Source organism: Pantoea ananatis PA13 (assembly GCF_000233595.1).
In the GTDB taxonomy this organism is placed as follows: domain Bacteria; phylum Pseudomonadota; class Gammaproteobacteria; order Enterobacterales; family Enterobacteriaceae; genus Pantoea; species Pantoea ananatis.
Window position 1 is genome coordinate 3,844,963 of record NC_017554.1, and the last position, 57,671, is coordinate 3,902,633.

General features: G+C 55.2%; 46 protein-coding genes and 3 tRNA genes (1 of these 49 running past the window's edge). 21 read left to right on the plus strand and 28 right to left on the minus strand.

Translation table 11 applies throughout. From position 1 onward, the window contains the following. Positions 1-1,342: the 5' portion of a murein transglycosylase gene (gene sltY / locus PAGR_RS18205; protein WP_014606623.1), read on the minus strand. Its footprint begins 578 nt before the window's first position; 1,342 of the gene's 1,920 nt are visible here — the first part of the coding sequence; its start codon is at positions 1,340-1,342; the stop codon falls past the left edge of the window. 270 nt (positions 1,343-1,612) lie between these two features. Here sltY and atzF point away from each other — a divergent pair, with 270 nt between their 5' ends. The 9 genes from atzF (at position 1,613) to PAGR_RS18250 (ending at position 15,667) form a co-directional block, all read left to right on the plus strand. Continuing rightward, positions 1,613-3,406: an allophanate hydrolase gene (gene atzF / locus PAGR_RS18210; protein ID WP_014606624.1), complete on the plus strand. Its 1,794-nt coding sequence runs from the start codon at positions 1,613-1,615 to the stop codon at positions 3,404-3,406. Positions 3,407-3,412: 6 nt separating this feature from the next. Then, positions 3,413-7,030: an urea carboxylase gene (gene uca, locus PAGR_RS18215; protein ID WP_014606625.1), complete on the plus strand. Its 3,618-nt coding sequence runs from the start codon at positions 3,413-3,415 to the stop codon at positions 7,028-7,030. A 9-nt stretch (positions 7,031-7,039) separates the two neighbouring features. After that, positions 7,040-7,741 (plus strand): GntR family transcriptional regulator, encoded by a 702-nt coding sequence (locus PAGR_RS18220; RefSeq protein WP_013024540.1) that lies wholly within the window; start codon positions 7,040-7,042, stop codon positions 7,739-7,741. Between the two features lie 30 nt (positions 7,742-7,771). After that, positions 7,772-9,040, plus strand: a complete 1,269-nt coding sequence (gene urtA, locus PAGR_RS18225) for an urea ABC transporter substrate-binding protein (RefSeq protein ID WP_014606626.1) — start codon at positions 7,772-7,774, stop codon at positions 9,038-9,040. Positions 9,041-9,117: 77 nt separating this feature from the next. Then, positions 9,118-10,683, plus strand: coding sequence for an urea ABC transporter permease subunit UrtB (gene urtB / locus PAGR_RS18230; protein WP_014595298.1), 1,566 nt, complete (start codon positions 9,118-9,120; stop codon positions 10,681-10,683). Beyond that, positions 10,683-11,759, plus strand: coding sequence for an urea ABC transporter permease subunit UrtC (urtC, locus tag PAGR_RS18235; protein ID WP_014606627.1), 1,077 nt, complete (start codon positions 10,683-10,685; stop codon positions 11,757-11,759). Before urtB ends, urtC begins: the two co-directional genes overlap by 1 nt. Next, the gene (gene urtD, locus PAGR_RS18240) at positions 11,752-12,543 is read left to right on the plus strand and encodes an urea ABC transporter ATP-binding protein UrtD (RefSeq protein ID WP_014595297.1); all 792 of its coding nucleotides are present in this window, start codon (positions 11,752-11,754) and stop codon (positions 12,541-12,543) included. Before urtC ends, urtD begins: the two co-directional genes overlap by 8 nt. Further along, complete coding sequence (gene urtE / locus PAGR_RS18245; RefSeq protein ID WP_013024535.1) at positions 12,544-13,242, plus strand: urea ABC transporter ATP-binding subunit UrtE; 699 nt, start codon at positions 12,544-12,546, stop codon at positions 13,240-13,242. A gap of 307 nt (positions 13,243-13,549) precedes the next feature. After that, positions 13,550-15,667, plus strand: coding sequence for a TonB-dependent siderophore receptor (locus PAGR_RS18250; RefSeq protein ID WP_014606628.1), 2,118 nt, complete (start codon positions 13,550-13,552; stop codon positions 15,665-15,667). Between the two features lie 37 nt (positions 15,668-15,704). Here PAGR_RS18250 and PAGR_RS18255 read toward each other — a convergent pair whose 3' ends face one another. From PAGR_RS18255 to rbsK, 7 genes are all read right to left on the minus strand, one after another. Next, positions 15,705-16,937 (minus strand): MFS transporter, encoded by a 1,233-nt coding sequence (locus PAGR_RS18255; RefSeq protein ID WP_014606629.1) that lies wholly within the window; start codon positions 16,935-16,937, stop codon positions 15,705-15,707. An 80-nt stretch (positions 16,938-17,017) separates the two neighbouring features. After that, positions 17,018-19,369, minus strand: coding sequence for a GNAT family N-acetyltransferase (locus PAGR_RS18260; protein ID WP_014606630.1), 2,352 nt, complete (start codon positions 19,367-19,369; stop codon positions 17,018-17,020). 1 nt (position 19,370) lies between these two features. After that, positions 19,371-20,663, minus strand: coding sequence for a lysine N(6)-hydroxylase/L-ornithine N(5)-oxygenase family protein (locus PAGR_RS18265; protein ID WP_014606631.1), 1,293 nt, complete (start codon positions 20,661-20,663; stop codon positions 19,371-19,373). 10 nt (positions 20,664-20,673) lie between these two features. Continuing rightward, positions 20,674-22,227: a pyridoxal phosphate-dependent decarboxylase family protein gene (locus PAGR_RS18270; RefSeq protein ID WP_014606632.1), complete on the minus strand. Its 1,554-nt coding sequence runs from the start codon at positions 22,225-22,227 to the stop codon at positions 20,674-20,676. 657 nt (positions 22,228-22,884) lie between these two features. Next, positions 22,885-23,898 carry an aldose 1-epimerase family protein gene (locus PAGR_RS18275; protein WP_014606633.1) on the minus strand — a complete coding sequence of 338 codons (1,014 nt, stop codon included), beginning with the start codon at positions 23,896-23,898 and terminating at the stop codon, positions 22,885-22,887. Then, a complete protein-coding gene (gene fucP, locus PAGR_RS18280; protein WP_013024528.1) occupies positions 23,895-25,220 on the minus strand; it encodes an L-fucose:H+ symporter permease in 1,326 nt (441 codons plus the stop codon). The genes PAGR_RS18275 and fucP overlap by 4 nt, the downstream gene beginning before the upstream one ends. 9 nt (positions 25,221-25,229) lie before the next feature. Next, positions 25,230-26,147, minus strand: a complete 918-nt coding sequence (gene rbsK / locus PAGR_RS18285) for a ribokinase (protein WP_013024527.1) — start codon at positions 26,145-26,147, stop codon at positions 25,230-25,232. A gap of 385 nt (positions 26,148-26,532) precedes the next feature. On the opposite strand from rbsK, the gene deoR reads away from it, so the two are divergent. Together deoR and ettA are read left to right on the plus strand one after the other, a co-directional pair. Further along, positions 26,533-27,297, plus strand: coding sequence for a DNA-binding transcriptional repressor DeoR (deoR, locus tag PAGR_RS18290; protein ID WP_024472311.1), 765 nt, complete (start codon positions 26,533-26,535; stop codon positions 27,295-27,297). Positions 27,298-27,535: 238 nt separating this feature from the next. Then, entirely contained in the window at positions 27,536-29,203 is a 1,668-nt protein-coding gene (gene ettA, locus PAGR_RS18295) for an energy-dependent translational throttle protein EttA (RefSeq protein WP_013024525.1), read from the plus strand. A 36-nt stretch (positions 29,204-29,239) separates the two neighbouring features. On the opposite strand, the gene PAGR_RS18300 is transcribed toward ettA, so the two are convergent. Then, the gene (locus PAGR_RS18300; protein ID WP_014606635.1) at positions 29,240-30,136 is read right to left on the minus strand and encodes a LysR family transcriptional regulator; all 897 of its coding nucleotides are present in this window, start codon (positions 30,134-30,136) and stop codon (positions 29,240-29,242) included. A 95-nt stretch (positions 30,137-30,231) separates the two neighbouring features. Between PAGR_RS18300 and PAGR_RS18305 the strand changes: the two genes are divergently transcribed. Beyond that, positions 30,232-31,233: a zinc-binding alcohol dehydrogenase family protein gene (locus PAGR_RS18305; protein WP_014606636.1), complete on the plus strand. Its 1,002-nt coding sequence runs from the start codon at positions 30,232-30,234 to the stop codon at positions 31,231-31,233. Positions 31,234-31,278: 45 nt separating this feature from the next. Here the strand turns inward: PAGR_RS18305 and PAGR_RS18310 are convergent, their stop codons facing one another. The 10 genes from PAGR_RS18310 to serB all read right to left on the minus strand — a co-directional run bounded on the left by PAGR_RS18310 (position 31,279) and on the right by serB (position 42,799). Then, entirely contained in the window at positions 31,279-32,034 is a 756-nt protein-coding gene (locus PAGR_RS18310; RefSeq protein WP_014606637.1) for a fimbrial biogenesis chaperone, read from the minus strand. 1 nt (position 32,035) lies between these two features. Then, entirely contained in the window at positions 32,036-33,319 is a 1,284-nt protein-coding gene (locus tag PAGR_RS18315) for a fimbrial protein (RefSeq protein WP_014606638.1), read from the minus strand. A gap of 14 nt (positions 33,320-33,333) precedes the next feature. Continuing rightward, on the minus strand, positions 33,334-35,856 hold the full coding sequence (locus PAGR_RS18320) for a fimbria/pilus outer membrane usher protein (RefSeq protein WP_014606639.1): 2,523 nt from the start codon (positions 35,854-35,856) through the stop codon (positions 33,334-33,336). Positions 35,857-35,861: 5 nt separating this feature from the next. Beyond that, positions 35,862-36,551, minus strand: coding sequence for a fimbrial biogenesis chaperone (locus tag PAGR_RS18325; RefSeq protein WP_014606640.1), 690 nt, complete (start codon positions 36,549-36,551; stop codon positions 35,862-35,864). Positions 36,552-36,590: 39 nt separating this feature from the next. Beyond that, entirely contained in the window at positions 36,591-37,145 is a 555-nt protein-coding gene (locus PAGR_RS18330) for a fimbrial protein (protein ID WP_014606641.1), read from the minus strand. 242 nt (positions 37,146-37,387) lie between these two features. Further along, entirely contained in the window at positions 37,388-37,837 is a 450-nt protein-coding gene (locus PAGR_RS18335; RefSeq protein ID WP_014606642.1) for a YqeJ family protein, read from the minus strand. Beyond that, the gene (locus PAGR_RS18340) at positions 37,834-38,766 is read right to left on the minus strand and encodes a winged helix-turn-helix domain-containing protein (RefSeq protein ID WP_014606643.1); all 933 of its coding nucleotides are present in this window, start codon (positions 38,764-38,766) and stop codon (positions 37,834-37,836) included. The genes PAGR_RS18335 and PAGR_RS18340 overlap by 4 nt, the downstream gene beginning before the upstream one ends. Positions 38,767-39,094: 328 nt before the next feature. After that, positions 39,095-40,333: a multifunctional transcriptional regulator/nicotinamide-nucleotide adenylyltransferase/ribosylnicotinamide kinase NadR gene (gene nadR, locus PAGR_RS18345; RefSeq protein ID WP_014606644.1), complete on the minus strand. Its 1,239-nt coding sequence runs from the start codon at positions 40,331-40,333 to the stop codon at positions 39,095-39,097. 92 nt (positions 40,334-40,425) lie between these two features. After that, positions 40,426-41,808 (minus strand): DNA repair protein RadA, encoded by a 1,383-nt coding sequence (radA, locus tag PAGR_RS18350; protein ID WP_013024514.1) that lies wholly within the window; start codon positions 41,806-41,808, stop codon positions 40,426-40,428. A 13-nt stretch (positions 41,809-41,821) separates the two neighbouring features. Then, a complete protein-coding gene (gene serB, locus PAGR_RS18355) occupies positions 41,822-42,799 on the minus strand; it encodes a phosphoserine phosphatase (protein ID WP_014595282.1) in 978 nt (325 codons plus the stop codon). A gap of 107 nt (positions 42,800-42,906) precedes the next feature. Between serB and PAGR_RS18360 the strand changes: the two genes are divergently transcribed. Beyond that, positions 42,907-43,575 (plus strand): YtjB family periplasmic protein, encoded by a 669-nt coding sequence (locus PAGR_RS18360; protein WP_014606645.1) that lies wholly within the window; start codon positions 42,907-42,909, stop codon positions 43,573-43,575. Between the two features lie 128 nt (positions 43,576-43,703). Here PAGR_RS18360 and yjjG read toward each other — a convergent pair whose 3' ends face one another. From yjjG to PAGR_RS18375, 3 genes are read right to left on the minus strand one after another with little or no spacing between them, the layout of a single operon-like run. Next, positions 43,704-44,384, minus strand: a complete 681-nt coding sequence (gene yjjG, locus PAGR_RS18365) for a pyrimidine 5'-nucleotidase (protein ID WP_014606646.1) — start codon at positions 44,382-44,384, stop codon at positions 43,704-43,706. 19 nt (positions 44,385-44,403) lie between these two features. Further along, a complete protein-coding gene (rimI, locus tag PAGR_RS18370) occupies positions 44,404-44,844 on the minus strand; it encodes a ribosomal protein S18-alanine N-acetyltransferase (protein ID WP_014606647.1) in 441 nt (146 codons plus the stop codon). Beyond that, positions 44,816-45,226, minus strand: a complete 411-nt coding sequence (locus tag PAGR_RS18375; protein ID WP_013024509.1) for a DNA polymerase III subunit psi — start codon at positions 45,224-45,226, stop codon at positions 44,816-44,818. Before PAGR_RS18375 ends, rimI begins: the two co-directional genes overlap by 29 nt. 105 nt (positions 45,227-45,331) lie before the next feature. On the opposite strand from PAGR_RS18375, the gene rsmC reads away from it, so the two are divergent. From rsmC to PAGR_RS18395, 4 genes are all read left to right on the plus strand, one after another. After that, positions 45,332-46,363: a 16S rRNA (guanine(1207)-N(2))-methyltransferase RsmC gene (rsmC, locus tag PAGR_RS18380; RefSeq protein WP_014606648.1), complete on the plus strand. Its 1,032-nt coding sequence runs from the start codon at positions 45,332-45,334 to the stop codon at positions 46,361-46,363. Positions 46,364-46,524: 161 nt separating this feature from the next. After that, positions 46,525-46,611, plus strand: a tRNA-Leu gene (locus PAGR_RS18385). A gap of 30 nt (positions 46,612-46,641) precedes the next feature. Further along, positions 46,642-46,728: transfer RNA gene (locus PAGR_RS18390), tRNA-Leu, on the plus strand. 28 nt (positions 46,729-46,756) lie between these two features. After that, positions 46,757-46,843, plus strand: a tRNA-Leu gene (locus tag PAGR_RS18395). Between the two features lie 73 nt (positions 46,844-46,916). On the opposite strand, the gene PAGR_RS18400 is transcribed toward PAGR_RS18395, so the two are convergent. Beyond that, entirely contained in the window at positions 46,917-47,153 is a 237-nt protein-coding gene (locus PAGR_RS18400; protein ID WP_014606649.1) for a DUF1435 family protein, read from the minus strand. A 252-nt stretch (positions 47,154-47,405) separates the two neighbouring features. Here PAGR_RS18400 and PAGR_RS18405 point away from each other — a divergent pair, with 252 nt between their 5' ends. Next, positions 47,406-48,503: a GGDEF domain-containing protein gene (locus PAGR_RS18405; RefSeq protein ID WP_014606650.1), complete on the plus strand. Its 1,098-nt coding sequence runs from the start codon at positions 47,406-47,408 to the stop codon at positions 48,501-48,503. 212 nt (positions 48,504-48,715) lie between these two features. Continuing rightward, positions 48,716-49,180 carry a YbaK/EbsC family protein gene (locus PAGR_RS18410; protein ID WP_014606651.1) on the plus strand — a complete coding sequence of 155 codons (465 nt, stop codon included), beginning with the start codon at positions 48,716-48,718 and terminating at the stop codon, positions 49,178-49,180. On the opposite strand, the gene PAGR_RS18415 is transcribed toward PAGR_RS18410, so the two are convergent. From PAGR_RS18415 to PAGR_RS18430, 4 genes are all read right to left on the minus strand, one after another. Next, on the minus strand, positions 49,177-50,397 hold the full coding sequence (locus PAGR_RS18415; RefSeq protein WP_014606652.1) for an MFS transporter: 1,221 nt from the start codon (positions 50,395-50,397) through the stop codon (positions 49,177-49,179). The two genes, PAGR_RS18410 and PAGR_RS18415, sit on opposite strands and share 4 nt — an antisense overlap. Before the next feature lie 196 nt (positions 50,398-50,593). After that, the gene (locus tag PAGR_RS18420; RefSeq protein WP_013024503.1) at positions 50,594-51,580 is read right to left on the minus strand and encodes a nucleoside hydrolase; all 987 of its coding nucleotides are present in this window, start codon (positions 51,578-51,580) and stop codon (positions 50,594-50,596) included. Next, positions 51,561-52,616, minus strand: a complete 1,056-nt coding sequence (locus tag PAGR_RS18425) for a LacI family DNA-binding transcriptional regulator (RefSeq protein WP_014595275.1) — start codon at positions 52,614-52,616, stop codon at positions 51,561-51,563. Before PAGR_RS18425 ends, PAGR_RS18420 begins: the two co-directional genes overlap by 20 nt. 46 nt (positions 52,617-52,662) lie before the next feature. Beyond that, positions 52,663-54,057: an MFS transporter gene (locus PAGR_RS18430; protein ID WP_014606653.1), complete on the minus strand. Its 1,395-nt coding sequence runs from the start codon at positions 54,055-54,057 to the stop codon at positions 52,663-52,665. Positions 54,058-54,642: 585 nt separating this feature from the next. Here PAGR_RS18430 and PAGR_RS18435 point away from each other — a divergent pair. Next, entirely contained in the window at positions 54,643-55,197 is a 555-nt protein-coding gene (locus PAGR_RS18435) for a histidine phosphatase family protein (protein WP_014606654.1), read from the plus strand. Here PAGR_RS18435 and PAGR_RS18440 read toward each other — a convergent pair. Further along, positions 55,194-56,144, minus strand: a complete 951-nt coding sequence (locus PAGR_RS18440; protein WP_014595272.1) for a YncE family protein — start codon at positions 56,142-56,144, stop codon at positions 55,194-55,196. The two genes, PAGR_RS18435 and PAGR_RS18440, sit on opposite strands and share 4 nt — an antisense overlap. A gap of 506 nt (positions 56,145-56,650) precedes the next feature. On the opposite strand from PAGR_RS18440, the gene PAGR_RS18445 reads away from it, so the two are divergent. Next, positions 56,651-57,664 carry a glycosyltransferase family 32 protein gene (locus PAGR_RS18445; RefSeq protein WP_013024498.1) on the plus strand — a complete coding sequence of 338 codons (1,014 nt, stop codon included), beginning with the start codon at positions 56,651-56,653 and terminating at the stop codon, positions 57,662-57,664. The last annotated feature ends 7 nt before the right edge of the window (positions 57,665-57,671 follow it).

Here is a 57,671-nt window from a genome sequence, read left to right on the forward strand (position 1 = left end):
CCTGTTCGCTTGCGTAGCGCGCCAGCATCTGCTGCTGGACATGGGTTTTGCTGCCGATCAGGTTGGCCCACTCGCTGCGTGCCAGATTGTCCATGCCCCAGTACATCAACTCACGCACGCGTGCGAGTTCTGGCCCCTGGGTGGTTGCCGCGTCAGGTTTGGGTGCCGCATCGACCTGAAGAGGATAGTCCACCCCTAAACGTTGTGCGGCAACCATAGGATAAAAACCGCGCTCTTTCATCAGCTTACGCAGAATGTCATCGGCTTCTTCTTTGCGATCTTTTGAATAAAGCAAATCGGCCTGCCAGTACTGCCACTCGTCTTTCTCTTTCGCTTCAACCGGCAGACGCGCAATCCAGGTGTTCAGGCCACGACGATCGTTTTCACTCAGCGCCAGGCGCACCCGCCGTTCTACTAACGCGGTCGATTCGCTGTTCATTACCACCGCATCGCGCCAGCGCGCCTGCTCGGAGGTCAGATCGCTGCCCATCATCCGCCAGACGACAATCTCTTTCAGCGCCTGCTCATCTTCTGGCCCCATTTTTTGTGCGCGCACCAGCTCAGGGATCAGGCTACGGGCTGTTTCCATATCGGCACGGGCGACGCGGGTAAAGGCAAAAATCGTGGCCTGGCGCGTGAAGTCGGTTGCGCCCACGCTGTTGGCAAAGGTCGTGACGGACTGAGGATCTTTCTGCAACGCCAGTAATGCATCCGACATCGTCTTGTAATCGGCAGGCAGCGTTTTGGCCAGATAGCTGACCAGGCTGTCATTGCCCGCTTTCATTGCCAGGCGGATACGTTCAAGAATAGTGATGGGAGAAAGCTGACCGCTGGCCTGCCACACGGAGAAGAGCTTGTCGCAGTCATTCGGCAGGGCCGTGCCGCGCAGCCAAATGGCTTTGGCACCGTCAAATGCCGCCTGCTGCTTTCCGGTTGACCATTTGGCATAGTACCAGTTACAACGTGCCTGCACCGGCGTGGGCTCGTCGGGGCTGAAGTTAAGCACGCCTTGCCAGTCCTGACGATGCGCAAGTACGTTAACAAAACGCGTTTTCAGCGAGCGCGCTGGCGGTAAAGTCGGATACTTTTGAATAAAATTTTGTACTGCCAGGCTGGTTTCCTGGTCCAGGTCCTGCGCCAGCAGACGGTATTCTAAATAAGGATAAAGCGGATAATCCTGTAGCGTCGGTAACAGCTGTTCAACTGTTGCCATCTGATTACTGTCCCAGGCCTGCTTAATTTGTTGATATCGTTGCCGTTGTTGATCAAGCGAATCAGCCCATGCGCTGCCGGCCGTGCTGACCAGGCAGATCCCTATCATCCAGTTACGCCACTTCTCCACGTAAATCTCCTCTGTTGCTGGGCGCTGGCTCTGTGCCAGACGTTATTCATGCTAACCAGGGGAAGCCACTCTTGCCATGTTCTTCACAAAATTTACCTTCGCACCGCTTTAACGCACCCTGATGTCACACTGCCTGCGCGACAACTGTGCGTTTTATCATCACATCTTCTTATGGCTGTTCGAATTATCTCATTGATTCATGGCATTAAAATTCTGGCACGTCCTTTGCTCTGTTGAATCCCATCTTGTATACCTGTTGGAATTCACTGCATGGCTTCGACATTCGGTTTGACCCTTAATGACTGGCAGCAACGCGTTCGGCAACACCCGGAGCAGGTTCACACGCTGCTGGCTGAACACCTTTCTGAGCTGGATCCAGACGATAATGCGTGGATCTGTCTTGCCACTCCCGCCCAGTTAGTGGCGCAAACTGAGCCGCTCCTGGCGCGTTACCAGCAGGATCCGGATGCCCTTCCACTGTTCGGTGTTCCCTTTGCCGTGAAAGATAACATTGACGTGGCTGGCTGGCCGACAACGGCAGCCTGCCCTGCATTCCGTTACATCGCCGCCGAGGATGCCTTTGTGGTGGCACAGCTTAAAGCGGCGGGCGCGGTGGTGATGGGGAAAACTAACCTCGACCAGTTTGCTACCGGACTGGTCGGTACACGTTCACCTTACGGCGCGGTATGTAACACCTTTGACCCGGACTTTGTAAGCGGCGGCTCCAGTTCGGGATCGGCCTCGGTACTGGCTCGAGGGCTGGTGGCGTTCTCTTTGGGTACCGATACCGCCGGTTCTGGCCGGGTGCCCGCCGGTTTCAACAATATTGTCGGTCTGAAACCGACCAAGGGCTGGCTGTCTGCGCGCGGTGTCGTTCCTGCCTGCCGCCTGAACGACACAATTTCTGTCTTTGCGCTGACGGTGGACGATGCTTTTCGCGTCGCCAGCCTGGCGGGAGGATACGATGCTCAGGATGCCTACTCGCGCGTTCATCCTCGTACGGCGCCCGCGGGCATGAAATCCCATCCTGATTTCGCAATTCCTGCCGCCCCCGTGTTTTTTGATGATGCAGCTGCCGAAGCGGCCTGGGACGCCGCGCTGACCGCACTGCAGGACAACGGCGCCACGCTGCATCCGATTGATTTCACCCCCTTCACGCAGCTCGCCGAACAGCTCTACTACGGCCCGTGGGTGGCGGAGCGTACCGCTGCCGTAGGCGAGATGCTCAACCACCCGGAGAAGATGGATCCGGTGGTGCACAGCATTATCTCGACGGGGCTGAAATACAGTGCCGTCGAGGCCTTTGAGGCCGAATACCTGCGTGCCCGGCTGGCGCGCCAGATTCAGCAGGCTCTGGCGCCGTTTGATGCGCTGGTCGTGCCCACGTCCCCCACGATCTATACCCTGGATGAGATGCAGCAGGAGCCGGTGATTTACAACTCACATTTTGGTACTTACACCAACTTTACCAATCTGGCCGATCTTGCCGCACTGGCGCTGCCCGCCCCTTTCAGAAACGACGATCTGCCCGCGGGCATTACGCTCATCGCCCCCGCCTGGCATGACCGCGCGCTGGCGCAGTTTGGCCTGCGCTGGCAGCAGGCTATGGCCCTGCCGCGCGGCGCCACTGGCAAGGCCCAACCCGCTGAGCCTGCGCCGCTTCCCCTTTCCAGCGACCACGTTCGCATTGCAGTGGTGGGCGCGCACCTGACCGGCATGCCACTTAACTTTCAGCTCACGCAACGCCAGGCCGTCCGGGTAGAAGAGACCCAGACGGCCAGCCAGTATCGCCTGTTTGCCCTGCTGGATGGCCCGGTCAAAAAGCCGGGACTGATGCGGGCGGAACAGGGCGCCGCCATCGCCGTCGAGCTCTGGGATATCCCCCTGGCGCGCTTTGGCGAATTCGTGGCCGAGATCCCACAACCCCTAGGCATTGGCAGCCTCACGCTTGCCGATGGTCGCGTGGTGAAAGGCTTTATTTGTGAAGGTTCCGCGCTGACGCACGCGCTGGAGATTACCGAATTCGGCGGCTGGCGTAACTGGCTCGCTTCTCTGGAGAGTTAATCAATCATGTTCAGCACCGTTCTGATTGCCAATCGTGGCGAAATTGCCTGCCGCGCTATCCGTACCCTGAAACGTTTGGGCATTACCAGCGTCGCGGTCTTTTCCAATGCCGACCGTAACGCGCAACATGTCAAAGATGCCGATATCGCTATTTGTCTGGGCGGTGACAAAGCCAGCGACAGCTATCTGCGCATTGATAAAATTCTGGCGGCCGCACAGGAAAGCGGCGCCCAGGCTGTCTGGCCGGGCTACGGTTTTCTCTCTGAAAGCCTGCCGTTTGCCGCCGCCTGTGAGGAGGCCGGCATCGTATTTGTTGGACCGACAGCGCAGCAAATTGGTGAGTTCGGTTTAAAGCACCGTGCCCGTGAACTGGCAGCGCACGCCGGTGTTCCCATGACGCCAGGCACGCCGCTGCTCGACTCGCTGGATGACGCCCTGGCCGCCGCGAGCCATATTGGTTATCCGGTGATGTTAAAAAGCACGGCCGGGGGCGGCGGCATCGGCCTGACGCGCTGCGCGGATGCCGAGGCGCTCCGGCATGCCTGGGAGAGCGTGCGCCGGCTTGGCGAACAGTTCTTCAGCGACGCAGGCGTATTTCTTGAACGCTGCATCGATCATGCCCGCCATGTTGAGGTACAGATCTTTGGCGACGGCAAAGGCACCGTGGTCGCTCTGGGCGAGCGCGACTGCTCTCTGCAACGCCGCAACCAGAAAGTGGTAGAAGAAACGCCCGCTCCCTGTTTGCCCGCTGCAACCCGCGATGCGCTGCTCGCCTCGGCAGTCCGGTTGGGCGAGGTGGTCAATTACCGCAGCGCGGGCACCGTCGAATACATTTACGATGCGCAGCAGGACGCCTTCTATTTCCTGGAGGTCAATACCCGCCTGCAGGTTGAACATCCGGTCACCGAATGCGTCACGGGTCTTGACCTGGTCGAGTGTATGTTGCGCGTGGCTGCCGATGAAGCGATCGACTGGCCGCGCCTGCAGCAGGCACCTCAGGGCGCCTCGATCGAAGTCCGGCTCTACGCTGAAGATCCGCTTAAACATTTTCAGCCTTGTCCCGGTGTCTTAACCCATGTGCACTTTCCCGAGGATGTGCGCGTCGATAGTGGAATCAGCACCGGTAGCGACGTATCGAGCTACTACGATCCCATGATCGCCAAGCTGATCGTTCATGCTGAAACCCGGGACGCCGCGCTGGCCAAACTGCAACGCGCGCTTAATGCCACTCAACTGCACGGCATCGCCACCAATCTTGATTACCTGCGGCAGGTCATCGCCACCGACGCCTTCCAGAGCGGCAACGTCTGGACTGGTTTTCTGGATGATTTCACGCCGTCGGCCCCGGTGGTGGAAGTTCTGCAGCCCGGCACCTTTAGCTCCGTGCAGGACGTTCCGGGCCGCCTTGGCTACTGGGATATCGGCGTACCGCCCTCCGGCCCCATGGACGACTATGCTTTCCGGCTGGCTAACCGTATCGTCGGCAATCATGAGGCCGCAGCAGGACTGGAATTTACCTTACAGGGTCCGACGCTGCGTTTTCATTGTGCGACGACAATTGCCCTGACCGGCGCTGACTGCGCCGCCATGCTGGATGGTGAACCCGTTGCAAACTGGCAGCCTGTCACGGTCAATGCGGGACAAACGCTCACGCTGGGCCGCGCGCTGCAAGGCTGTCGCTGTTATCTGGCCATCCGTAATGGTTTTGACGTACCGGAATACCTCGGCAGCCGCTCCACTTTCTCGCTCGGTCAGTTTGGTGGGCACGCGGGGCGGACGCTGCGGGTTGCCGATATGCTGCCGGTTTCCCAGCCGCTGCTGGCCGCCTGCACCACACCGGCCCCGATCAGCGCGCCCCAGGCGCTCAGCCCGGCGCTGATACCGACCTACACGAACGAATGGCACATTGGCGTGCTGTACGGGCCGCACGGCGCACCTGACTTCTTCACCCAGGCCGCCATCGACGACTTTTTTGCCAGCGACTGGCAGGTACACTACAACTCAAACCGCCTTGGCGTACGCCTGGTCGGGCCAAAACCGAGCTGGGCTCGCGCTAACGGCGGTGAGGCCGGTCTGCATCCCTCCAACGTACATGACTGCGAGTATGCTATCGGCGCAGTCAACTTTACCGGTGATTTCCCGGTGATCCTCACCCACGACGGCCCCAGCCTTGGCGGCTTTGTCTGCCCGGTAACGATAGCCAAAGCCGAGCTGTGGAAAGTCGGTCAGGTTAAACCTGGTGACAGCATCCGTTTTCACCCCATCAGCGTAGAGGAAGCGACCGCGCGGGAACAGGCTCAGAAGCAGGTGATTGCCACACTGCGGCCACACGCTGCGCCCGCGTTTGACGTCCCCTCGCTGGCTGAAAACCGCTTTGGTTCCGGCACCCTGCTCGCCGCTGTCGCCGCCACGGAAACCTCCCCCAGGGCGGTCTATCGCCAGGCCGGTGATAAATACATCCTCATCGAATATGGCGACAACGTCCTCGATCTGGCATTGCGTCTGCGTGTGCATTTGTTAATGGAGGCGCTGCGTGCTCAGCCTGTTACCGGGATCGAAGAGCTCTCTCCCGGCGTACGCTCGCTGCAAATTCGCTACGACAGCCTGGTCCTGAGCCAGTCGCAGTTAATGAACGTGCTGCTGGAACGGGAAGCGATGCTCGGCAATGTCAGTCACCTGAAAGTTCCGTCACGCATCGTCTGGCTGCCGATGGCCTTTGAAGACAGCGCGACGCTCGGTGCGGTGGAACGCTATAAAGAAACCGTGCGTGCCAGCGCGCCCTGGCTGCCAAATAATGTCGATTTTATTCAGCGCATTAACGGATTAACCAGCCGCGACCAGGTCCGCGACACGATCTTTGAGGCCAGCTATCTGATTTTAGGGCTGGGGGATGTGTATCTTGGCGCGCCCTGCGCCGTGCCTGTCGATCCTCGTCACCGCCTGCTGAGTTCCAAATACAGCCCGGCCCGTACCTTTACGGCAGAAGGTACCGTCGGCATCGGCGGGATGTATATGTGCATTTACGGCATGGACTCGCCCGGCGGCTATCAGCTGGTGGGCCGTACCTTACCTATCTGGAACAAGTTCCTCAAAAATGCGCAGTTTACTGCTGGCGAACCCTGGCTGCTGCGCTTCTTCGATCAGGTGCGCTTTTATCCCGTAACGGAAGAGGCGCTGACGCAGTTACGTGACGATTTCCGCGAAGGTCGCGCCACGCTGCGTATTGACGAAACTGAATTTGACTTTGCCGCTCACCAACAATTCCTGGCGGATAACGCTCAGGACATCACGGCGTTTCGCCAGCGTCAGGCAGCGGCTTTCGAGCAGGAAGTCACGCGCTGGTCGCAGGAGGAACAGGAGATCGCCTCTCCTCCAGATAAAGCGCCTCACACCGCCGCTGAAGATGACAGCGCGCACGCGGTGCAGGCAGATATGAACGGCAATATCTGGAAAGTGCTGGTACAGCCCGGGGATGACGTCAGCGCGGGTCAGACGCTGGTGATTGTTGAAGCAATGAAAATGGAGCTGGCGATTGCAGCCCCCTGCGCCGGTCGGGTGAAACGCATCGCCTGTCAGGCAGGGCGTGCCGTCAGCCCTGGCGATACGCTGCTGTGGCTGGAATAAGGAGAGCCGATGACAACCCGTTTACCCCGTAATAAAGCGCGTCCGGAAGCCCTGGCGGAACGTGTTTACCAGACGCTGAAAAACGACATTTTTGAGTTTCGCCTGATGCCCGGTGACCGCTTCAGCGAGAGTGAAATTGCTGAACGTATGGCGGTCAGCCGCACGCCAGTCCGGCAGGCACTGTTCTGGCTGGAGCGTGAAGGCTATGTCGATGTGTGGTTTCGCAGCGGATGGCAGGTCAAAACCTTCGATTTTGCCTATTTCGAAGAGCTGTACGATCTGCGCACGGTACTGGAGTGCGAAGCCGTGAAGCGTCTGTGCGAACTGCCCTCGGCGCAGTGCGCCGCCCGGCTGCGCGAGCTTTATCAGTTCTGGTGTGAGGCCGCCCGGCTGGATGACGGCAAGAAAGTGTCGCAGCACGATGAGGCCTTTCATATGACGCTGGTCGCCGCCGCAGGCAACAGTGAGATCGCGCGTATTCACGCTGAACTGACCGAGAAGATCCGCATTATTCGTCGTCTCGATTTTACCCGCGAAGACAGGATCGCGGCGACGTATCGCGAGCACGCGCAAATTTTACAGGCCATTTTTTTGCAGCAGACCGGCAAAGCCCAGCAGATGCTGAGCGAACACATTGCCGCCAGTAAGGCTGAGGTCAGGAAGATCACGATCCATATGTTACAGCAGGCCAGGCTCCAACCCATCGAATAACGCATCCATCTAACCAGGGGTTTAACATTGATGAAAAGACGTTCATTGCTCAAGGCTTTTGCACTCTCCGCTACCGTTGCAGGTATGGGATTCTCATGGAGCGCCCAGGCGGCTGACACCATCAAAGTGGGTATTATGCACTCGCTTTCCGGCACTATGGCGATTTCCGAAACGCCACTGAAAGATGTCGCCCTGATGACCATTGATGAAATCAATGCGAAAGGTGGCGTGCTGGGTAAAAAGCTCGAACCGGTGGTGGTGGATCCCGCCTCAAACTGGCCGCTCTTTGCCGAAAAGGCGCGCCAGCTGCTGACCCAGGACAAAACCGCGGTGGTGTTTGGCTGCTGGACCTCGGTATCACGAAAATCCGTGCTGCCGGTCTTCGAAGAGCTGAACGGCCTGCTCTTCTACCCGGTACAGTATGAAGGTGAAGAGATGTCACCGAACGTATTCTACACCGGGGCAGCCCCTAACCAGCAGGCTATTCCGGCAGTGGAATACCTGATGAGCCAGGATGGCGGCGGCGCGAAACGCTTCTTCCTGTTGGGAACAGATTATGTGTATCCCCGCACGACCAACAAAATTTTGCGGGCTTTCCTGCACACCAAAGGCGTACAGGATAAAGACATCGAAGAAGTTTATACCCCGTTCGGCTACAGCGATTACCAGACCATCGTGTCCAATATCAAGAAGTTCGCCGCAGGCGGGAAAACCGCAGTGGTCTCCACCATCAACGGGGATTCCAACGTGCCGTTTTACAAAGAGCTGGCGAATCAGGGCATCAAAGCCACCGACATACCGGTGGTGGCGTTCTCAGTGGGCGAAGAAGAGCTCCGTGGAATTGATACCAAACCGCTGGTCGGCCAGCTCGCCGCCTGGAACTACTTCGAATCGCTGGATAACCCGACCAACGCCAAATTTGTCGCCGATTACCGTGCTTATGCCAAAGCCCATAACCTGCCGAATGCCAGCAGCGTTGTGACGAACGATCCGATGGAGGCGACCTACGTAGGGATCCATATGTGGGCGCAGGCCGTCGAAAAAGCGGGCACCACCGACGTGGATAAGGTGCGCGCCGCCATGGCCGGGCAGACCTTTAAAGCGCCGGATGGCTTTACCCTGACGATGGATCAGACTAACCACCATCTGCATAAACCCGTGATGATTGGCGAAGTGGAAGAAAACGGTCAGTTCAACGTGGTCTGGCAAACCGACAAACCGGTACGCGCCCAGCCCTGGAGCCCGTACCTTCCCGGCAATGACAAAAAACCCGATCACCCGGTGAAAACGTCTCAGTAAGACAGGTGCCGCCCCTGATCCCTCTGTGGGGCGGCAGTAAGGACTTCCTATGATCGCCTATTTGATGAGGCTCTCCCATGACGCTTCGCCTGTGTTTCTTTAGTTTTTTGCTGCTCCTGCCGCTGTTTGCCAGCGCCGGACCGGCGGCCGACTTCGCCGCGGCGAGCCGCGCTCAGCAGGCGGAATTGCTGCAACAGTGGGCCGCTGCGCCAGATGTCAGCCGGTTGCCGCTGCTTCAGGCGCTGAAAGCCGAAACCGTGGTCACGGATCAGGATCGTCATCCTTTTAGCCAAACCGGTAATGGGCTCCAGCCGCTGGATACGTCATCACAGCCGAAGGGCGCGCTAAAAAAACTGTTTATGAATAACCGGTTGCGCGTGCTGGTCGCCAGTGCGCTCGCCGCACATCAACTGGTGAGCAGCGACGCCAGCGTACGCCTGAGTGCGGCACAGCAGTTACAAAATGACGCCGCCGCCGATCTTCTCCCGCTGATTACGCAACGCCTGAGCCTCGAAAAGGATGCGCGCGTGCATGCCGCGCTGGCGATGGCGGCGGCCAGCCTGCAACTGTCCAGCCCTCAGCCCATGGTTCGGCTGCGGGCGGTGAAACTGCTGGGCGAGTCCGGCGATCCTAACACCCAGGCCAGCCTGCAACGGCTGACCCAGCCCACAGTGGAGCCCGATGAAACCGTACGCGAGGCGGCAACAGAAAGCCTGCAACAGATTAAAAGCCGCCTGATGTGGGGCGATCTGTTGGGCCAGGCGTTTAGCGGCCTGTCGCTGGGTTCGATACTGCTGCTTGCCGCCCTGGGCCTGGCGATTACCTACGGCCTGCTGGGCGTGATCAATATGGCGCACGGGGAAATGTTGATGCTGGGTGCCTACGCGACCTGGATGGTGCAAAACCTGTTTCAGCAGTTCGCGCCGCATTACATCGGTTGGTATCCGCTGCTGGCGCTCCCGGTCGCCTTTGGGTTAACGGCGGTTATCGGTATGGCGCTGGAGCGCACCATTATCCGTCATCTGTATGGCCGTCCACTGGAAACCCTGTTAGCCACCTGGGGCATCAGCCTGATGCTGATTCAGCTGGTGCGGATGCTGTTTGGCGCGCAGAACCTTGAGGTTGCGAACCCCGCCTGGCTGTCCGGCGGATTGCAGGTGCTGCCGAATCTGGTTCTGCCCTGGAACCGTATTGCGGTCATTCTGTTCGTGGTGTTTGTGCTGATCCTGACCTGGCTGCTGCTGAACCGCACGCGGCTGGGGATGAACGTGCGGGCGGTAACGCAAAACCGGGCCATGGCCGACTGCTGCGGCGTGCCAACAGGCCGAGTCGATATGCTGGCTTTTGGCCTGGGCTCCGGCATCGCCGGGCTGGGCGGCGTGGCCCTGTCCCAGTTGGGAAATGTCGGACCGGAACTGGGCCAGGGCTACATTATTGACTCTTTCCTGGTGGTGGTGCTCGGCGGTGTGGGGCAACTGGCCGGCACCGTCGTGGCTGCGCTGGGTCTGGGCATTCTCAATAAAGTGCTGGAGCCGCAAATCGGCGCGGTGCTGGGGAAAATCCTGATTCTGGTCATGATCGTGCTGTTTATTCAAAAACGTCCGCAAGGGTTATTTGCGGTGAAAGGAAGGGTGACTGACTAATGACGCAACCCATCTCCTTACGTCTGGCTCGTCAGGCCCCGCGCCTGACGCTGGGTATTGGCGCACTGGTTACGCTGATGCTGCTGATCATGCCATTTCTGGCGCTGCTGCCGGCAACCCATCCGCTGGCGATATCGACCTATACCTTAACCCTGGTGGGTAAAATTCTGTGCTATGCGGTGGTCGCGGTGGCGCTGGATCTGGTCTGGGGTTATGCCGGTTTACTCTCTCTGGGACACGGCCTGTTTTTTGCGCTGGGCGGCTATGCGATGGGCATGTACCTGATGCGCCAGGCGGCGGGCGACGGCGTACCGGCCTTTATGGCCTTTCTCTCCTGGGATCGGCTGCCGTGGTTTTGGGCGGGCACCCAGCATTTTGCCTGGGCGCTGTGCCTGATTGTGCTGGTTCCCGGCCTGCTGGCGCTGGTCTTTGGTTTTTTCGCCTTCCGCTCGAAAATCAAAGGGGTTTATTTCTCCATCATGACCCAGGCGCTGACCTATGCCGGCATGCTGCTGTTTTTCCGCAATGAAACCGGCTTTGGTGGCAACAACGGCTTTACCGGCTTCACCACCCTGCTTGGTTTTAATGTTACCGCCACGGGCACGCGCATCGGCCTGTTTGTCGCGACGGTGATATTGCTGTTAGTCAGTTTAGGCCTGGGTTTTGTCCTGGCACGCAGTAAATTCGGCCGGGTGCTGACGGCGGTCCGCGACGCGGAAAACCGTCTGATATTCTGCGGTTACGATCCCCGTGGCTTTAAGCTGTTCGTCTGGACGCTGTCCGCCGTGTTATGCGGCATGGCGGGCGCACTTTATGTGCCGCAGGTCGGCATTATTAATCCCGGTGAAATGTCCCCCACCAACTCCATCGAAGCCGCTATCTGGGTCGCACTGGGTGGACGCGGCACCTTAATTGGCCCACTGCTGGGCGCCGCGATTGTTAACGGCGCGAAGAGCCTGTTTACCGTTGCCTTCCCCGAATACTGGCTGTTCTTTCTGGGGATGATGTTTATTCTCGTCACGCTGTTTCTGCCGCGTGGCGTGATTGGCTTACTGCGCCGGAGAAAAGATGACTGAGCACCCGTATACCCAATCATTTCCCGCCGATCGTCATCGTGTTCAGCGCGATCCGGTGCTGCAACTGGAAGCGGTCACCGTCTCTTTTGATGGCTTTCGCGCCCTGTCCGATCTGTCCTTACAGATCGGCGTGGGCGAACTGCGCTGTGTGATCGGCCCTAACGGCGCAGGAAAAACCACGCTAATGGATGTGATTACCGGCAAAACACGACCGGATAAGGGCCGGGTCATTTACGATCAGGATAATGACCTGACCAGCCACTCCCCCGTTGAGATTGCCCGTCGCGGTATCGGACGCAAATTTCAGAAACCCACGGTGTTTGAAGCGCTGACGGTGTTTGAAAATCTGGAAATTGCCCTGAAAACCACCAAAACCGTTTGGGCCAGCCTGCGCGCACGGCTTAACAGCGAGCAGCGGGATCGGATTGACGAGGTCCTCGTCCTGTTGCGGCTCACGGGTTCGCGTCACCGCCAGGCGGGCCTGTTGTCGCATGGACAGAAACAGTTTCTTGAGATCGGCATGCTGCTGGTGCAGGAGCCGCACCTGCTTCTGCTGGATGAACCTGCGGCCGGCATGACCGATGCGGAAACCGACTATACCGCCGAGCTGTTCCGTAGCCTGGCAGGGAAACACTCACTCATGGTGGTTGAACACGACATGGGCTTTGTGGAAACCATTGCCGACTACGTCACGGTTTTGCATCAAGGCAAGGTGCTGGCGGAAGGTTCGCTGCGCGAGGTTCAGGCCAACGAGCAGGTCATCGACGTTTATTTGGGGCGCTAAATGTTACAGGTATCTGAACTGCATCAGTATTACGGTGGCAGCCATATTCTACGCGGCCTGTCTTTTGAGGTAAAAACAGGCGAAATCACCTGCCTGCTGGGCCGTAACGGCGTGGGCAAAACCACGCTGCTGAAATGCCTGATGGGATTGATTCCGGCCAAATCGGGTGAGGTACGCTGGCAGGACAAGCCGATCGGGACGCGCAAGCCGCATCAGCGCGTGCAGTCCGGCATCGCTTACGTGCCACAGGGCCGCGAAATTTTCCCCCGTCTCACGGTTGAGGAGAATCTGCTAATGGGCCTGTCCCGCTTCTCCGCCTCACAGGCCAAACAGGTGCCTGATGAGATCTATCAGCTGTTTCCCGTGCTGTTCGACATGAAGTCGCGGCGCGGAGGCGACCTGTCCGGGGGACAACAGCAGCAGTTAGCGATTGGTCGCGCGTTGGCAAGTCGTCCGCAGTTGCTGATCCTCGACGAGCCGACGGAAGGGATCCAGCCGTCGGTGATCAAAGAGATTGGCATGGTGATCCGTCAGTTGGCGCAGCGCGGCGATATGGCGATTCTGCTGGTTGAGCAATTCTATGATTTCGCCGCTGAGTTGGCCGACAGCTATCTGGTGATGTCGCGCGGCGAGATTATCCAGCGCGGTCGTGGCAGTGACATGGAGGCGGAGAACGTGCGCGGTCTGGTCGCCATCTGACACTCCTCCCCGGCAGGCCAGATCGCCTGGCCTGCCTTCACGTCGTACGTGAAGCGTGTTGAATGTTTCTCCCCCGCCCCGCCCGATACAACCTGCCCGAAAAGGCTTCCCTGACGCACGTTCCACGCGTGTTTACCCCGTTAGCCTGCAATTTCTTTAACAATAACGCTGAAGACATCTTGTAATGATTAACAGTAAAGGCAATAATTCTCATTTGCATTCAATGTAAATAACCTGTTCTTAACACCAATTTTCGCTCCTTTCCTCTGTCGGGAGCGGCGTATCTACCATTTGTAAGGGATAAACAATGAGAATGCCTTTCTGCCGGAAACGGTTAGCGTTGCTGTGTTCCATCGCCATTGCCACACCTGCAGTGACCTTTGCCGCCAACACGCTGGTGGTCACAGCAAAGCCCGAAGAAACGTCGACAACCCCGACAGAAGGCTATACGGCGACCGTCAGTAAAGGCGCAACCAAGACCGATCGTCCGCTGATCACCACCGGGCAGTCAGTCTCGGTGATCACGCGCCAGCAAATGGACGATCAGGGTGCGATGGATGTGAATCAGGCGCTGAATTACACTGCGGGCGCCTTTACGAACTTCGCCGGTGCGGCCACCCGCTACGATACGGTATCGTTGCGCGGTTTCCACGGCGGCGACGTTGATAATATTTTTCTGGACGGCCTGCGGCTGATGAGCGATCCGGGCAGCTACAACGTGCTGCAGGTTGATCCCTGGTTCCTCGAACGCATTGACGTGATCAAAGGCCCCTCTTCTGCCCTGTATGGCCAAACCGTTCCCGGTGGATTAGTGATGGAGACCTCTAAGCGTCCTCAATATGCGCCTGAAGGACATTTCCGTCTGTCCACCGGCACCCATAACACCAACAGCGCCGCATTTGATTACACCAACGCGATCAACGATCAGTGGGCTTTTCGTCTGACCGGCATCACGCGCAACAGCGATACGCAGTACGATCATACCCGCGAAGAAAAATATGCGATTTCGCCCTCGCTGCTGTGGCAACCGGATGAAGATACGTCACTGCTGTTACGCGCCTATCTGCAGAAGGATCCTTCCGGTGGCTATCACAGCGCCGTGCCGGGTGATGGCAGCATAACCGAGCATAACGGACGTAAGCTCAGCACCGGTTTTTATGACGGCGACAGTACACTGGATCAGTTCAAACGTCGCGAGCAAATTTACAGCGCGGAGTTCGCTCACCGCTTTAATGAAACCTGGGCCTTCCGCTCCAATGCCAGCTATTCCCACTCCAATGTCGATTTGGATCAGGTTTATCAGGCTGGCTGGGATTCTCCGCAGTCTGAACTGCTTAATCGCTACTATTCCGGTTCACGTTCTTCACTGAATGCGTACGCGATCGATAATCAACTGGAAGCCGATTTTGCCACGGGTCCGGTAGATCATAAGGTCGTACTGGGCGCGGAATATCATAAGTACACCAATGATTTGCGTGATGCCAGTGGCTTAGCCAGTCAGCTTAACGCGCTGACAGGCCAGGCCGTGGGGACGAATCCGGCTTACGTATTCCAGAACTCACAGCGCCGTTACTACCAAACCGGTATGTATCTGCAGGATGAGATGAAATGGGACAAGTGGCATCTGGATCTCTCCGGCCGCTACGATCGGATCGTGTCTGAAAACAGACAGTACAGCACCGATACGCAATATCGTCGTCAAGACGATCACGTCAGCGGTCGCGCGGCGCTGCTCTATGCATTCGATAACGGTATCTCTCCGTATGCCAGCTACAGTCAGGCCATTACGCCGCAATCGCTTTCCGGACAGGACGGCAACCTGCTGAAACCGACTACATCTGAGCAGTACGAGGCCGGGATTAAATACCAGCCCGTGGGCACGTCCGATCTCTACTCAGCAGCCGTGTACGACCTGACGCAAAATGATGTGGGTAACCGCGTGGTGGTAGGCTCTTATTACGAACCGGCCGGGAAAGTGCACTCTCAGGGCCTCGAACTGGAAGCCCATAATCAGCTCACTCCGCGCCTGAGCACGCTGGCGAGCTTTACGCTCAACCACGTGCGCTTCAAAGATTCTATCGACGGTAACAACGGTCATACGCCTTACGTGACGCCCAACTCGATGGCTTCTGCGTGGGCGAAATACCAGTTTGATGCCGGGATCAGCGTAGGCGCAGGCGTCCGTTACATTGGTCGGCAGTGGGCAGACAATGAAAACACCACTCGTCTGCCTTCCGCTACGCTGTTTGATGCCTCGGTACGTGCCGATTTAGGCGTCTGGAACAGCAGCCTGAAAGGGGCTTTTGTGCAGGTTAACGCGAATAACCTGACCGATCGCGACTATGTCTCCGCCTGCTATGGCACCGGCTTCTGCTACTGGGGAGCTGAACGCACCATTGTTGCCACCGTCGGCTACGATTTCTGATCCTTCCCACAGGCGGCACCAGGCCGCCTGTCTCACCTCAGGCCGTTACGGTGCTGTGTCGCCGCTGTTTTTCGCGCAGAAACGACCGCACCAGTGCCAGCCATAACAGCCCGCACAGCAGATTAATCAGGCTGAACCAGGCCGTTCCGCCACCGAAGTACGCCGCTTTCACCGCCTCAATGCCCAGCGCAAACACCACCATACTGACCATCCCTAACATCGCCGCGACGCTGCCCTTGCCCGCCCGGCTGGAGAACAATGTCAGTCGGTACAGCCCGGCATTCACCATTCCGGTGCCGAATCCGTAAAGGCTCAGGCCCGCCGTCAGCCATGCCGCGTTGCCTGCATTGATAAAGGTGCCAATAGCGGCCACCGTCAAACCCGCCAAAATCGGCCAGGCCCCCAGCCGCAGCGGCTGTTCAACCGGCAGACGGCTGGCAAGCCGCCCCAGCAGCAGATTTCCGGCGATCATCGCCAGAAAGACCGGTAACTGGAGCAGCGCATAATCCATGCGGCTCAGTCCCAGATCGTGAATAAGGATAACGGGAGAAAGCGCTACCCAGGCCAGACAGGGAATCGTCACCAGGCCGATGGCCAGTGAACCGCACATCACCTGGCGGTCTTTTAACAAGGCGTAATAGCCGGCCGCCAGGGACTTCAGCGACACGGAGGTGTTTCTGTCGCCCGCCGTTTCCGGCATCGAGAGCCACAGGCCCGTCAATGCCAGAGCAGACAGGGCGGCAAAAAACAGGAACAGCGTGCGCCAGTCCGCAACAGCCAGAAACGCCGTGCCCGCCAGCGGCCCGGCCAACGGTGCCAGCAGCGCTACGTTAGCCATCAGCGCCATCATCTTTACGCTGAGCGCTTCGTCAAATGCCTCCTGAATGGCGGCATAACCGACTGCACCGATGAAACACAGGCTGATGCCCTGAAGAAAGCGCAGCAGGATAAACTGCCCAATGCTCTGCACCCAGTGGGTTGCGAGGCAGGTCAGCATGAAAAAGGCAACGCCTGCCAGCAGCACCGGACGTCGTCCCAGCTTGTCGGATAGCGGGCCCAACAGCCACTGCAACAGCATGCCGCCCATCAGGTAAGCGGTCAGTGACGTGGAGACCCACTCCGGACCCACGTGAAATGCCTGCGTGACCAGCAGCATGCCTGGCTGAATCATGTCGTGCGCCAGATAGGTGGCAAACTCAAATAACACCAGCGATAAGGGGAACAGGAAATGTCGACGCGTGAGGCGCGAGACCGGTTGAAAAAGAGCCATCGTGTAGAATGTCCAGAAAAACGATAAAAAACGCGGTCGCCTGAGCGACCGCGCTGATGTGAAAGGAGGTCATTATCCCGTTACCGCCATTTGGCGATGGGATTCTCCAGCGTACCGGCAAACTTGAGGTTTTCTGCAGGATCGGACAGGTTAATCATCTGCTGATTGTTCGCCAGCTGCAGGCGATTCAGGCAAGAGCGGGTGAATTCGGGCGCAAACATATCGTAGCGGGCGAACTTACTGGCAAGCTGCGGATGGGCCTGCTGATAGTCCTTGACGCACTGCGCCACCCGCTGCCAGAACTGGGTTTCCGACAAGGTATCAGACTGATGCAAAATCGCGCTGATAAAGCGGAAAATGCAGTCGAAGACGTCGGTAAAAATCGACAGCAGCTTCAGATGTTCAGGCACGTCCACCGCCAGCCGCTGCACCTTTTCAGGCAGAACCGCATCCGGATTCATCACCGCAATCTCCTCGCCGATGTCCTTCATGTAGGCGCTGACCGGCACATTATTTTCCAGCAGCAGAATAAGGTTCTCGCCGTGAGGCATAAACACCAGATCGTGTTGATAAAAGCAATGCAGCAGCGGGCTGAGATAGCAGTTCAGGTAACGGTCAATCCACTGTTCCGCTGGCAGCCCCGAATCGGCGATCAGCGCCGGTAGTAACGGCTGCTGCTGATGATCGACATGCAGAAACGCCGCCATGGTCATTAAACGCTGGCCAGGCTGCAGGTCAGTGACCGGATTATCACGCCACAGGGCCGCAAACATTTTCTTGTAGGCAGAGTCGCCTTTGATCGCGCGTTCGTAATGTCGGTTGTGATAGCCCACCGCGGCCACTTCACGCAGGATGCGGAAATCACAGCGCTGGAGCCAGCTATCGTTTGCCACCAGCGTTTCCAGCCATTCGTTAATCGCGGGCGTGGTCGCCATATAGTAAGGCGAAAGACCGCGCATAAAGCCCATGTTCAGCACCGACAGCGCCGTTTTCACATAGCGTTTCTGCGGCTGGCTGCGGTTAAAGAAGGTGCGAATCGACTGTTGAGCCTGATAGTGGTCCTCACCGATTCCAAGATAAATAATGTCCTGGTTAGCAATATCCGCAGCAAACACCGTCAGCAGTTTATTCTGCCACTGCCAGGGATGGACCGGCATCAGGATATAGTCTTCGGCGACGACGTCTTTGCTCGCCAGTTGAGCGGCGAACTGGTCGAGGGCACCCTGTCCTAACTCCTCCTGCAACAGCCGCGCATAGCTCAGCTCACTGATGCTGGAGAAGTGAGCATTACGTCGATGCACAGCGACCCAGATCAATCTCACCGGCGTCGCCGCCTCAGGCGCATAAGCGAGATAATCGCGAGCATCAAAACCAATACGGCCGTTATTGGCGACAAAGCAGGGATGCCCTTCCGTCATCGACGACTCCAGGGTCTGAAAGTCCGCCTTCACCAGCGCCTGGCTGTCTGGATTGTTCTTCTGCAGTTTAAACACGCTACTGCACAACGTGCTGCTAATCTCTTCCATATAGGTCGCCAACAGCGCCTGAGGGATGCCGATTTGGGCATTGAACTCTTCAATAAACTGCAGCGCATCCAGCGGTAAACGGTGGCCGTTTTCCTGTTTTTGCAGGGAAGCCACATCGATTTCCCAGTGGTCCAGCGCCAGCCGTTGTGCGGAAAAAACATATTCTGATTCGCCATTCGGCACGGCCAGCTGGTAACGGCCACTGCCGACATCAACAGGGGTGATCAGCTTCTCGTGCGCGAATTCGGCAATGGCTTTGCGAATCAGTAAACGGTTGGCCTGCAGCCAGTCATGTCCGGTGAGGTGTGAACCGTTCAACAGCGGTGTGGTGTTATTCATATGTGATTCCTGCAGTAGGGCCTGCTGATAATCATCGCGCTGGCAGAAAGCCAACCAGGCCGTTTTATGTCCCATATCAATGGTGTGCTGATAGCGAAAACCCGCACGTTTATTCAGGCGATGGATTTTGTCATTGCGCACGTCCGGCTCGACCACCACGCGGTTAACCTCGGGGCGGCTGAACATGTAGTCCATGACCGTGCTGAACACCTGCCAGCTAAACTGGCTGACCGGTGTCACCGCGGGCGCGATCAGAATATGCATGCCGTAGTCGTCTGGCTGGGCGGGATAATGCCTGCCGACCTCATCCTCACTGGCACGATAACATTCGATAAGAAACGCCGGTTCGCCATCGCAGCAGCCGATTAACGCCGCATGGGGATCTTTTGCCGTCAGCTGTTGATAGAATTCGGCGACCTGCTCTGGCGCGTGATCCTGCATTCCCCAGAAGCGGGCGTAGTCGCGCGTGACCCAGCGGTGAATAAGCCTCACATCAGCGGGCAGCAGGGGACGAAGGGTAAACTGCCCCGCTGGACGGGCCGCAGTGAAAAGTGTGGACTGTGACATATTAGTGTTCCGTTTGGGCCGGGAAAGTCTGGAAGGCGATTTGACGCTCAACGGGATAAACTTCCCGCCCGGTGAGTTCACGCAGGAGCACCGAGTTGCGATAGCAGGCCATGCCAAGATCCGGCGTCACAAAACCATGCGTATGCAGCTCCGCGTTCTGGACGAAGACCTGGTTGTGCAGGTCGATACTGTAATTGCGCTGGACGTCGTAACGGCCCTTTTCATCCCAGCGCAGACGCTGGCTGATGCCTTCGATAAACATCGGCGGGCGATACTGATAACCCGTTGCCATGACCAGGCCCTGAGTACGACGCGTGTAAGCACAATCCTGTTCCTGATGATGCAGCGCGAGTTCACATTCACCGCCTGGCAACCAGCGCATACCGGTAAGTTCAGAATGGGTGAACAGGTTAACGTCCAGCGCGCCATCCAGTTGCTTGACGTACATCAGGTCGTAGATGTCGTTGATTAAGGTGCTGTTAATACCTTTGTAGAGATTTTTGTGGCGCGCGTTCAGCGCATCGCGCTTCTCCCCCGGCAGCGCGTGGAAGTAGTCGACCCATTCTGGCGAGGTCATCTCCAGGGTCAGTTTGGTGTATTCCAGCGGATAAAAACGCGGCGCGCGGGTGATCCAGTTCAGCTGATAGCCAAACCGATCGATGTCCGTCAGCAGATCGTAATAGATCTCTGCAGCGCTCTGCCCGCTTCCCAGCACGGTGAGGGTGCTTTTTTTCTGCAATTCCGCTTTGTCTGCCAGATACTGGCTGGAATGGGTGAAACGCGACTGGTGCGGTCGGCTGCACGCCGGCAGCCAGGCGGTGGGTCCGGTGCCCAACACCAGCTTACGGGCCAGCCACTCTTGCTGCTGACCCGTGAGCGTATCCACCGAGCGAACGCAGTAGCACTGTCGGGCATCGTCGTAGCTTACATAGTCTACGCGCGTGTTCCAGCGTAAATTACTCAGCTGTGAACAGGCCCACTGACAGTACTGGTTGTACTCTTTTCGCATCAGGAAGAAGTCTTCGCGAATGTAAAACGAATAAATTTTCCCTTTCTGTTTCATATAATTGAGCAGGCTATAGGGATTGGTGGGATCGGCCAGCGTCACCAGGTCAGCCATAAAGGGCGTTTGCAGATGCGCACTCTCCAGCATCATGCCGGTGTGCCAGTCGAATCCCGAATTTTGATCCAGAAAAATCCCCTTCAGCCCCTCAACCGGTTCGCTCAGGCAGGCCAGGCTGAGATTAAAAGGACCGATACCAATACCGATAAAGTCATACATCTGGTTGTTCATTGCACCGTTCTCACTGGTTAGCCACGGGTAATGTCACGTCACGCGCCTGTTCTCGACCGTAATGGGCGATCAGGGCGATCACATCTTCAATGTCAGCCACCGAGGTGGTGGGATTCAGCAGGGTAAATTTCAGGTACTGCCGCCCCTCCACTTTGGTCCCGGCAATCACCGCATTACCGGATCGGAACAGCGCCTTGCGGATACCGGCGTTGATGGCATCCAGCTGTGCGGGATTCATGCCAGGGCGTGGCACGAAGCGGAAGATTTGGGTGGTCAGTTCAGGCGCATGCAGAACCTCAATCGCCGGATGGGCGTTCAGCCGCTGATGGGTTGCCTGAGTCAGCGTCAGAATGGTATCGAATGCCTCACCCAGTGCAGACGGCCCCATAATGCGTAAGGTCAGCCACATTTTCAGCGCGTCAAACCGACGCGTGGTCTGAATACTTTTATTGACCAGGTTTGGCGTCCCTTCCTGCTGGGCGCTAAGCGGATTAAGGTAATCAGCATGGTGCGTTACATGGCTAAGGTGCTGTTTCTCGCGCACAAAGAACGCGCCACAGCTTACGGTCTGGAAGAATGACTTGTGGTAATCCACCGTCACCGAGTCGGCTTTTTCAATGCCGTTGAGGCGCTGGCGATGCTGTTCGGAAACCAGGAGGCCGCAGCCGTACGCCGCGTCGACGTGCATCCAGATGCCGTGCTGCTGACAAAGTTTCGCGATGCTTTCCAGCGGATCGATACTGCCGAAATCGGTGGTGCCGCTGGTGGCAACGACGGCGATAGGGATCAGGCCCTGCTCATGACAGCGCTGAATCTCCTGCTCAAGCTGCACGCTGTCCATGCGGTAATGGTCGTCATACGCTACCGGGATGACCGCATCGTAGCCCAGGCCGAGAATGGCCATCGATTTCTGGATGCTGAAGTGGCTCAGTCTGGAGGTCAACACGCGCCATTTTGCCGCATCGGCAGGCAGGCCCTGATGTTTGATCAGGTGGCCCGGATGATGTGCGGCGCACCAGCTGTCGCGCGCCAGCAGCATCGCCATCAGATTCGACTGCGTCCCGCCGCTGGTAAAGATGCCGTCTGCGCTCGCAGGCAGACCGATGCGGCCCAGCGTCCAGTCAATCACCTTCTGTTCTATCAGCGTTCCGCCCGCACTCTGGTCCCACGTATCCACGGAGCTGTTGACTGCCGCCATGATCTGCTCGGCCAGCAGAGACGGCAGTACAACCGGGCAGTTAAGGTGCGCCACGTATTTGGGATGGTGGAACCAGACGGCATCGCGCAGATAAAGCGTCCGCAGCTCTTCCAGCGCGGCCTCGTTATTTCCCAGCGGCTGGTCAAGATCGACAGCGCTGAAAGCCGGAGCCAGCTCGTGGGGCAGAATACCGCTGAAGGGCTTTTCAACGCGCTGAATGGTGCTGGAGATCAGCGCCAGCGCCTCTTGCGTTTGCTGATGCCACGCAGGGATTTGCGCGTCGTTGAAGATAAAGTCCTGAGCAGTCAGGACCTCATCAGGCAGATGTCGGCGAGGCACCGACAGATTTTGCTTACGTAACACCATATCCTGTTCCTTTGTTAAAGACGTAGGCCGCCCGGCCACCGTGAAAACAGGGCAGCAGCATGCGCCAGACCGCGCGAGTCAGTTCAGATTCAGTAACCTTTAGCCGAGCTGGCTAACCCATGAGATCAAGAAAATTAAGAATTTATGTTTAAAAAAATCATTAAAAACTACATTTTATGTGGTTAATTTGCATTAAACATGCGCTTTTTAACGATAATGACAACATTAATAATAATCATTATCATTCAATTTTTAAAAGGGTAAGCATTCTCATAAAGCTGGCTAATGTCTTTTTATGTGATCTTGATCACATAAAACAGCTTATGTTCGGCGCGGGAAGATGAAGAGATGGCGAAAATCATCTCCATCGGCGCCAAACTAAAGAAGAAGGGTTCTCAGCCGGGCAAAAAACAGGAGGCGTGACGGCGGGGTTCTGACATGACGCGGCATAACGGTGTGTTTATCCGGTCTGAAGAGGCCGGCTTCAGTAAGAAGCCAGCGCGAACGAAGATATCGACAGGCTATCCAGCGCGTTTCGCCACCGGGATTATCCGGGACGTATGACGCTCCCGGAATCCCAGGGGAAAAAGACGATGCGATAACAACAGCCTGTTTCACCGGGTAAGGTTACGACCCTGAAGCGTCGCCGTACGGGTTTTACAGCAGACCGGTTTCGACCTGAAAATGGCGCTGCTCGCCGGGCATCAGCGCGATTAACGTTCCGGCGCGCGTTGCCGCAGCAAAGCCTTCAGGACGGCAGGTGGCGGGCAGCACATAGGCAGCAACCTGTTGATCCGCATTATGCAGTATCCAGCGCGTGGCATGCGGGAACTGCGCAGTAGAAAAGCGGGTCATCAGGGCGTAACCGTCCGGAGAATGGAGTTCAAACTGAACGTTCTCACCGTACTGCGCCAGATGATCGGCAAAGAAGACAATCTCTGGATCGTACATCTCGGGTTGATCCAACCGGCGTAAAGCGGCGGGATCGCTGGCAAGGGATGCGGTAAAAGCGGTCCATTGCGGCGTGGGCCGCACATGTGCCGGTAGGGAGCGGCGCAGCTGAAATGCCTCATCCGGTATCGTCTGCCTGAACTGCCCCTGCGCCACCCACGCGCTGTTGATGTGGCACATGTACTGCAACGGCATCGGCGCGCCAGCCAGGTTGGTGACGCTCATCTCCAGCACCAGTCGTGCCTGACTGGCCCCTAATCTTACCGCCGGAGCCGCCCGATAGTGGTGACCAAACCCCTTGATGTATTCGGTTTCGCCCTCCACCGAAAGTCTGTCGTCCTCCAGCACAATCCATGCTGTATCCATGCGTGCGCAGGCCATTTCGCCGTGCAGCGCGTGCGTGTCTTCCGCAGCAGGGCAGCCATTCGCCAGCAGGCCAGAGTGAAAGGCAAAGCAGCCATAGGTATCGATAATCGAATCACCCGGCAGCGGCTGTTTAAAGCGATGTCCCATGGTTAATGCGCGGCCGTCAAAATTCACGTCCCACACCATCTGGCCCAGAAACGGCAACACAATTACCGTGCCCCGTCGGTTGTGAATGCGAATGGCTTCAATGCCCGCAGGATAACGAAACAGCTCGACGCTGAAGTCCTCGCTCTCCAGCAGCAGGCAAGGCGTGTAGGTGAACTGTTCGCGACAAAGCGGTAAACGGGTTTTCATCGCCCCTCCTCCGCCAGGTTTCCGCTAAGGCGAGGCTGCTTTTTGTGGCGCAGCTCGCCCCAAAAATAGAACCCAACCCATGCGAAACACAGCAGCGACACGCCGAATGCCAGCTGCATCGATCCCAGGTGATCGGAAACAAAGCCCTGCAGCGCGGGCACAAAGGCCGCACCCACAATGGACATCACAATAAATGCTCCCGCGACTTCGGTGTATTTACTGTCAACGGTCGCGAGCGTCCCGGCATAGATCGTCGCCCAGCACGGGCCAAACAGCACGCTGACAAACACCGCGGCGTAGACTGCTGTGAAATTGGGCACCAGCATCACGTAGCCCAGCGTTGCGATGCCAAGGAGTGAAAAGGCGATAAGCACTTTCTCTGGCCGGAAACGCGTCATTAAAATGTTGGCGACAAACTTGCCAATAAAGAAACAGATAAAGCTGTAAATCATAAAGCTGGATGCCTCGCGCTCATTGGCCGCTCCCAACGTAAGCGCCAGACGGATGGTAAAGGACCACACCGCCACCTGCATACCGACGTACAAAAACTGCGCCAGAATACCGCGTTTAAAATGGCGATTTTTAGCCAGATAGCGAAAGGTTTCCCCCAGCGTTGGCAGCGATTTTTCGTTGCTTTGCGGCTTGCAGCGTGGATAGCGGGTGAACATAAACAGCAGCATGACAACCACCAGCACCATCACCAGATATTTATAGGGTTCCAGGGTATGTTCCAGCATGGACAGGCGGAAAGCATGCGCCTGCGCCGCCGTCATGTTTGCCATTTGCGTTTCCAGGCTTTCTCCATCCTGAAACACCAGATATTTTCCCAGCACAATGCCCATCAGCGCCCCCACCGGATAAAACGTCTGACTGATGTTAAGACGCAGCGTGGCATGCTGACGCTGTCCGATCATTGAGCTGTAGGTGTTCGCCGCCGTCTCCAGAAAGCTTAACCCAATGGCAATGGCAAAAATCGCCGCCAGAAACATGGTGTAGGTTGCCATATGCGAGGCGGGATAAAACAGCAGGCAGCCCAGGATGTACAACGCCAGACCGGCTAATATAGCCAGCTTGTAACTGGTTTTACGGATCACCAGCGAGGCAGGAATCGCAATCAGAAAATAGCCGCCGTAAAAGGCGCTCTGCACCAGGGCGCTGGCAAAATCGCTCAGGGCGAAAACGCTTTTAAACTGCGTAATCAGAATGTCATTCAGGCTTGCCGCACAGCCCCACAAGGGGAACAGGCAGGAAAGCAGAATGAACTGGAACAGCGGAGTCTTATTTAGATAACCGTCATTTTGCTGAACAATGTTCTGGTGCATGGCTGTACCTCACTGAAGGTCAAGAAAGCGCTGAAATTCCGCTGTATCAGGATAAGAACGTTGTGTGCCGCGCGCCGTCACGCTACAGGCCGCGTAGGCGGAGGCTTTGGCCATCGCCGCAGGAATATCGCCCGTTTTCACCAGTTCATGAGCGAAGCAGCCGATAAACGCATCACCGGCACCGCTGGTATCCACTGCCTTAACCGGCACAGGCGCAACCTGGTGCTGTGTCTCTCCGGTCATCCACAACGATCCGCGACTGCCCAGCGTAACGATCAGGTTTTTCAGGCCACGTTTCAGCAAGGACGCTCCGGCCAGCCTGACGTCATCATCCGTCCCCACCGGCATCCCGGTAAGAATTTCCAGCTCCGTCTCATTGGGCATAAAAAAGTCGCACTGGCAGGCATAGCGGATATCCAGGTCTGCCACGGCGGGCGCAGGGTTGAGGATGACGCGAATATCATGCTGACGGGCAAAATCGATAGCGTAGTACACCGTTTCCAGCGGAATTTCGAGCTGAAGAATGATCAACCGACAGCGTTTCAACGCATCACCCGCAGCGTCAATATCCGCCGGCTTGAGGTGCTGATTCGCGCCTTTGATAATTAAAATGCGGTTTTGCGACTGATCATCAACAAAAATGGGGGCCACGCCGCTGGAAACCCCTTTTTCGGTTGTGACATAACGCGTATCCACGCCCTGCTGTTGCAAATTAGCCAGCGTGGTGGGCGCAAACAGGTCATCGCCGACTTTACTGACCAGCATCACCTCGCCACCCAGTTTTGCTGCCGCCACAGCCTGATTGGCCCCTTTTCCCCCACAGCCAATCGCAAAATCGGGTGCCTCAAGCGTCTCTCCAGCTTTAGGAAAGCTGTTGGTATAGGTGATTAAATCCACCATGTTTGAACCAATAACGGCGATATCCATTTTTCCCCCGGTAATGAACAGCTAAAATGTTATAAAAATAACACTACCAATTCACCGGCGTTTAATATGTGATAAATTTCACATTTAACGTGACATTATTCCGCGATTTATCGGATTTTTCGCCCTCCAGATGTTACTATTATAACAAATTCAGCTGTCTGAACTGTGCGTTATTCTTAGCTTTAGTGCAGGTTTGCGGGGTAATAACATTGCGGGTAAGATGAAAAATCTTAACCGGTGAGCACGCAACACCTTATATTTTTTGAAATTTGTCACAGCCTCAATAAAACCACGGCGATTTCAGGTAAATTTAATTGCGCGATAACAATGTGACAGGCACTGACGTATGACGTCTTCTTCAAGGAATACAGGTTCAGAAATGACAATGGAAACCCGCCGCGACGAACGCATTCGCAAACTGGCTCTGGCACTTAAGCGCACCGATAAATTACATCTGAAAGATGCCGCACAGCTGCTGGACGTCTCCGAAATGACCGTGCGCCGGGACTTAAGTGAACCGACATCGAGCGTGGTATTGCTGGGCGGTTATATTGTGAGCGATCCCCGAAACCACGCCGGACACTATTTCATCTCCGATCAACATGGCCAAAATGCGGCCCGCAAGCAGCGGCTCGCTCAGGCAGCAGCCAGCCTGATTAGTGAAAACGACACGGTGTTTTTCGACTGCGGCACCACCCTGCCCTATGTCGTGGATGCGATTCCGGATGAGCTGCCCTTTACCGCTATCTGCTGTGCCATGAATACCTTTCTGGCGCTGAAAGAAAAACCCGCCTGCAACGTGATCCTGAGCGGCGGGGAATTTCATGCAGACAATGCCTTATTCACGCCCGTCGGCGGCCATTCCATTCTGGATGACCTGTGTCCCAGCCTGGCGTTTATCTCTGCGGCTGGCGTAGATCGGGATCAGGGAGCGACCTGCTACAACCTCAACGAGCTGCCGATGAAACACCATGCCATGCTGCGCGCCCGCCAACGTATTTTGGTTGCCGACAGCAGCAAATATGGCAAAGTGCTGCCCGCGCGCATTGGCGAGCTCGCCCGCTTTGATTTACTGGTCAGCGACAGCGCGCCCGAACCCGCCCTGCGTGAGTGGTTAACCCAACAGCACATTCCCGTCCGCCTTCCCTGACGCTTTTCTGTGACGCGGCGGCAACAGGCTATTGCTAAATTCTCGTCGCGGACAGCAGACGCGCTGCGCTAAGGCGGCCGTTTGCTGCTCCATCTGACAGCGGACACAAATCAAACAGTTACGCCTGACTGCACGACTGCGCGGAATTATCCCGGCGCATCGGCTGTGAATAGGCGGCGAAAAAGGCTAAACTTCGACATCATCCAAACGACAAACAGACCCAGAGGCTCAATACAACGTGGCTCAATTCGTCTATAGCATGCATCGCGTCGGCAAAGTAGTTCCGCCCAAGCGACATATTCTCAAGAACATCTCCCTTAGCTTTTTCCCAGGCGCGAAAATTGGTGTACTCGGCCTGAACGGTGCGGGTAAATCTACGCTGCTGCGCATCATGGCCGGTATTGATAAAGATATCGAAGGTGAAGCTCGCCCACAGCCCGGTATTAAAATCGGCTACCTGCCACAGGAACCGCAGCTTAACCTTGAGCACACCGTGCGCGAGTCCGTTGAAGAAGCCCTGTCCGAAGTGGTCGGTGCGCTGAAACGTCTTGATGAGGTTTATGCCTTATACGCTGAAGAAGATGCGGATTTCGATAAGCTGGCTGCCGAGCAGGGACGTCTGGAAGAGATCATTCAGGCACATGATGGCCATAACCTGAACACGCAGCTGGAACGCGCCGCCGATGCCCTGCGCCTGCCGGACTGGGACGCAAAAGTCGCAAACCTGTCTGGTGGTGAACGTCGCCGTGTCGCGCTGTGCCGCCTGCTGCTGGAAAAGCCCGACATGCTGCTGCTGGACGAACCGACGAACCACCTGGATGCCGAATCTGTCGCCTGGCTGGAGCGCTTCCTGCACGACTTCGAAGGGACCGTGGTAGCGATTACGCACGACCGCTACTTCCTGGATAACGTTGCTGGCTGGATTCTGGAACTGGACCGCGGCGAAGGTATTCCGTGGGAAGGTAACTACTCCTCATGGCTGGAGCAGAAAGATGCCCGTCTGGCACAGGAAGCCTCTTCCGAAGCCGCACGTCGTAAATCCATCGAGAAAGAGCTGGAGTGGGTACGTAAAGGGCCAAAAGGCCAGCAGTCTAAAGGCAAAGCCCGTCTGGCTCGCTTTGAAGAACTGAACAACACCGACTACCAGAAACGTAACGAAACCAACGAGCTGTTTATTCCGCCGGGTGCCCGCTTGGGTGACAAAGTGCTGGAAGTCAGCAACCTGCGTAAATCCTACGGTGACCGCGTTCTGATTGACGGCCTGTCGTTCTCCGTACCGAAAGGCGCCATCGTCGGCATCATCGGCCCGAACGGCGCCGGTAAATCAACGCTGTTCCGCATGATGTCCGGTCAGGAACAGCCGGACTCCGGCGAGATTGTGCTGGGTGAAACCGTGAAGCTGGCTTCTGTCGATCAGTTCCGTGACAGCATGGATAATGCCAAAACCGTATGGGAAGAAGTCTCCGGCGGTCAGGATATTATGCGCATCGGCAACACTGAAATGCCAAGCCGTGCCTATGTCGGACGCTTTAACTTTAAAGGCGTGGATCAGGGCAAACGTGTCGGCGAGCTGTCCGGTGGTGAGCGTGGTCGTCTGCATCTGGCAAAACTGCTGCAGGTTGGCGGCAACATGCTGCTGCTCGATGAGCCAACCAACGACCTGGACATTGAAACCCTGCGCGCGCTGGAAAACGCCCTGCTTGAGTTCCCTGGCTGCGCCATGGTGATCTCGCATGACCGTTGGTTCCTTGACCGTATCGCGACCCACATTCTGGATTACCAGGATGAAGGCAAGATCGAGTTCTTCGAAGGTAACTTTACCGAATACGAAGAGTACAAGAAACGCACGCTGGGCGCGGATGCGCTGGAGCCGAAGCGTATTAAGTACAAGCGTATTATTAAGTAACACAGGGGCGGCAGCGATGCCGCCCTTCTCTTTTCTTCAGTGGTAGAATTCGCGAAACACCGGCGACTGCAACGCAAATTCAATGTACTTCATCAGCGCAGGTGAGTTCAGTTTTCGGCTGGGATACACCAGCCACAGTTCATTCCCCTCCATTTCCCATTCCGGCAAGACCTGCACCAGGCGCGCATCATGCATCTCTCCGTCGATTAAAAAGCGCGGCAGAAGCGTAATACCGGCACTGCCTAACGCCGATTCGCGTGCATACAGTAAATTGTCGGTGAGGTGTGCAGGCGGGAGCAGCCAACGGTGATACTGATCGTGCCGTTTTAGCACCCACTCGTTCCAGGCCCGGTGCGCAATGCAACGGTGCGCGGCTAACTGCTGAGGATGGGTCACCGGAGGATGCTGATCGAGATAGGCTTGCGCGGCCACCAGCGAGCGCTGGCAGTAGCCAACGCGCCGACCAATCAGAGACGACTCCTGCGGCTGGCCGGTGCGCAAGGCCAGATCAAAACCGTCCTGCACCAGATCGCGGATATCATCCGAAATGGAAATATCCAGCGTCACATCCGGATAGCGCCGTAAAAACGCGGCGTTGCAGCGGGCCAGTAAGGTTGCGCCAATACCCGCCGGGCTGGTAATCCGCAGGCGACCGCTGGGATTTTCCCGCAGACTGGCAATAGCCTGCTCAGCACGTTCGCTGGCCTGCATCATCTCCTGGCAATGCAGCAGGTAGCGTTCGCCCGCAAACGTCAGGTTTAACTGGCGCGTGGTGCGGTTTAACAGGCGAATGCCCAACCGCTGTTCAAGCTGGCTGATGCGCTGACTGACGCTGGATTTGGGTAAGCTCGCCCGTTCTGCCGCGGCGGTAAAACTGCCACACTCTGCCACTAACGCAAACAGCGCCATATCCTGCCACTGACGAAACGCCATTGTTCACCTCAGACGAACACGCTAATAACGATTGTCCATCTTATCAGTATCGCCTCAGGGTTCTACACTTGAGAAAACACTACAGGAGATAAACCATGTCTGTTCGCGCGATTGCCGTCGATCCCGAAAACCCAAAAAACTTCGTCGAAATTTTTCCAGAAACCCTCACGCCTGGCGAATATGACCTGCGCGTCCAGGTGAAAGCCGCTTCGGTCAACCCGGTGGATACCAAAGTCCACAAAGGGGCGATCAAAAATGGTTTACAGGTGCCGCGTATTCTTGGCTGGGATGCCAGCGGTGTGGTACTGGAAACCGGCAGCAAAGTCAGCGGCTTTAAGCCAGGCGATGAGGTTTACTACGCGGGCGATATTACCCGCCCGGGCAGCAACAGTACGGAGCAGTTGGTCGATTCACGCATCACCGGCCACAAACCGAAAACCCTCGACTGGGCGGCTTCTGCCGCTATTCCCCTGACGGCGCTGACCGCATGGGAAGGCCTGTTTGAACGGCTGGATATGGCAGCCGCACGTGAAGATCAAACACTGCTTGTCGTGGGCGGCGCTGGCGGCGTCGGTTCGCTGGCCATTCCGCTGGCAAAAATGCGCAGCAAAGCCAAAGTGATTGCCACCGCCTCACGGGAAGATTCCGCCCAGTGGTGCCGCGATCGCGGGGCAGACCTTGTCATTAACTACAAAGACATGGTTGGGGAGCTGGAAAAGCACGGTATCAAACAGGTCGATTATATTTTCTGCCTTAACGACACCGACGGCCATTGGGAAACCATGAGCCAGCTCATCGCCCCTCAGGGCCATATCTGCACCATCGTCGAGAATGAACATCCGCTGTCGATGGATCAACTGAAGTTAAAAAGCGCCGCACTGCATTTTGAGTTCATGTATACGCGCAGCATGTACAACACGCCGGACATGGCGCAGCAGGGTGAAATCCTCAATACCGTCGCCAGCCTGCTGGACGAAGGCAAGCTGCAAAGTACACTCAACGAAACGCTTCATGGCCTGAGTGTGGAAACGCTTGAGACCGCTCACCAGCGCGTGCTGGAAGGCCATATGCGCGGCAAGGTTGTCATGGTTTACTGATCACTCGCGGGTGCCAGACAATACGGGCACCCGCGTACGGTTATGTTACGGGGAAGCCGAAGCCTGGCTCAGCGTTGCCGTGAAAACCTGAGGATTCCCCTGATCGTCCAGCGCGGTAAAGTTAAGGCTGCCCTCACCTGTGGCTAAAGGCGGCGCATCACCCATGAGGGGATACGCTTTATGGGTGAAAGGTGCCAGCGTTTTATCCCCGTCCAGATAAACGGGATAACGTTTCCCCCCTGCCGTCACCGTCATTTTTCCCGGCGTAAAAAAGTAACGGCTATGATTCATGGCCTGAATAAAAAACTGTCCCTGCTTTTTTCTTACCTGAAAGGTGACCGCGTTTACCCGTGCCGCAAAGGGCGTAATGTCCGTGAACGGCCGGTTAATCACTTTAAGCTGAGTGTTCAGCGCCATGCTGATCTTGTCGTTGTCCGCCCGTAGCGTGCTTTTTTTCACTGCGCTGATCTCGTAAAGATTGAGCCAGTAAAGGGATTCCCGATCCTTTGGCAGCTGTGCGGCCAGCTCGGTGCGCAGAACCGCAATCTGCTTTTTTTCCTCTTTATTCAGCGTAAAAACGCCGGGAAGCGCAACAAAGGGAAAGGCTTTACTGCCGGGTGATCGTTCCGGTGAACCGCCGTCTATCCAGGTCTGGATCAGTACAGGCGCGTCACCACTGTTGACCAACAGCAACGGAATTTGTACCTCGCCAGGATGAAAGATGAGCCGGCTTTGCTGTGGAATCACTGCGGCATGGGCATGAATCGCGATAGACATAACTAACCAAAAAAACGTTTTCATGTTATTGCAGCCGAATAAGGATGGATGCGGTCGCATCGACACGGCCCGCCGTCACTGTTTGACCGGGAATCTTTGCAAGACGGGCACTGAACGTACGCTGGTACAGCTTTTCGTCACTCTGCTGGCCACCGCTGATAACCTGCGCGTCTTCCAGTACCGGCCGCCAGCCCGCATTACTGCTGAAGCTGCTCCAGCTCAAAAAGGAGACAGGCTGACCACTGGACGTCTGTAACTGAATGCCGACGCCTTTTGCCAGTGAAGGATCGCTGTCATAGCGATCGGACACCAGGTAGCGCGAGATACCGCCTGTCGTCGTCAAACTCAGTTGCTCGGCCTGCAGCCAAGCCGCGTAACTTGGCTGGAAGCCCAGAGAGAGCTGGCCTGAGTTAATACCCGAGATGTTCTCGGTCCCGTTTGCACAGGCCAGGGTAATGCTGAGCGGCGCTGTCACGGCCTGGCCTTCATTAAGCCCGTTGATGCTGATGCCGGGGAAAATGACGTTTGCGGTATAATTTTCTACCCGGCAGCCCTGGGTCATATTTTGCGTCAGGGTGGCGACCGGCGCGGTATTCATCCCAAAGGCCATATAACGTCCGGAACCCCAGGTTTCAAAATGGTTCCAGCTGTCCTGACCCGCTTCGGGCACATTCATCCCCGGCCCCATAAACACCACATAGCCATTGGGCTGATTACAACTGTATGCGCCGGTATAATTATCGGCTGCCGCCCAGGGGCAGCCCCATGACGCGTAACCGGGCGTGCGGTTGTTGCTGTCGGTACGAATGAGCTCCGCGCTGATGGGGCTGAAATCGCGCCCCCTGATCTTGATTTTGTTCCCGTCTATCTCATACTGCGTGAGCGGCACTTTTTGCCAGATACGGGTAAAAGGCTTACCACTGCGCACGTGAACCAGCTTTAATGCGGTAAAAGGAAAATAGGTCTGGAAATAGTTGTTCCCCATGTCCCAGGCACCGCCAACGTTGCTGTCACCGTTGGTGGCGAAGACTTCAAACAGTTGGTCTTTATCAGCAAGGTCACACTCGTACAACACGCGATCGGGATTATTGTTAGCCACAGACGGCACCACCCGAAACACCGAACGGGCCAGCACGGTGCCGGCGGGCTGATAGCGAAGATTCATTAACCCGATATTGCCGAAATTCAGGGGCGCACCACAGGCATCACAGCCTTGATCGACCGGCTGTATACGCGTGCAGGTCGCGTGAGCCGGGAGCCACACCGTCCAAAAAAATACTGTTATTACCGCTAAAATGCGCTTCATCATTTATACCTCAGATTCTAAAAACGACAGACGGCATCCGCGTAGGTGATCACCGCGTCGGGCTTGGGTTTCGGGATGCGGTAATCAATTAAACAGGATGACTGTGCGCCCTCTCCCCAGACGGCCTTCAGTTGCCCCTGAGTTTTAGCCACCCGCAACCAGGCATTGCCGCCCTGACCAAATGTCCCCACCCGATTGCCCGACGCGTCCAGCAGATCTGCGCCCATCGGCACCGTGTTATCGCGATTGGTGCGGGTCTTTAACATGAGCGGATAACCGCGTAAGGTTCTGAACGACACCTTCACCATCGCACCGGCATAGGGCGCGACGATTTTCTCGCTGTCCTGTATCTCAACATGGCTATCGCTGCCGCCGGCTCCCAACGAAATCCGGTTGTAGTGATAGGGGTTAAGCGACGGCACCAGGGCATAGCCGAAGCGGTCGATCTCGGTACCCTGGCTGTTGAGAACGTGGGCGTTCCTGGCGCCTTTCGCCTCGACAAGGGCGAAGGTGTCGCCGAGATAATTGCCCAACGTCACGCCGCCGCTGTGGATCACTGCTGCGCCCATCGCGTTAACGGACATCTGGTTAAACCGCGAAGAGGTCGATGCGGTACCGGTCACGCTGGCTTCTGAAAACTTTTTGCCCAGGCTGCCACTTAACGTCGTATCACGTTGCTGCTGATCGCGATTCACATTCACGCTATAGCTGGTGCCGCTCTCGCCGCTCAGTCCGCTGAGCGACGCGTTGTAGTTACTGCCGTTCTGGCTTCCCCGCGTGCCGCCCAGAGCCAGATAGGGTGAGGTGGCGTCCGAGCCCAACGGCACAGAGAGGCTGACCTGCAACTGGGTATCTTTATAAAAGGTATCGTCTGCATGCTGGGCCATCACCGCCATGCGCGGATCGGTTGAGTAGGCTCTGCGCGAATACTGGCGTGAGAGCGAAATATTCAGCGCGATATTTTTGGGCAGCACCGTGCCATAGCCGACCTGAAACTGCGTCGTCCGGGAGCGTCCATCATAGTAATTTTGCTTCGAGCCAGAGAGATAGACATTGCCCCACTGCCCCAGCGTTTGATTAAAGGTCATTTGCAGGCGGTTACGCTGCATATATTCGCTGTTGATAAGGTTGCGGCCGGGCGTTTCTGCATTATTCAGTGCAATCACGTCGTTAAGATCCCGGTAACCCTGAGTGGAATACTGGTATCCGGCAAAGGTCAGTGTGGTATTGGTAGGCTGAAAGGTTCGACTGTAACTCAGTGCGTAACGCCATCCCTGGGTCGACTCACCGCCGTTCAGATCGGCTTCAGAATACGCGCTGTTAAATCCCACTGCGCCGATGTCAGAGGCCCAGATGCCGCCGGCCAGCAAAGCATGATAGCGTTGGCCCAGCCGTACGCCGCCATTAAGGGTGATGGCGTTGGTCAGTCCGTGCTTAACGGTTAATTCGGTAAAGGCGTTGTCTTTACTGTAATCCCTGACTTTACCGGCAGCAAAGTTGTAGTCCGTCCGGCCAGGACGCAGCGACTGCGGTAACACCGCATAAGGCACGCTAAATCGATGAAGGCTGCCGTCAGACTCCTGAACCTCAACGCTGAGATCGCCGCCATAGCTCACCGGACTCAGGTCATTGATGATAAACGGACCCGGCGGCACGGTTGTCTGGTATATCCGCTGCTTGCCCTGCCAGATTGTTACCCGTGCATTACTGTTTGCCACGCCGCGCACCACCGGGGCATAACCCCGAACAGAATCCGGCAGCATACGATCGTCAGAGTCCAGACTGACGCCGTTAAAACTGACAGCAGTAAATAAGTCACCGTTACTAAAAAGTTCCCCTATCCCCGCCTCACTTCGTAAAGTGGGCAGCGCACGTTGCACCCAGGCCCGGGCGCTTTGCCAGCGATTGCCGAACTCGTCATGGGTGAAATTTCCCTGCTGACGGAAACGCCACATCCCGACGTTCATACCACTGTTAATGCCCAGATAGGTGGATTCAAAACGCTGCGCATTTTTATAATCGGAATAAAACTGGTTAAGGTTGTAATTCACGAAAGCCATGGTATCGCCCGCCGTCAGGTTTTCGGGCGCGATATAGCCTACGGGCCGCTGGACCAGCATCGCCTGAGGAATGGTCACATCCACGCGTAAGCTTGCCGTATTCACGTTGACGGTCGCGCCGGGCAAAAATGCCTCAGGCCGTGCGCAGTCTTCCGCCTTCAGGGCGGACAGATAAGGGGTTTTGACGCCAAACGCCCGATAAAACGGCGAGGTAAGACACACGGAGAGCGGCCCCTCGGCGCGCACGATTTGCAGAGCCGTGGATTGCTGGAACTTACCATTGAGGTAAAGATCGACATCGTAACGGCCAGGCTGAAACCAGGCATCCTGTGAATCAACGGGCATCGCAACCTGTCCCGGCATCATTTCACGGATTAAAGCAGGATCAAACGTATAGTCATTTTGCGCATCAGCCGCCTGACTTGCCCTGGCTGCAATCAGGCTCGAAGCGAAGAATAACAATAATGTGGCTTTATTCATTTCTGCTATTTTTCGTTTACGTTGATTTTTTCGTCGGCGCCAAAATCATTAATCAGGACGGCATTAAGCGCATATCCAGAGAGGGATGAATGGCTTTTCAGCGTAATGCGCTGTTCACTAAAAGGTGCCAGCGTGACGGCATCGTCCCAGGGAAGCGTGTGATTACCTTTTACCAGGACAAACGAGCGAATATTGGCGTAAAAGGGAGACGCATTTTTAAGGAGGATTGTGTGCCCCTCGATACGCCAGGAAAGCGCCTGTCTGACTTTATCCACAGAGAAATCGAGATCCCCGGGACGAACGATGACTTTCACCCTGTTCTTGATAACCAGATAAAGTTTATTTTTATCTTCATCGCCCTTTTTAACAGAGGGGAGCTCCGTGTAGTCCAGATAAAACAGCGACTCTCTGTCCTGCGGCAAATTTTTTTCAGTGACGTTGACTTTCACCGTTTGACCGGCGACCGGTGCTATACGAAAAATTTGCGGCAGCGCCACAAAGGGCGGCGTTGAATTTGCATCAGGATTCACTGCCTGAATTTGAATAAGCGCAGGCTGATCGCCTGCGTTAGTAAACTGGATGGTCTTTTCATTTTTCGAACCATCAATAATTATCCGGGTGCCGTTTAGTACCACACTCGCCTGACACAGAGTGGCTGACAGCATCAGCAACAAAATAACGCTAGATTTAAACACAGGTTTCTCCTGCCCTCTTAAATAAAGAGGGCCTGATAGTTATGGATAGCTGACAGAATATTGGACGCTACTCAAAACTGTACCTGCACCAGCGCTTCCAGAGTCGCTGTAATATTCGACCGAAAAATTTTGTGATGCACTGGTACTTCCGCTCGCCAGCGTCATGCCGCTGACCGTCGCCGCACCGCCAGATAAATCGATCGCTTTATCACTACTATCCAGCAAACGCAGTGCCACGTTTTTCGCTGTTCCGGTATTCAGTAAATCACCAGTCGATGAAATGTTGTTGCCGACCAGATTAATATTAATTGCCTGCGTTGATCCTGATGCCGGTGCAACACAACCGGTTAAGTTAATGGTAAAAGGCGTTTTTCCGGCGGTTGATTTTGCCGTACTCAGCGCGGTAGTGGAAACCGTTGGCAGCAGAATAATCGGGCTACCGGTTGCATCATTGACATTAACGTTACAGGTTTGTGCATTGACCTCGCCCTGAAAGCGAATGGTATTTTGTGATGCGGAAAAAGCATTAAAAGAAATAAAACTTGCACCGCATAAGGCAATTGTCATGCCGAGTGATAAAGACCTGGCTTTCATTGGTTCCCTCTTGTGATTCTGATTAATAAACATGCTCATTGGCGGCGAGAATCATAAGGGGCATGGGAGAGAAACTGTGTGTGAAGTGTTCTGACCTTATGTGAAGAAGGCTTTAGAAAACAAAAAATATATTTAAATTCAATATGATAATGTTAACCCTGTGTTGCTGAAGAGAGACATTTCATAAGATAACAACAGGCCAGGCCGTGCGCGCAACGACAGCGAACGCCACATTGACGACATTACTTTTCGCAAAGGTAAAGCGGTACCGGCCCAGAATAGAATACCCACGTCTGCAGGCCTGTCCTTTTAATGACAAACGGAAATGTCGCCCCGACGGTAATGAAAAATGCCGGCAGCCACTTTTGTTGCTCCTCTAAAGACATTTGATTATCCGGTGAGGGTTCTATTAATGTTGATCGCGCAAGATACAGATCACCCTCGCGCTGATAAGTAAAACGGATAATTTTACTCAGGCTGATAACCTTATGCGCGCTATCGGTGAGTCGGCCCGTAATCGCAATAATACCCTGACCGTTTCGCATATCGTGAGAGGCGATCACTGAAAATGTCTCACCGCCTCTGATGTAATTAATGTTTGCTATACAATGGACAGAATCCTGTCGAAACATAAATACGACAATGCCTGCTGCTGTCATCACGATTACAGCTAACAGAAAGGTTAACTTCACCACTGACTCCTTATATAATAATACGAAACACAGTCCGGGGAGCCGAAAAGTGAAAGGGTATTTTTACACTGTAAAACTGAAATTCTTTCACCATTGGTGAACGCTGTAATAAAAATTTTTCGTCGCTCCGTACAACCGACTTTAATATCGACAGCGACTCGTGCCACCAGACTGTTATCCGCTTTTTCATTGCCATATATTTCGCATCCATTCATATCAAAGCGTTTAACAAAATCCATTTCCTGGCGGTAAAGTGAAAAGACCATGATGGCAAAACCACAAATCAGTATCGTCAACCCCGTCAGCCCTGTCACAAACAGATGACGGGGGGAAATCGCATAGCGATTTGCGCTTTTTCTGAGTGTTAATATAGCAGATTCAGGATCGCCGATCGGTTTTTTTGATTTTGGTTCAGAAAGCGGCATGTCATTAATGAGGTTTTCTGAAATATTCTCATCATCCTGAATAACGGACTGCGTCGTATTTGGCGAAACCTCATCTTCACTGGCCGAAGGTGAGAGCGAAATGCGCTGTTCGTCTTCCTGGGCACATTTACCAGCCACTGCTTCCTCATCAGAAATACGCTTTTCAGGCGCAGTCGTCGATTCCTCAATGAGGATTGCGTTTGAAAGCATAAAGCCGCGACGCGGAATTGTTCTGATCACGTCCTGGCGGATATCGCATGCCAGCAGCGCTTTTCTGATCAGGGAAATACTTTGATATAAGGCATTGGCACTGACTTCCATACCGAACCGGCGCCAGGCATATTGATAAAATGCTTCATGATCGACAATTTCGCCCTGGCGCGCGATCAGCAATTCAAAACAATAGGAGGCCGATGAGTGCAACTTCACTGTCTGATCATGACTAATAATTTCCCTTTTCCCAGGATAAAAAACCACATCGCTACCAATACTAATCTTTTTCATCTTATTACATCCGGGTATATCATTATTTCTATCTTAAGAACATTCCCTCAATATAAACCAGTTAAAAATATTGAACTTACATTTAACAGCAACACACAGAAGAAATGAAATAATATCAGTTTTTAAATACGTAATAATGTTACCTGGGAATTCAAAATCTCTTTTTTTGTTTTCTAATGTTACGCGCGTTATTTGGCTGCACGTGGTTTTTCACGAGCCATTATTTCTCATGTTCAGGTTAGAGAGGGCGCGAATAATATGAATAAAAAATAGCCATTAAAGGGGCGACGTCTTGTTCCTTCCCCGCCCCGGTATGAAGGTAAAAGCCTTAGAGCGGGCTCTGTTCGCCCAGCATTCCTTTCACCAGTTCAATACAGCGCAGGAAACGCGTATCGTAGTCTTCTTCCTGCACATGAACGAAATCGATGTGGTTTTCACCCAGCATCGAGATCAGCATGCTCTGGAACTCACGGCGATCCACAGAGCTGCCCAGGCTGCGCAATCCGTCCGCCACCCAGGGCACGTTATTCTCCAGCAAAATGACCAGGTCAAAGCGATACTCATCAATCATTGCCTGAACAAAAGGATGCTCACGTCCCTCATACTTTTTGCAAAAGGCCTGGGTGGTGACAAAGTCGGTATCGATAAACGCCACTTTATTGGCATATTTCACCGCAAAATCGATGTACTGTGCATGGCCCAGCGCGATCTTATCGTAGTCAGAGTACTGCAGTGCCATCTCATCGCCGCCCAGATGGGAAAAAACATAGTCACGGCCATATTCCCACGCACTGGACGTATTAAAGATGTTCGCCAGCTTGTTCACCAGCATCGACTTTCCGCTCGACTCACCGCCCAGAATGGCCACGGTGCGTACAAAGAAAGGCTTCACTTCGGTGGGAATATACTCCCAGAAGCGGAAGGGATCCTGACGAATCTGCGCGCCGCTGATATTCATAAACGATCGTTTTGGATCGATCAGTATCGTCTCAATGCCCAGGTGCTGTTGATACATTTCGGCATCGGGTGCTTCACTGGTATAGATGCAGTCTGCGGCAATCCCCTGCTCGTCCAGGAAGGTTTTCACCCCTGCACTCCACACATCCCAGCCGTGTGGATAGGGTTCAATGCCCTCTTCATCGAAGGCATGAATGCGAATATTTTTCTGGTACTTGAAGGTTTGCAGTAACCAACGCAGACGATCGCTAACGGTAGGCTGCTGCGACATGGCGCTGTTTTCAAACAGGCTCAGATCGCGCGGCTCGTCGTAGCCCATAATGATATGCAGCTCATCGACCTGACTACAGGCACGCTGGATCAGATAGATATGGCCGGTATGTAGCGGATAAAACTTACCAAATATCACCCCAATTTTTTTGTCGCGACGTGGAAACTCCAGACCGAGAAAACGGTGCAGGGCTTCCAGCTTTTGTGCACTGGGGCTTTTAATTTTCGCGTTAAGCAGTTGGCTTAAGTACCCTTTGGTCATGCCACTGGCATCGGCCACCTGTTGTAGCGTGTGGCCCTGCTGGCGAATGGCCGTTTTTAAATAATCAAACGCCGACATGTGGTGCCTCCTGCAAAAAATGATCAACGACGTGAGGACAGTTGTCCCTCACCGGCCCTTTTGCACAACGGCAAAAGGGCATTGGGGAAAGCTTAAAGATCATCGAGAATCGCCAGCGCATCCGCCAACTTTTTCGCGCTGTAGACGCGCATGCCCTCAATCGGCTTTTTCGGCGCGTTACCGGCAGGCACAATCGCCCGTTTGAAGCCATGTTTAGCCGCTTCTGAAATCCGTTCCTGGCCGCTGGGCACCGGGCGAATTTCGCCGGCCAGCCCGACTTCGCCAAAGATAACCAGATCCTGCGGCAAGGGGCGATCGCGCAGGCTGGAAACCATTGACAGCATCAGCGCCAGGTCGGCGCTGGTTTCTGTGACTTTCACGCCGCCCACGACGTTGACGAACACATCCTGATCCGCCATTTGCAATCCACCGTGACGATGCAGTACCGCCAGCAGAATCGCCAGGCGGTTTTGTTCAAGCCCGACGGCAACACGACGGGGATTCCCCATCATCGAATGGTCCACCAGCGCCTGAATCTCGACCAGCAATGGCCGGGTTCCTTCCCACAGCACCATGACCGAACTGCCCGACGTAATCTCTTCACCACGCGACAGGAAAATGGCGGAAGGATTGCTCACCTCACGCATGCCCTGCTCCGTCATGGCAAAAACCCCCAGTTCATTCACGGCACCAAAACGGTTTTTATGGCTGCGCAAGGTGCGGAAGCGCGAATCGGCATCGCCATCCAGCAGCACCGAACAGTCGATGCAGTGCTCAAGGACCTTCGGCCCGGCCAGCGATCCGTCTTTGGTGACATGGCCCACCATGATAATCGCCACGCCGCGGGTTTTGGCAAAGCGCGTCAGATAAGCGGCGGTTTCGCGCACCTGGGCGACGCTGCCGGGTGAAGACTGGATATCGGCCATGTGCATCACCTGGATGGAGTCGATGACCATGATTTGCGGCGCTTCCTGCTCGGCGATCAGGCAGATCTGTTCGATGCTGGTTTCCGACAGCATGTTCAGGTTTTCAGTCGGCAAACCCAGCCGATGGGCACGCATTGCCACCTGCTGTAAAGATTCTTCGCCGGTGACATACAGCGTTTTCATGTTCTGCGCTAAGCGGCACATGACCTGCAGCAACAAAGTGGATTTACCGGCCCCGGGATTACCACCAATCAGAATGGCACTGCCGGGCACCACGCCACCGCCCAGCACACGGTCAAATTCTTTAAAGCTGGTCGAGAAACGGGGCAAGGCTTCCAGGCTGATTTCGGACAGCTTTTGCACCCGACTGGTCCCGGCACTGCCCGCATAACCGCTGAGGCGCTCATTGCGCGCTGCAGCGGGTGAGGCGGCAATCCGTACCTCGGTAATGGTGTTCCAGGCGTGACAGGCGCTGCATTGCCCCTGCCAGCGCGGATAATCTGCGCCACACTCGTTACAAACAAATGCGCGTTTTGCCGCTTTGGCCAAAACAACTCCTCAGTTAACGCTCTTCGTGAATCAGGCTTCCGGTCAGGATGCAAAACACGCCCATTAAATCGGCATGGCGAATGGTGACGGCCGTTTGCTCATTGACCTTCGGTTTGGCGTGGTAAGCAATGCCCAGCGCCGAGGCTTTGATCATCGGCAAATCATTCGCCCCGTCACCCACGGCGACGGTTTGTTCTGGCGCAATCCCGAACCGCTTCGCCAGTTTTTTTAACGTCTCGGCTTTGTACTGGGCATCCACAATCTGGCCCAGCACTTCACCCGTGAGTTTACCGTCGCGGATTTCCAGTTCGTTAGCCGCGATGGCCGACAGATGCAGCTTGTCGCGCAGGAACTCCGCAAAATAGGTAAAGCCGCCAGAGGCGATAGCCACTTGCCAGCCCAGCGCCTGCAATTTTTTGGTCAGCGTGGTTAAGCCTGGCATTAACGGTAGCTCATCGCGCACCTGTTTAAGAATATTGGCGTCGGCATCTTTCAGCTTGCCCACGCGCTGGCGCAGGCTGGCGGTAAAATCCAGCTCGCCGCGCATCGCCCGCTCGGTGACCTCTGCCACCTGCTCGCCGCAGCCCGCCAGTCTGGCTATCTCGTCGATACATTCGATTTGGATCGCGGTGGAGTCCATGTCCATGACCAGCAGGCCCGGCGTTTTCAGATGCGGGATTTTCCCGAGCGGTGCCACATCCAGCGCCAGATCGTGCGCCAGTTTGCTGGCAAACGGCGTCAGGGAACCTGCCAGACGAATCACCTGGTAGTCGTCTACGTTCCAGGCACTGACGATCACCATCGCGGCGCCAAGCTGGTGCTGATAATCGGTCAAACGCTGTTTATCCAGGCCGCGACCATAGAGTAACCAGCCGGTTCGACCCGCACGGTAGTCCAGCGGCATGACTTCGTCACCGCTGAGTGAAAGGGGCAACCCCGGCCAGAGAGAGACATCAGCAGGCAGATCGCACCAGGTAAGATGATTTGACATCAGGGCTCCTGTAGGAACAACAAAACCACGCAAGAGGCTACCTTGTCTGCGCTGCTTCTGGCAACATAATATCCAGGCTTTCTGTCGTAACGTGATTCGGATAATTAATGGCTAAAACCGCACTGAAATTTCGCTTACATCGCACGGTGATCGTTTTGATTTCGCTGGCGCTGTTAGTGGTGCTTATGCAAGGCGCATCCTGGTTTAGCCTTGGCCATCAGATGGCGCGTTCTGAACAGGCAGAAGAGCTGGCTCAAACGCTGACCCGCCAGGTGGCGTTCAGTCTTAAGCCCCTGATGGATAACAGCGAAGACAACCGCAGTCAGATTGAAGCCATTATTAATCAGATGACCGAAAACAGCCGTATTCTGGATGCGTCCGTCTATGCAGGCGATGGCAGCCTGGTGGCGCACAGCGGCGAAAATATTAACGTGCGCGATCGGCTGGCGCTGGATGGCAAACGCGCGGGAAGCTACTTCAATCACCAAATCGTTCAACCGCTCACCGGCGGCAACGGCCCCGCAGGGTTTCTGCGGGTGACGCTGGATACGCACGTGCTGGTCACCGAATCGCGTCAGGTGGATAACACCACGAATATTCTGCGCCTGATGATGCTGCTGGCGCTGGCGATTGGCATCATCCTCAGCCGTACGTTACTGCGTGACCGCCGCACGCGCTGGCAGCAGTCTCCGTTCCTGCTCACGGCCAGTACGCCTGTGGAAGAGGATGATGATGAGGACGAGAAAAAGGACGATACCGCAAACCCCTCGGTCTGACGCGACGGCCCGGCGCGGTTTACTTTACCGCCTGCCAGACATTGCTCTCATGCCTCACCAACTCACTCGATGAAAAAAGGCCCGTCTTAAGGGCCTTTTCCTTTCCAGATCCGCGTGACGCGCCAGGATCAGCCTTTTAGCAGCGCTTCCAGCTCGGATAACGTATTCACCCGCCAGTCCGGTTTGATCGATTCGGGCAGCGGGCGCGAGCCGTGGTCGATCCAGCAGGTTTTAACGCCCGCATTCATGCCGCCGAGGATGTCTGATTCTGGCGTATCGCCAACCATCAACACGCGATCGCGTTGCGGATGTCCCATCTGTTCGAGCGCATAGTCAAAAATCCTGGCGTCAGGTTTAGGCACGCCCACTTCTTCTGACACCACCAGTGCAGAGAAGTACTCGAGAAAGCCGGTACGCTCCAGACGACGCTGCTGCAGCGCGGTAAAGCCGTTGGTGATGATGCCCATTTTGACGCGGCCGTGCAGCAGCGTCATCAGGCTGACTGCACCCTCGAGCGGCAGACAAATTTCCGCCATGGCTGACAAAAAGCCATCGTTAAGGATCGCCGGTGCCACGCTGAGTTTCTGCCCCCAGCCGACAAAACGGCGGGTCTGGAGCTCCAGTGCAGACAGCTGGCCATTTTGATACTCCACCCAGAGTGGCTTGTTGACCGCCTGGTAATCCGCAAAATCCTGGTCGGTGAACTGCACATCGTATCCGGCAAACAGACGTTGCAGGCCGGCAAACGAGTCAAAGTGAAACAGCGTGTCATCCGCATCAAACAGGATGCAATCCCAGTTATCTAACATCAAAACTCCTCAGAAACGGCTACAGCGTGAGCGCCATGATCAGTGCATCTTCACGGCCGCTGGCGGTGGGATAATAGTGGGGACGGCGGCTGACCTGGTTGAAATCCAGCTGTTCGTACAGCGCGATGGCGGGTGCATTTGACGCACGCACCTCCAGCCACAATGTCATGACATCGCGCGCAATCAGTTGATCGATTAAATGCTGCAGCAGCGCCCGGCCAAGGCCGCGCCGTTGATAAGCCGGGTCGACAGCAATATTAAACAGCGACGCTTCATCCAGAACCACCTGGGTGATCGCGAAGGCGGCCATCTGGTTATCGACATCCAACCGCAGATTCAGAAAACGTTCGCCCTGATTGCTGTTAAAGGTCTCTTCGCGCCAGGGGAATGCATGGCTGCGACATTCAATAGCAAAGGCCTCGGGAATCGCGTCAGGCGTGAGGAAAGAAATGGCTGTCATGTTCACACATCTGTTGCCAGAGCGCGCGCCGGGCGGCACCGCTGCTAAGCAGTTCATTAAAAGAAGCGCTGGTTAAAGCAACGCCATTAAAGGTTTGTTCGCTCTCAACGCCCAATAGCCAGCCCGCGCAGTTGAGCGTTTCCGGCAGCATTTGCAGCTGGTCAGGCGTCACAGTCATCACCTGCGTCGGTTTGAGACTGAGCGTGTGCAGGACATCACGCAGGATGGGTTCCTGCAAACCTGGCGGATTCTCCGCCACAATAATCAGCTGCGTATCCGGCAAAAGCCGTACGGCGATCTCGCCCTGGAGCACGCGCGGGCGGCGCAGTTGATACTGCGTAATCCCCATTTGCTGTAAAAGCCAGTCGCGCCTGGACGTCATGATATACCTGCTTTGCTCGCTGAATGCGACGCTATGCTAGCAAACCCATCGAACATGCGCCAACAAACCACTATAATCTCCGCTCAGATCTTACAGGAGCCCTACATGTCTGCTTTTACCCCGGCCAGCGAAGTCATTCTGCGCCACAGTGATGAATTTACCGCCCGCCACGTTTTATTTGCTGGCGATCTGCAGGATGACCTGCCCGCACAGCTTGAGACCGCCTCTTCACGCGTGCACACTCAGCAATATCATCACTGGCAAAACCTGAGCCGCCGTATGGGGGAACAGGCGCGTTATGGACTGGTCGCTCAGGCAGAGGATGTTCAGGGCTGCGATACGCTGGTTTACTTCTGGACCAAGAACAAACCGGAAGTGCAATTCCAGTTACAAAATCTGCTGTCTCTGCTGCCGGTTGGCTGCGATGTCTTTGTGGTAGGCGAAAACCGCAGCGGCGTGCGCAGTGCGGAAGGGATGCTGGAGCAGTGGGTGACCCTGGAAAAAATCGACAGTGCACGCCGCTGTGGTCTTTATCATGGTCGTCTGGAGAAGCAGCCAGCCTTTGATGCATCGGCCTTTGGTAACAGCTACCAGCTGGATGATCTGACCATTCATACGTTACCCGGCGTATTCAGCCGCGACGGTCTGGATGCGGGCAGCGCATTACTGCTATCCACGTTCACGCCGCACACCAAAGGGAAAGTGTTGGATATCGGCTGCGGCGCAGGCGTGATCGCCGCGTCGTTACCGGCGCATTCACCTAAAGTGCGCCTGTGGCTGTGTGACGTACATGCCGCCGCCATCGAGGCCAGTAAAGCCACGCTGGCCGCTAACGGCCTGGAAGGCGAAGTCTTTGCCAGTAACGTCTTTTCCGACGTGACCGGGCGCTTTGACATGATTATCTCTAACCCGCCGTTCCATGAAGGCACGCAGACCAGCCTGGATGCCGCCCAAACGCTAATCCGGGGTGCCGTTAAGCACCTGAACAGCGGTGGAGAGCTGCGCATTGTCGCGAACGCCTTCCTGCCTTATCCCCAGGTGCTGGACGAAGCCTTTGGCAATCACGAAGTGCTGGCGCAAACCGGCCGCTTTAAAGTTTATCGTGCGGTTTACGGTCGCGGAGCCAAAGCCCGTTAATACATTTTCTCTGCCTTTTTCGCCGTTTTAGCGCGTCGCCAGGCTGAAAACGTCGCTTTTTGCAGCGATCGTTTCCGTCTGGCGAAATATGTGTTGACGCACTGAGTAAAATCTCTAAAATGCGCCTCCGTGGTTGTAATACGGTAACGTATTGCGGGTATGCGAAGGTGGCGGAATTGGTAGACGCGCTAGCTTCAGGTGTTAGTGTCCTAACGGACGTGAGGGTTCAAGTCCCTCTCTTCGCACCAAAATCACATATTTCATATCGCGAGCACTGCGCGAAGGTGGCGGAATTGGTAGACGCGCTAGCTTCAGGTGTTAGTGTCTTAACGGACGTGAGGGTTCAAGTCCCTCTCTTCGCACCATTGCGGTGATATGAAAAGACAACTCGATGCGAAGGTGGCGGAATTGGTAGACGCGCTAGCTTCAGGTGTTAGTGTCTTAACGGACGTGAGGGTTCAAGTCCCTCTCTTCGCACCAACGTTGTCATTCCCACTCTATTATCCCTGCATTTTCCTTTCCCTTGCCTTACCCGTTTCACTCCCCGGACAGACTACAGCCCGCTGAATTTGAAGCCTGTTGCCGCAATGCCGCCTGCCAGCGCGAGACAGGAAGGCAGCAATACATAGTGCCGCATGCGCTGATTAAACAACATAAGCAGGGTGAGCAATAACGCGATTAACATCACGATGCGCCACTGCTCAAAGGTAGGCTGCCATGCTGTTATTACCGGTATTGCCGCACATGCCAGCATACTTCCCCATGCACTATCCAGTTTGATACCGCGCATTGCCTTCCCCCTGACCACCTGTGAGCCGTTTTAGTCAATCCGATATGATAACCATTCCCATTAGCATATGATAATAATTCTCAACTTTCAGCTTGTTTTTTTACAGGCGGGCGGGAAGATGACAGCTAAACAAGAAAATGTTAAATTGCAACCGATTACACTTTTTATAACAGCAATATAATGCCTGTCGACCGGCTGAAATCCTGCGCCGGTTTTTGCTTTGTTATTTCAGGGCCGTCACGAGTATGAATAATGAAAATAGAATCTTATGATGAATTGAAACACAGCAAATACCGCCTCTCGTTGATGCTCTTTTTGTTTTTAAACGCATCCGTTTCGCTATTTTGTCTGCTCCCTTTGGCCGAAAATAATGAAACACAAATCACCGTGCCGGTGATGATGGTGGCGTTCTTTAGCCTGACCATGCTGAGCACGTGTTTAATAAAAACTAAACTAAAATTACCGCTGTTAAATCCCGTCGCGCTCATCCTGGGCGCGTTATGGGCATGGCATATTCAGTATCGCTATCATTCTGTTTTAATTGACGATGGTGTTTTTTTGATTGTCAGTCTGCTGTGCGTTTTTTTTATCAGCGCCATTGCACTGAGCGATTATTTGGTCGCGTTTTGCCTGCACATTACCCCTTCCATGTTAACAGTGCTCATGCTGGATCACGGGCAACATCTGCCGTTGATTTTATTGACGATTGCCTTACCCTTGATTGGCTTTTCATTGCAACATCTGATGCGACGCCGTTCGGAAGACTTTACGCTGCGCTTAATGTATCAATTGTATGAAGAAAAAGAGTCATTCAGCGACCTCAGTATGCTCGATCCCTTAACAGGCTTATATAACCGACGCGGACTGAAAAATCGCCTTGATAACATTCTGGATAATCATGTCGGCAGTCATTATGTGTTGCTGTTAGATATCGATCACTTTAAGGCTTACAACGATAATTATGGTCATGCGATGGGTGATCAGGCGCTGGCACGCGTTTCGGTTGCCATTCGCGATGCGGTACGCTCACGCGATGTGGTAACACGTTACGGCGGAGAAGAGTTTTTAGTATTAATGACCAACGTCAATGCATCAATCGCTATGAAGCTGGCGGAAAGAATTCGCCAATATGTGGTGAATCTGGAAATTCCCCATTTGTTTAATGAGCGCGTTTCGACGCATGTCACCATTAGTGCAGGTATTGCGCCGATTTACGACAATGAATTTGATCAGGCCGTTGCCAATGCTGATCGCGCATTATACGTCGCAAAAAATCGGGGGCGAAATACGATTCTGGCCTGGGAAGATCTGCCCGGTGTTCCCAGCCCCGCGACGAGTGACGTCATATAAGTGCGTGCCGGATAGCCATGTTATCCGGCGGCACTTAGTGAAAACAGGAAGAGATAAAACCGTGCCAGCCCCTTAGCGCCCTCTCGTTTTGCCTCCGCCCTTCCCCAGCCCTCTCGCCGCTATGCATTCTGTTACCTATTCTTTCTCTCTCTCGTTTACACCGCTGCGGGCTTGTGGCAATTTTTACGCCTTCAATTAGCATGGAGAGAAAAATGAGCCTGGAGTCTGTACGCCAGTTTTTTGCCGAGCGTGCGCCGGAAATCGACATCATTGAGATGCCTTACAGTACGGCAACGGTAGAAATGGCGGCTCGCGTTCACGGTGTGGCGCCGGGACAAATCGCCAAAACCCTTTCCCTCAAGGTCAAGAATGAGGTGATCCTGGTGGTGACCCGTGGCGATGCGCGGCTAGACAACCGCAAACTCAAAGCCGTCCTGGGTGCCAAAGCGCGGATGTTAAGCGTGGACGAAGTGATCAACTGGACCGGGCATCCGGTTGGCGGGGTTTGCCCTTTTGGCCTGGAAAATCCGGTCACGGTATATTGTGATATCTCGTTAAAAAGCTTTGATGAAGTGTTGCCCGCCGCGGGCGCGGTTCACAGTGCCGTACGCATTTCGCCGCAGCAGATGGCTGAACTTACTGCGGCAAAATGGGTAGACGTCTGTGAAACGCGTTAATGTGTCTGCTTTGCCATCGCGCCGGAAATTTTAATTCCGCGCGTTTCGCGGCCAAAGGCGACAAAAACACAAATCAATACGGCCACGGTTCCCGCTACGATGGCCATACCGAGCCCGTAGTTGCCACCGTGCGCTTCAGCAATACGTGACTGCAGCGTCGCGTTGACGGACGCAATGAGATTACCTAACTGATAAACAAAGCCGGGCAATACCGCTCTTGCATTCCCCGGCACCAGTTCGTTCAGGTAAGTCGGTATCACGCCCCATGCGCCCTGCACCATAAACTGCATCAAAAAGGCACCAAGACCAATAGCCCATGAACCGCTGGAAAAGGCCCACAGCGGCAGCACCGGCAGCGTCAGCAATGCGGCGATAATAATGGCTTTCTTGCGGCCAATACGTTCAGACAGCGTGCCGAAGAAGATGCCACCCAGCATAGCGGCAATGTTATAGCTGATGGCAATAATACTCACGGTGTGGGCATCAAACTGGTGCTGCACTTTCAGGAAGGTCGGGTAAAGATCCTGCGTACCATGACTAAAGAAGTTAAAGCAGGCCATTAACAGCACCATGTAGATGCAGATTTTCCAGTGCTGGCGCAGTATCGGCATCAGTGCGCTGCTCTCTTTGCGCTCACGTGCCGCCAGCCACACGGGCGATTCAGGGACGTTGAAATAGATAAAGGGTAACAGCAGAATCGGAACAGCCCCGATGAGGAACATGCCGCGCCAGCCCACCGCATCAAAAAATAAACCAAAGACGATGGACGCGAGCAGGTAACCGCACGGATAGCCGGCCTGGAAAAGTCCCGACATCAGACCGCGGGAGCGATCGGGAATGGTTTCCATTGCCAGCGAAGAGGCCACGCCCCAAATGCCGCCCATGGCTATACCATAGAAAATGCGGAAAGCCAGAAATGCAGCGAAGGTCGGTGACCAGGCAGACAGCAGTTCGAACACGGAGAAAAAGACAATGTTCAGCATTAAGATCGGCTTACGGCCATATTTCTCCGCCATCCGCCCAAACAGTAGCGCGCCAATCGGGCGCACCGCCAGCGTTAGCATGATGGCGACGGACACATCGGTGACAGAATTGTGGAAGTACTGAGCAAGGTTACTCAGTACAAACACCAGAATAAAAAAATCGAATGCGTCCAACGTCCAACTGGCAAAACAGGCGAAAGCCACGTTGCGCTGGGTCGATGTCCAGTCAAGCATACACGTCTCCTCTGTGAGACACTCTGGCGCATCGCCCATAACGTTCCTGGCCGCTGTCGGAGAGTGATGTAATTGTTAATCAAATGTATACATCATGTTCTAGAGGAGAGCGTACCGCGCAATTGTCAGGCAGTGGATCAGGCTGTAAGAAAGCGTGTCTGACGGCAGAGAATCCAGGCGACGAATCGCCTGGGTTTTACTCGGGGAGGTGGTTAAAGGCCTGCTCAATGATTGACAGCAGGAGCGCGTTATCCACACTGTGCAACACATGCACCAGCGCGCCGGCGTCAGGCGGAATACCCACGTCCAGACGCAGTGGCTGCCGATAGCGCCAGGTTTTACCGCGCGTCGCGCCCGGACGAAGCTCAATATCAACACGGTAGTCCGTTCCCCATGCCACGCGCTGATTAAGCAGCCAGGCGACGACCAGCGCATCATGGATCCAGCATCCGGCCAGTTGACGGGTTTGCATTGAGTAGTCGATCCAGGGCTGCAAGGTGTCATGCACAAAGCGCGTCAGCGGATGTTCGCGACAGGTCATGCGCGTCAGATCGTCCTGAGTCAGCAGCGTTTGCGTGGTGACATCCATGGGGACCAGCGTAATGGCGGCGCCGCTGTGTAATACCTGATGAGCAGCTTCCGGATCGATGCCGAAATTGGTGTCTTTGATGTAATCATCCAGCGCAAAAACGCCGCCCATAATCACTATCTCTGCCACCGATTCTGCCATGTCCGGAAAACGCTGCATGGCCAGCGCCACATTGGTGAGTGGGCCAATCGCAATCAGCGTGATTTCGCCGGGGTTATCGCAGATGAGTTGCCCCATCGCCTGCGCGGCATCCGTTGCATCGGCCTCTAACATGGCAGGCTGAGGAACGCCCTGCCAGAGTGACAGCAGATTGAGCTGTTCAACCCGCTTGTCCAGCACAGCGCGCCAGGGGCCGGGATCTTCACACAATGCCTGACGGGCACCCTGCACGACAGGCACGGCACAGCCCAGCCGTGTCACCAAATCTTTGGCGACCCGCGCACCGACATCACTCGGCGTATTCCCTGCTACGGTGGTAATTAATTCTAACGACAGCCCTGGTGAGGCTAATGCCAGAGAAAGTGCAAGGCCGTCATCCGTGTTCGCCCCTGCAATACCATTCCCCGGATCACAATCAATAATCAGTCTTTTCATTATTTGGTTTATTTACTCTGGCCTGTGATGGCCGACAGCCACAAGATTCACCAATTTCAAGATGGTGTGGAAACGATTCAATGCGTGCCTCGCCATTCCACTGTTTCAACATATGGATAGCGCAGCGTGCCATCTCTTTTACCGGCTGACGCACGGTCGTTAATGCCGGAACGTGATAGGCAGACTGTTCTGTGCCATTAAAGCAGACCAGCGCGACATCTTTCGGCACGCGAATGCCGTGCTGACTCAAGGCGCGGATACAGCCAATGGCCTGGCCTTCGTTACTGGCAAACAGCGCGCGGGGCAGCTTCTGGCTGGCTATCATGCGTAGCGTTGCCTGATAACCGCCCTCACGGGTATAGGTAGTGGGGAAAATCAGTGATTCATCAATCTGTACATTGTGCGCCTGCATCGCGTCACGCCAGCCCTGAATACGATCCTGGGCATTGAGCATATCCAGCGGTCCGCTAATCATGCCGACCTGCTGATAACCATGGCTCAGCAAATGTGCGCACACCTGAAAGGCGGCTTGTCGCTCATCCACCCGTAACATGCTGACCCCGGGCTGCGCTTCAACCCGATCAAGCATAACCAGCGGTGTCCCGCTGGCTGTGATGATATCAATGAAAGGATGGCGATCCACGCTGTTATAAAACAGGCCGTCGACCTGACGATTCAGTAGCCCCTGAATCAGCTCCAGCTCCCGTTTGCGATCGTCGCCTGCATCACCAAGCAGCATTACATGCCCGTGATTGAGCGACTCCTGCAGCAGCATGTGCGCCATCGACGCGACAAAGGGGTTGCTGATATTCGGCACCACCAGCCCAAAGGTTTTGGTGTGGCCTGACGCCAGGGCGCGGGCGGCGGCATTCGGGCGATAGCCGGTTTGCTCGATGGCGGCAAGCACCCGCTGACGGGTGGCATCCGCGACCGGGCGTGGTCCGTTATTAATGACGTAACTGACCACGGCAACCGAGGTCCCTGCGGCTTTTGCCACGTCGTTGCGCGTGACCGTCGTTTTTACCGGTTTCGCCACTTCGCCCTCCTCATCTAATGCCGCTTGCCATGTAACTTCATCGTATTCAGATGGCGTCCTCTGGCAGATTAAGATCGCGCCCGCGCGTTTCCGGTGCCACAAAGGTGGTCAGGAAACCAATGGAAGCCATCGCTGAGAAATAGATCGCAATGGACCACCAGTGCCCGGTGTACGACAGCATCGCCGCCGCCACCAAAGGTGCAGTGCCACCTGAAATAATCGAGCCCAGCTCTTTGGCCACGGCCATCTTAGTATAACGGTGGTTCACGCCAAACAGTTCCACGCCCCAGGCCGCCTGAACGCCAAAGATGCCCAGAGAAGCCAGCGCCATGCCCACCACGATAACCGGGATAACAATCGCAGGTTCGCGCGTATCCAGCAGCGTAAAGGCTGGCCAGGCATAAATCATCAGCAACAGGCAAAAAATCCGATAAACGACCCGGCGACCGAAGCGGTCTGACAGCCAGCCGGCCAGGGGAATAATCAGGAAGCCGAGCAGCGAGGCAATAAAGACCGCCGTGGTCGGCACGGATTTATCGACCATCAGGACCTTAGCGACATACCCGACGATAAAACCCTGCGCCAGATAAGAGGGACCGTTTTCGCCAATACGTAAGCCGACCATGGTCCAGAAAGCACGGGTACGCTGAAAGAAGGGGCGCGTATCAACCGTCTGATGCTGCGTGGCGATAAGGTTCGCCCGCTCCGCTTCCAGTTGCGCTTTCTTGCGCTCGAACACCGGGGTTTCCCGCAGGTTGCGGCGGATCCACAGTGCCACAAGGGCAATGACGGCGCTGCTCAGGAAGGGAATACGCCATCCCCATTCCAGCAGGCTTTGTTTATCCATCTGCACCACCAGCAGCCAGACAAGCGATGCCAGCAGCGTGCCGCTGTTAGAGCCGAGGGCGATAACGGAAGACACCAGGCCACGCCGCTTAACCGGCGCATATTCTCCCAGCATCACGGTTCCGCCGGAAAGCTCAGCGCCTGCGCCAAACCCCTGACTGAAACGTAGCAGAACCAGACAGGCAGGCGCCCAGATGCCAATGGAGGCGTAGCTGGGAATCAAGCCGATTAGGGTTGTGGATGCGCCCATCAGAATAATGGTGGTTACCATGACGACTTTGCGACCTTTTCGATCGCCCAGCCAGCCAAAAAATAACGCGCCGATGGGGCGGGCAACAAATCCAACCGACCAGGTTGCAAAGCTGGCAAGCAGCGCCATGGCGGGGGTTTGTTCAGGAAAGAAAACATCACCGAAGATAATGCCGGCGGCGAGGCCATAGAGTGCGAAATCCGCGTACTCCATTGCCGTCCCTAACCAGCATGAAACCGTCGCGCGCCAAAAATCTTTGCGGCCGGCTGGGGTAGTAAACCGCTCATCAGCGGCGGAGGTGGAAGGCTGTGCTGCCTGCTGCGTAACGGAGTGCTGTGGCGTCATAAACGCTGTCCCTTGAAAATATGCAGATCGATAAATGCCATTCCGAGAGACGGTTCCCTGACTGCGAGCAGAACGCCCCGGTGGCGACATTCAGTTGGCTAACCATGATGAAAGGAAAGTTAAAGATTCCCTGGTGTTGGAATCCGCAGTATCGCGAGCTTCGCCGCTGTATATTTCAGCGGTCGTATTAATCTGGCGAATGTAACTTGATCCTCGATCGGCCTACCGTGCATCGAGCACCGTGAGCAATCACTGGAAGCTAGTGTATCTACGCGCGTAGATAAATCAATAGCCTTTGAGAAAATTTGTTAGATTTCCTTCACTATCAAGCTTCATTAATATGCCATTTTAAGCGCAAAATCAGGCGGTTAATCCCGACCCGGCGCACAAAAAAACAGCATACACCGGAACCAGAGGCACTTTTCTTTTAACATTAAGCCAAACTGGCTGTCTGACCCTTTCATCGCCTGATGTTGTCGCACATTGGTGTGACTGCCTGATGACAGCACAGGAAGCGATTGCCACATACCGCATCCTCAGATATACCTGACTGGCGCATAAACCGGAGAACGCCGTTAAATCATTATGACCATTATCCTGATGCGACATGGTAAACCTGACCACCCTTTTGCCGGACGTTTAAGCGCACAGGGGCTGGCAGACTGGTGTGAAGCCTATGATCTGTCACTGGTGAGCGATGGCCCGCCCGATCGCAGCATCAGCATCGCCAGAAAAGCGGCGGTTGTGGTCTGCAGTCCTCTGCCCCGCGCCCACTCTTCGCTGGAGCGCCTCGGACTGCATCCCCATCACGTTGATGCGCTGTTCAGTGAAGTCGGTATTCCTTTGCTCCGGGCTGATCGCATTCAGTTACCCACCTTTGTCTGGCAGGCCATCCTGCGCGCCATGTGGTTTTGTGGCTATGCCGGGGAGACCGAGTCGCTGCAGCATGCGCGCGCCCGCGCCTCGCGTGCCGCCGATCGCCTGATCGCCCTGTCGCAGCAGGGTACGGTTTTGCTGCTGGGGCACGGCATTATGAACAAGATAATTGCCCGTGAATTGCGTAAGCGCGGCTGGCAGGCGGAAAAACACGCCAGCAGCCGCCACTGGAGTTCGGCCATCTACCATCGCCCCTTTATTTAACCAATTTGAAAGTAGCTCAGCGTTTCGTAGCCAGCCCCCACCTCGGTTGTCGCAAGAACGGTTTTCTGCACCAGATCAATGACGCTCAGCGTCCGGTTATCATCATGGGTGATCAATAGCCGTTTCTTGTCCGGACTGAAACAGCCATCCAGCGGCTGGTGAGTCAGCGCTATATGCCCCAAAGGATTCAGTAATTCATCAAAAAGCGTGACGATGGGTTCCTGGTGCCCGATCGCCATCAGATACTCGCCATCCGGACTAAAGCGAACCTTCTGACAGGGCTGTTGATGGCCAGGAAGCGCCAGACGCTGGCGGATTCGATGGCTCTGGCGATCGACGACATAGAGCAGCGGCACATCGGCGGCGCTGGCGATGAGATAGGGATGCCTGGGTGATGCAGTAAGGCCTGAAACCGGGCCGGGCATCAGGATGGTATCAATGACTCGCCCTTCCGCTTCGCACAGGTCGACGACGGTAATGGTGGCATCCTGCTCATTGTCGGTAAAGAGCTTGCGGCCGCTGGGCGAAAGCGTCAGGCGATGGGTATTATCAAGCGGAATGGGAATCGTCTTTTCAACGCGGTGGGTAAGGGGATCGATCACCACCACGACAGTAGGATTTTCGCAGCACAGATACACTTTGCCGTCGCGCCCTAACTGACCGCTGTGCGGCGCTTGTGACGGTGAGAGATCGATATAGTCATTAATCGCCCGCTGTCGTAAATCAATGACCGCCACTTTATGGCCAGGATGAGGCGCATCGCCTTGCATATCGTCACCGTACAGAGGGAGAAAAGCCTTTTCCCAGGGCGCGAGCATCAAAAGCTCGTGCAGTCGCGTTGGGATAACGTCCACGGCCTGGCTGACGTCAAAGGTGTCAGGATCGAGAAACAGCGCCCGTCTGGTTTGCCTGTCAATCGCCAGTAATCCTCGAGATTCAAACGGCATGTCATCTCCTTTTCGTCTGTATAGCTAAAGCGTAGACAATGACTGTCAGGCTGCGCACATCTGTAAATTCATTAATCATGCTGAATATTTCACTTATCTCGATTCCGCACTGATGCTCATACTCGCGCACTGTTTATCGGTTTCATGACAGAAAAACGCCCCCTCTGTCGATATAAAGATATTGCCATAGCGGAATAAAACATTAGCGTAAATAAATATTTATTTTTATTTCAGGCGAAGGCTTATTTCCGTTTTATCCTAAAGTTTCCATCAGGAATAGCGAATTGTTGAATTGTGTTCTATTAAATAAATGAGTCGCGGCCGCTCACGTCACGCTTGTGCACAGAAACTGTCGTGGCTCGCCATTGAACCATCACCGGGGAAATACAATAAAAATTGCGCAGCGCAGCATGTCTGCGTTTATGGCGGTTTATATACGGGATGACAGCTTAAGCCCTTATTTTGCCGACTGGCATAAACACTATAATCAAAATAACAGGTGAAACATGAATTCACACCGCCGTTCCTTGCATCATCTCTGGCGTCAATGGGAAAAACTTGCTTTCACCAGCCGCATGCTGTGGACGATTAAACAACACCGGGCCGTAAGCGCGCCTGAATACGATCCTACGCTGGAACAGGACGTGCTGCTGGAATCCGTACCTAAGACCCTGCCTGCCATTGCTAAAAAAGTCTGGCTGTACTGGCCCGGCGACCGGCTACCTGCTTCCGTTGCCCTTAACGCCAGTAAAATTTGCCGTGATAATCCGGATCATGAGATCCACCTGCTTACCCCTCAGACGCTGGGACAGTGGCTGCCGGATGTGCAATTTGTCTCTTCCGATCTGACTCCGCAGCTAAAAAGCGACATCATCCGGCTGGAGCTATTATTACGCTACGGTGGCATCAGCATCGACTGCAACACGTTGCTGTTCGAGGATCTTGCCTGGGTCCATCAGGCCCAAAGCGACCGCCCCATGGATGTGCTGGGATATTATCGTCAGCAAAACACGGTTAACCCACTCAGACCGATGATTGAAACCGGCTTTATCGCGGCGCCTGCTCAAAACCCCTTTATTCGTGAATGGCTGAAACAACTGGCCCCGGTAAAATACGTGGGGAGACAAAACTATCTGCTGGAGTTAATGAAACGCAGTGATTTCCCTGCAGTGCAACAGAATCTCAGCAACCCCGGTGACGAACTCACGGCGCTGGCACATCAGTTGGCTATGGATGAGCATCGTCGGGTTAATACCAGGTTACGTAAAGCGGAAGCCAGCGTCGGCTATTATCAGCAGGTGCATGCTGGCAGCAACGATGCCTGTGTGCGCTCTGTTCTGTTTCAGCAGCGTCCGCTCACGCCGCCGCCGGTCATCCGGCTCAGTGACAGTGCGCGCGCGCACCTCGATTTTAACCTGCGGTTACGCTTTTACAATCGTGCCAGCCTGGTCGGAGAAGCGATGCACGACAGCCCATCCTCTCCCGCCAGACTTTCAGCGCCGCAGGAACAACGCGCGTAATCCGCCC

What these genes read in the sequence shown, in the direction of transcription:
- atzF (WP_014606624.1), top strand. Translation starts at nt 1,613, where the DNA reads ATGGCTTCGACATTCGGTTTGACCCTTAATGACTGGCAGCAACGCGTT.
- uca (WP_014606625.1), top strand. Translation starts at nt 3,413, where the DNA reads ATGTTCAGCACCGTTCTGATTGCCAATCGTGGCGAAATTGCCTGCCGC.
- PAGR_RS18220 (WP_013024540.1), top strand. Translation starts at nt 7,040, where the DNA reads ATGACAACCCGTTTACCCCGTAATAAAGCGCGTCCGGAAGCCCTGGCG.
- urtA (WP_014606626.1), top strand. Translation starts at nt 7,772, where the DNA reads ATGAAAAGACGTTCATTGCTCAAGGCTTTTGCACTCTCCGCTACCGTT.
- urtB (WP_014595298.1), top strand. Translation starts at nt 9,118, where the DNA reads ATGACGCTTCGCCTGTGTTTCTTTAGTTTTTTGCTGCTCCTGCCGCTG.
- urtC (WP_014606627.1), top strand. Translation starts at nt 10,683, where the DNA reads ATGACGCAACCCATCTCCTTACGTCTGGCTCGTCAGGCCCCGCGCCTG.
- urtD (WP_014595297.1), top strand. Translation starts at nt 11,752, where the DNA reads ATGACTGAGCACCCGTATACCCAATCATTTCCCGCCGATCGTCATCGT.
- urtE (WP_013024535.1), top strand. Translation starts at nt 12,544, where the DNA reads ATGTTACAGGTATCTGAACTGCATCAGTATTACGGTGGCAGCCATATT.
- PAGR_RS18250 (WP_014606628.1), top strand. Translation starts at nt 13,550, where the DNA reads ATGAGAATGCCTTTCTGCCGGAAACGGTTAGCGTTGCTGTGTTCCATC.
- PAGR_RS18255 (WP_014606629.1), bottom strand. Translation starts at nt 16,937, where the DNA reads ATGGCTCTTTTTCAACCGGTCTCGCGCCTCACGCGTCGACATTTCCTG.
- PAGR_RS18260 (WP_014606630.1), bottom strand. Translation starts at nt 19,369, where the DNA reads ATGTCACAGTCCACACTTTTCACTGCGGCCCGTCCAGCGGGGCAGTTT.
- PAGR_RS18265 (WP_014606631.1), bottom strand. Translation starts at nt 20,663, where the DNA reads ATGAACAACCAGATGTATGACTTTATCGGTATTGGTATCGGTCCTTTT.
- PAGR_RS18270 (WP_014606632.1), bottom strand. Translation starts at nt 22,227, where the DNA reads ATGGTGTTACGTAAGCAAAATCTGTCGGTGCCTCGCCGACATCTGCCT.
- PAGR_RS18275 (WP_014606633.1), bottom strand. Translation starts at nt 23,898, where the DNA reads ATGAAAACCCGTTTACCGCTTTGTCGCGAACAGTTCACCTACACGCCT.
- fucP (WP_013024528.1), bottom strand. Translation starts at nt 25,220, where the DNA reads ATGCACCAGAACATTGTTCAGCAAAATGACGGTTATCTAAATAAGACT.
- rbsK (WP_013024527.1), bottom strand. Translation starts at nt 26,147, where the DNA reads ATGGATATCGCCGTTATTGGTTCAAACATGGTGGATTTAATCACCTAT.
- deoR (WP_024472311.1), top strand. Translation starts at nt 26,533, where the DNA reads ATGGAAACCCGCCGCGACGAACGCATTCGCAAACTGGCTCTGGCACTT.
- PAGR_RS18300 (WP_014606635.1), bottom strand. Translation starts at nt 30,136, where the DNA reads ATGGCGTTTCGTCAGTGGCAGGATATGGCGCTGTTTGCGTTAGTGGCA.
- PAGR_RS18305 (WP_014606636.1), top strand. Translation starts at nt 30,232, where the DNA reads ATGTCTGTTCGCGCGATTGCCGTCGATCCCGAAAACCCAAAAAACTTC.
- PAGR_RS18310 (WP_014606637.1), bottom strand. Translation starts at nt 32,034, where the DNA reads ATGAAAACGTTTTTTTGGTTAGTTATGTCTATCGCGATTCATGCCCAT.
- PAGR_RS18315 (WP_014606638.1), bottom strand. Translation starts at nt 33,319, where the DNA reads ATGATGAAGCGCATTTTAGCGGTAATAACAGTATTTTTTTGGACGGTG.
- PAGR_RS18320 (WP_014606639.1), bottom strand. Translation starts at nt 35,856, where the DNA reads ATGAATAAAGCCACATTATTGTTATTCTTCGCTTCGAGCCTGATTGCA.
- PAGR_RS18330 (WP_014606641.1), bottom strand. Translation starts at nt 37,145, where the DNA reads ATGAAAGCCAGGTCTTTATCACTCGGCATGACAATTGCCTTATGCGGT.
- PAGR_RS18340 (WP_014606643.1), bottom strand. Translation starts at nt 38,766, where the DNA reads ATGAAAAAGATTAGTATTGGTAGCGATGTGGTTTTTTATCCTGGGAAA.
- nadR (WP_014606644.1), bottom strand. Translation starts at nt 40,333, where the DNA reads ATGTCGGCGTTTGATTATTTAAAAACGGCCATTCGCCAGCAGGGCCAC.
- serB (WP_014595282.1), bottom strand. Translation starts at nt 42,799, where the DNA reads ATGTCAAATCATCTTACCTGGTGCGATCTGCCTGCTGATGTCTCTCTC.
- PAGR_RS18360 (WP_014606645.1), top strand. Translation starts at nt 42,907, where the DNA reads ATGGCTAAAACCGCACTGAAATTTCGCTTACATCGCACGGTGATCGTT.
- yjjG (WP_014606646.1), bottom strand. Translation starts at nt 44,384, where the DNA reads ATGTTAGATAACTGGGATTGCATCCTGTTTGATGCGGATGACACGCTG.
- rimI (WP_014606647.1), bottom strand. Translation starts at nt 44,844, where the DNA reads ATGACAGCCATTTCTTTCCTCACGCCTGACGCGATTCCCGAGGCCTTT.
- PAGR_RS18375 (WP_013024509.1), bottom strand. Translation starts at nt 45,226, where the DNA reads ATGACGTCCAGGCGCGACTGGCTTTTACAGCAAATGGGGATTACGCAG.
- rsmC (WP_014606648.1), top strand. Translation starts at nt 45,332, where the DNA reads ATGTCTGCTTTTACCCCGGCCAGCGAAGTCATTCTGCGCCACAGTGAT.
- PAGR_RS18400 (WP_014606649.1), bottom strand. Translation starts at nt 47,153, where the DNA reads ATGCGCGGTATCAAACTGGATAGTGCATGGGGAAGTATGCTGGCATGT.
- PAGR_RS18405 (WP_014606650.1), top strand. Translation starts at nt 47,406, where the DNA reads ATGAAAATAGAATCTTATGATGAATTGAAACACAGCAAATACCGCCTC.
- PAGR_RS18410 (WP_014606651.1), top strand. Translation starts at nt 48,716, where the DNA reads ATGAGCCTGGAGTCTGTACGCCAGTTTTTTGCCGAGCGTGCGCCGGAA.
- PAGR_RS18415 (WP_014606652.1), bottom strand. Translation starts at nt 50,397, where the DNA reads ATGCTTGACTGGACATCGACCCAGCGCAACGTGGCTTTCGCCTGTTTT.
- PAGR_RS18420 (WP_013024503.1), bottom strand. Translation starts at nt 51,580, where the DNA reads ATGAAAAGACTGATTATTGATTGTGATCCGGGGAATGGTATTGCAGGG.
- PAGR_RS18430 (WP_014606653.1), bottom strand. Translation starts at nt 54,057, where the DNA reads ATGACGCCACAGCACTCCGTTACGCAGCAGGCAGCACAGCCTTCCACC.
- PAGR_RS18435 (WP_014606654.1), top strand. Translation starts at nt 54,643, where the DNA reads ATGACCATTATCCTGATGCGACATGGTAAACCTGACCACCCTTTTGCC.
- PAGR_RS18440 (WP_014595272.1), bottom strand. Translation starts at nt 56,144, where the DNA reads ATGCCGTTTGAATCTCGAGGATTACTGGCGATTGACAGGCAAACCAGA.
- PAGR_RS18445 (WP_013024498.1), top strand. Translation starts at nt 56,651, where the DNA reads ATGAATTCACACCGCCGTTCCTTGCATCATCTCTGGCGTCAATGGGAA.